The sequence below is a fragment of the Pseudonocardia benzenivorans CB1190 genome (assembly GCF_000196675.2).
Classification (GTDB): domain Bacteria; phylum Actinomycetota; class Actinomycetes; order Mycobacteriales; family Pseudonocardiaceae; genus Pseudonocardia; species Pseudonocardia benzenivorans.
Genome location: NC_015312.1, coordinates 3,826,583 through 3,884,253, shown reverse-complemented (window position 1 = coordinate 3,884,253; position 57,671 = coordinate 3,826,583). Strand labels below are relative to the sequence as shown.

Sequence of the window (57,671 nt, the reverse complement as noted above, 5' to 3'; positions counted from 1 at the left end):
CCCCCGCGTGCCGCCCCGCACTGGACGCGCTCGCGGCGAAGTACCCCCGCTACCGCGACGCCCCGCCGCCCGGCCCGGTGCTCGTGCTCACGCCGGAGCGCTGGGCGGGCTGGACGGCGCGGTGAGGCCGGCCACGAAGGCCGCCACCGCGGCGAGGGTGTCGTCGCGGCGTTCCAGGTGCGGAGAGTGGCCGCAGTCGAGCAGCAGCAGCTCGACCGGGCCCGCCGCGAGATCGCGGACCGCCTCGACGTGGGCGACCGTGCCGTAGACGTCGGCCGTGCCCTGGACCGCCAGTACCGGGCAGGTGATCCGCGGCAGCTCGCCGGTGATGTCCCAGGACCGGAACCGCGGGTCCAGCCACACGCCGACCCAGTTGCCGAACATGACGTCCGGGTCGTCGTGGTGGCGGGCCATCCGCGTGCGCAGGGCGCCGTCGTCGAACGCCGCGCGGGTCGTGGCGATCGAGGCGAGCCCGCCGTCCTCGACGAACACGTGGGGCGCGAGCACCGCCACGCCGGTCAACGGCAGCTGCGACGCCGCCGCCAGCAGCGCGATCGAGCCGCCGTCGCTGTGCCCGACCAGGATCGGGGACGCGATGCCGAGCGCGGCCAGCACGGCGGGCAGCACCTCCCGGGCTTCCACGTGCATGAAGTCGGTCCCGCGCGGCGCGGCGGGCGGACCGGAGCGGCCGTGCCCGAGCCGGGAGAAGGCGACGGTGCGCCGCCCGGTCGCGGCCGCGAGGTCGCGGTGGAAGCCGCGCCACAGCCCGACCGAGCCGAGGCCCTCGTGCAGCAGCACCAGCGCGGGTTCGGCGCCGGGGACGTCCTCGTACTCGTACCGACCGCCGCCGACCTCGATCGTCGCCGGAACCACCGCCTCCTGCACGAGCCGATGATAGGTGGTGGGGTTAACGACCGTTCACACCGTCGTCCGGGGGCGCGGACAGCCGCGCGACGAGGGTGCGCGGGGCGATCTCCCGGTAGGCGTCGAGGACGATCTCGGCGATCTCGTCCCAGTCGACGGGCACGTCGAGCCACACGCCGAGCCAGCCCCGGCCGCCGACGTAGGGCGGGCGGAAGTACCGGTCCGGGTGCGCGGCGACGAGCGCCTCCTGCGCCCCGGGCGGGGCGGCGCACCAGAAGGCGACCCGGTCGTCGTGATGGTGATCGGCGTAGGTGACGAAGACCTTCCGGACGAACCACGTCGGCTCGCCGTGGCTCGTCCGCTCGGTGACCCCCGGCAGCGCCGTGCACAGGGCGCGCAGCCGGCCGAGCGGGTCCGGGTCGGCGTCGATGGCGTTCACGCACGTCACCCTCCCGTGCGCAGCCGCGACACCGCCAGTCCGGAGGTGCTCCGACGCCAGCGGCGCCCCTACGATTGCGCCCGACCGACGACGGCGCCACCGGGGCCGTGACCCGGGGAGGCGACGCTGCAGGGACGGGACGGCATGGCCGCCGCGATGATCGACGCGGCGCCCGTCGGCCTGTTCGCCCTCGACGCCGCCGGGTCCGTGCTGGTCTGGAACGCGACCGCGGCCGAGCTCACCGGGCTGGCCGCGGAGCGGGTACTGGGGCGCAACGGGTTCGGTGCGCAGCGGGCGACCGACGCCGTCGTCGACACCGATGTCGCCGCGTCGGTGATGGCGCAGCTGTCGGCGGGCCGGCGCGTCGAGGGCCGGTTCCCCGCGGCGGTGCCGTCCGGCCGGGTGCTGTGGTTCCGCGCGGTGCCGCGCACCGGGCCGGGGCCCGCCGTCGTCGGCGTACTGCGGGACCTGTCGGAGAGCCGGGTCGGCGACGAGGCGTTCGCGCTGCTCGACGCGTTGTGGGAGACCGCCCCCGTCGGGCTGGCCTACTTCGACACCGAGCTGCGCTACCGCCGGGTCAACAAGGCGGTCGCGACGATCGACGGCGGCACCGCCGACGACCGCATCGGCCGCACGCTGGAGGAGGCGCACGGCGAGACCGGGGCCCGGATCACCGCACTGCTGCGCGAGGTGCTCGCCGACGGCAGGCCACGGCTGCGCACCCGGATGACCGGGCGGCTGTGGCACGGGCGCGGTCCGGAGAAGTCCTGGACCATCGACGCCTACCCGGTCCGCGACGAGGGCGGGGCGGTCATGGGCGTCGGGCTCGTCGTCATCGACGTCACCGACGCCGACCGCACCCGTGAGGAGCTGGCCGACGTCGCCGCGCAGCGGCAGCGGCTGCTCACCCGGTACCAGAGCCTCGTCGAGGCGACCAGCGCGGCGGTGTGGATCCGGGCCGCCGACGGCAGCGCCGTCGAGGACTCGCCGAGCATGCGGGCCATCACCGGCCAGCGCCGGGAGGAGTACCTGGGCTGGGGGTTCCTCGACGCGGTCCATCCGGCCGACCGCCCGTCCAAGCGTGCCGCCTGGCTCGACGCGGTCGCCACCGGCCACCGCTTCTCCCACACCGCCCGGCTGCGCGGCGCGCACGGCGGCTACCGGTGGCACCGGGCCAGGGCCGTCGCCGTGCGCGACGAGACGGGCGCCGTCGTCGAGTGGGTGGGCACCGAGAGCGACATCGAGGCGAGCGTGCGGGCGCGGCAGCGGCTCGACGTCCTGGCCAGGGCGACACTGGCCGTCAACGGGGCCGACGACCCCGAGGGCGGGCTGACCGCGCTCGCCGAGACCGTCGTCCCCGAGTACGCCGACCTGTGCCGGGTCTACCTCGTCGAGCCGGTGACCGCGGGCGGCGCCGTCCTGACCGGCGTCCGGTCCGTCTCGCGCACCGCGCCCGGGTTCGCCCCGCCACCGCCGGCGGTCGACCGGTTCGTCTTCGGTGCCGCGCACCCGGTGTCGCGGGCGGTGCGCGACCGCACCGCCGTGCTCGACAGCGCGACCACGTCGCGCGAGGAGTGGGCGGGCACGGCGGAGATGTGGGACTGGGGCCGGGCGGCCGGTCTGCACTCCTGTCTCGCGGCGCCCGTCGTGTCGGGCGGGCTCGTCGTCGCCGCCGTGATGTTCCTGGCCTGCGGGGACCGGCCCGCCTACACCGACGACGACCGGGCGCTCGTCGTCGAGCTGGCGGCGCGGGTGTCGGCCGCGGTCGAGGTCACCCGCCGTGTCCAGCGCACCCGGGAGGTGTCCCTGGCGCTGCAGAACGCGATGCTCACCGAACCGCCGCGGCCCGCCGAGATCGGCATCGCCGGCCTCGAGGTGCAGGCCCGCTACCTCCCGGCGGCGGCCGAGCTGCAGATCGGCGGGGACTGGTACGACGCGTTCCGGCTGCCCGGCGGCGACCTCGCGCTCGCCGTCGGCGACGTCTCGGGGCACGACCTCACCGCCGCCGCGACGATGGGCCAGCTGCGCAGCATGCTGCGCGCGCTGGCCTACGACACCGAGCGGGAACCCTCGGACGTGGTCGCCAGGCTCGACCGGGTGGCGTCGCGGCTCGGCGTCACCGGGTTCACGACGCTCGTCTACGGCCGGGTGCTGTGGACGGGTGACCACGCGGTGTTCCGGTGGTCGAGCGCCGGGCACCCGCCGCCGCTGCTCGTGGCGCCGGGTGGCGACGTGCGGGTGCTCGACGTCCCGGTCGACGTCGTCATCGGGGTCGACGCCGGGATGCCCCGGCACGACCACGAGGTCGCGCTCCCGCCCGGCTCGACCCTGCTGCTCTACACCGACGGGCTCTACGAGCGCCGCGACGACCCCGACGACGCCGCGACCGACGCGTTGCTGCGGCTCGCGGGCGCGGCGTCGGAACTGCCCCTGGACCGGTTCTGCGACGCGGTCGTGCGGGGCAGCACGGCCGACACCGGGGACGACGTCGTCGTCCTCGCGGTGCGGGCGGGGCCTCCCGATCAGCAGGGCACCGATCAGCAGGGCACCGGTCGTCAGCTCACCGACCAGCAGGTCACGGCCGATCGGCAGGCCGCTCAGGCGAGCTCACGGTCGGCGTAGACGCGCATCGCGTCGCGCAGGTAGACCGCCAGACCGGGCGCGTCACGGTCGATCGTCGTGGTGAACCGCGGATCGTCGACGTAGAGCTCGCCCAGCCCGATGTAGGCCTCGCGGTTCGGCTCCCAGAAGTGCCGGACCCACGCGTGGTGCTCCGCCACGGCCGCCTGCACGGCGGCGTCGTCGACCGGGCTGCCCGCGCGCATCAACTCCGCGATCCGCGCGTTCACCGCCGTGCCCTGCGCCATCACCTCGCGCTGCCGCCCGGCGTCCCAGCCGGCGACCCGGCGCTGGGAATCGGCCGCGGTGTCGCCCCAGCGCTCGCGCGCCTCGGCCGCGTAGGGGTCGTTCGCGAACCCCTCGAACAGTTCCTCGGCTGCCATCTCCTCACCTCCCTCCCGTTCCTCGATCGTGCGCGCGACGGTCGCGGCGAGCGTGCGGAGCCGGCGTGACTCCGACAGCAGCCGTGCGTGGTGGCGGCGCAGCGCCGCGACCTCGTCGGTCTGCCCGTCGAGGACCGCGGCGATGTCGGCCAGGCCGAGGCCGAGCTCGCGCAGCAGCAGGATGTGCTGCAGGCGGTCGAGCTCGGGGCGCCCGTAGAGCCGGAGCCCGCCGTTGCCGGTGCCCGCGGGGCGCAGCAGACCGGTGTGGTCGTAGTGCCGCAGCGTCCGCGAGCTGACCCGGGCCATCCGGGCCACCTCCGCCGTCGACCAGCGCATCGTCCGTCCTCCCGTCGTGCAGGAACGACGGTAGGGGTTGACGCAGCGTCAAGCGCAAGCTCCGCGACGGGGGACGTCGCGCCGCGGAGCTCGGAGCGCCCGTTGCGGGGCGGTGTCAGCCGGCGTGGAACGCGTCCCGGTGGGCGGCGAGCACGTCGTGCCCGAAGTCGGACTCCGGGTCGCGCCAGACCGAGTGCGCGTGGTTGACCTGGCGCTGGGTGTTGTCGTACTCGACGAGGAAGCGCGGCGCCTGCAGCCGGTAGTAGTGCGGCTCGCCCGGCCTGGTCGGGCCGGCCCACGCGATGTGCACGTCGTCGAGGTCCGGCCACACCGCGAGCCCGGCCGGCACGCGGTCGACGTAGGCCGACACCAGCGCGGAGAGCAGTTCGCGCCCGGCGGGGTCGAGGGCCGCGCCCGGGACGCCGCGCGGGCCGCCGAGTGCGAGGGTCTGGTGGTCGGTCTCGTCGAAACCGCTGTCCTTCTCCGCGGTCTCGTTCATCGCGTCGAGCCGTTCGACCAGGCGCGGTTCTCGCAGGCGCCCCCGCCAGAGGCCGGGCAGCTGGATCATGGTGTCGCCGGTCGCGATGCGGGACCGGTTGCCGCCGATGATGTCCGCCGGTGCCCGGTCGAGCAGCACGGCCTCCGCCGCGAGGTCGGCGGGCAGCGAGCGGACGAGCTCGCGGGCCAGGTCCTCGGCGCCGCCGAGCGGGCGCAGGGGCGCCGGGCCGAGCAGCGGGGAGGTCGCGGGGTCGGCGCCCAGGAAGCAGGGCGTCGTCGAGACGACGGCGCCGTCGACGACGAGGTTGTTGAGCGACACGTGGTGGCCGCCGAACCGCCAGGCCCACGCTCCCGACGGTCCCGGCTCCCCGAAGACGCGCAGGTAGTAGCGCTGCGGATCGCGCCCGCGCTCGTGGCCCCAGTCGACGCTGAAGCCCTCGACGCGGTCGAGGACGTTCTCCAGCCCGAGGACCGTCGACACGGTGACGTAGCCCGCGTGCGACAAGCCCGAGGACACCAGCTGCATCGCCAGCGACTGCTGCGCCGGGCGCATCGCGCCCAGCGTCAGACCGCCGTGGTCGGTCGGGGTGTAGTACCAGCGCAGCCGCTCGCTGTCGGCCTCGGCGTCCGATCCGGGGGTCCCTCCGGTGCCGATCCGGCGTTGCCCCGGATCGAGCGATTCCAACCAGTGGGCGGCGGCCTGCGCCATCTGCGTGGCGGTGGTCCGGGCGGTCTCGTCGGCGGTGACGACCATGGACCGAGCCTACGACGCGCGGCCCCGTACAGTCGCCTCCTGATGAGCCAGTCGCGCGCGCCCGTCGAACTCGTCGCGCGGGCACGCGCGCTCGCCGGCACCGGCCGGCGACGGGTGCTGCTCGGCATCGCGGGCGCTCCCGGCGCCGGGAAGACGACGCTGGCCCGGGCGCTCGTCGCCGCGCTGGCCGACGACCCGCCGCCCGGGTGCGTCCCGGGGGAGTGGGTCGCGCACGTCCCGATGGACGGCTTCCACCTCGCCGACGTCGCCCTGCGCCGGCTCGGCCGTGCCGGACGCAAGGGCGCGCCCGACACGTTCGACGCCGGGGGGTACGCCGCGCTGCTGCGCCGGCTGCGGTCCGACGACGGCGACACCGTCTGGGCGCCGCAGTTCGAGCGCGATCTCGAGCAGCCGATCGCGGGGGCCGTCGACGTCGGGCCGCGGGTGCGGCTCGTCGTGACCGAGGGGAACTACCTGCTGCTCGACGACCCGACGTGGCACCCCGTCCGCGACGCGCTCGACGAGGTCTGGTTCTGCGCACCGGACGAGTCGGAGCGGCTGCGCCGGCTCGTCGCACGGCACGTCGAGTTCGGGAAGTCACCCGCCCACGCCGAGTCCTGGGTGCGCGACGTCGACGGCCCCAACGCCGCACTCGTCGCCGCGAGCCGGTGTCGCGCCGACCTCGTCGTGGGCGACGACGTGCCGGCCGGGACCGGTCCCGACCCTCAGTCGGCGTAGCCGACCGGCCCACCGCCCATGTGGCCGAGCCCGCCGGCCCGGCCGACCCGGATGTCGCAGCGGATCGTGACCGGCTCCAGGCCGGTGAGGTCGGCGATGAGGCCGCGGGCGGCGTCGTCGGCCTCGGTCATGTCCCGCACGCTGGTGGCCGCCTCGATCGCCGGGACGTAGAGCACCATCCGGCGGTCGGCCATCCAGGCCACCACCTCGAAACGGCGTTCCTCCGCCTCCGGTGCGCTCACGCCGCCACGGTAGCCCGCCCGGGCCTCCACGGGCAGGCCCCGCGCCGTCACCCGCAGGGGTGGGCGAGGGTGCACGTACTCGGCGTCGTCGGCGATGGCTCCGCGGTCGTCGACGGGGCGGCGGCCGAGCCGGCCGGTGGCTCCGCGCTCGCTGCGCGGGGATCGGCCTCGGCGGGCGGGGCGTCGGTCGTCGGTGGCGGTGCGGAGGCGGTGGGCGTCGGGGTGGCCGTCGGCGAGGCCGTCGTCCCGGCCGGGGCGTCCGGGTCGACACCCGGGGGCTTGTCCGACGGCGGCTCGCCGATCGGCCGGTACGGGGCGAACGTGGGCGGCGGCTGCGCCTTCGCCGTGTCGACCATGAAGTTGCGCCACACCTCGCCGGGCACGGTGCCGCCGGAGATCGGCGTCCCGTTCGCGGTCCGGATGGGGGAGTTCATGTCGGTGCCGATCCAGACCGTCGTCGCGACGTCGGGGGTGAAGCCGCTCATCCAGGCGTCGTTGTTCTGGCCGTCGATGTGCGACTGCACGGTGCCGGTCTTCGAGGCCACCTGCCGGACGCCCGGCAGCGTCAGCCCGTCGTTGCTCGCGACGTCGAGCATCGCCTCGGTGACGTTGCGCGCCACCTGCTCCGGGAAGCGGCGCTCCCCGTCGGACGACCGGGACTGGTAGAGCACCCGGCCGTCGGAGGTCACGACCTTCGAGATCAGGTGCGGCACGTGGTACACCCCGCCGTCGGCGATCGTCGCGTAGGCCGACGCCAGCTCGACCGGGGTGACCTCCTTGTTACCGAGCGCGAGCCGGGAGTCCGGGTCGTTCAGCGGCGAGGTGATGCCCGCGGCCCGCGCGGCGTCGGCGACGTTCTGCGGGCCGACCTTCTGGGCCAGCTGCGTGAACACGACGTTGTTGGAGATCGTCATGGCCTGCTTGACGTCGCAGCGCCGGCAGTCGGCACCGTCGGCGTTGCGCAGCCCGGGCACCGGCTCGCCGCTGAACACCTCGCCCAGCCCGACCGGCGGGTCCTGCATCAGTGCGGCCAGCACGACGAACGGTTTGAACGTGGACCCCGGCTGCTTGCGCACCTGGGCGTAGTCGAGGCCGACACCGTTGTCACCGCCGTAGTAGGCCATGATCCCGCCCGTCGCGGGGTCGATCGCGACGACCGCCGAGCGCAGATCGGCGGGCTGTCCCGCCAGCCCGGCGTGGGCGGCGTCGACGGCCTGCTTCTGCCGGGTCGGGTCGATCGTCGTCGTGATCTGCAGGCCCTCCTGGCTGAACTCCTGGTCGGAGATGCCGAGCGACCCCAGCTCGTCGCGGACCGCGTTGACGATGTGCCCGCTGCTGTCGGTCGGCACGCTGCCGGAGACGATCTTGCGCGGGACGGTCTGCGGGAACGTCGCCTGCGCCCGCTCCTGCGGCGTGATCCAGCCCTGGGAGGCCATTCCGTCCATGACGAACTGCCAGCGGCGCAACGAGTTCGTCGGGTCGATCGCGGGGTCCCACCGCGACGGCGACTGGATCACCCCGGCCAGCAGCGCGCCCTCCGCGACCCCGAGCCGGTCGACGTCCTTGCCGAAGTAGGCCTGGCTCGCGGCCTGGATGCCGTAGGCGCCCCGCCCGAAGTAGATCGCGTTGAGGTAGTCGTCGAGGATCTCGTCCTTCGACCGCTCCTGGTTGATCTTGACCGAGACGATCATCTCCTTCCACTTCCGGAAGAGCGTCGCCTGGTCCCCGACCAACGTCGTCTTGACGTACTGCTGGCTGATCGTCGAGCCGCCCCCGGCGCCGCCGCGCAGCTGGTTCCACGCCGCGCGCAGGATGCCGGTGACGTCGAAGCCGGGGTTGGAGTAGAACGTGCGGTCCTCGGCTGCGAGGACGGCCTGCCGCACCTGCAGCGGGACCCGGTCGATCGGGACCTTGACCCGGTTGCCCTGCTCGGGGACGAGCCGGGCGAGCTGGCTGCCGTCGGCGTAGGAGACCACCGCCACCTGGTTGTTGACCGCCTCGTCGGGCGTCGGGACGGAGAAGATCAGGTAGCCGATGACGAAGAGCAGCACCGGCGCGAGGACGACGGTCGCGACGCCGCCGATGATGCTCCACCGGATCCGCCGCCGGCGGCGGATCCGGCGCTCCTCCGGCGACAGCGGGCGCAGGTGCTGCGAGCTCGACCGGCGCAGGCCGCGCAGCATCTCCGCGGGAGTCCGCCGCCGCGCCGCGCGCCGCCGGCCGGTGCGGCCGCCGTCGGACTCGGCGGCGTCGTCGGTGCGGCGGGGGCCGGTGTCGCCGGCTCGGCGGCTCGTCGGCGTCTGCCACCAGCCCGGGCCAGGGGCGCGGCGCGGTCCGCGCCCCTCGCGGGCGTCCCGGTCGGTGCGCGAGCCGGGGCTGCGCCTCCCGGGGTTGGGCGTCCCGGGGTCGGGCGTCCCGGAGCTCGTGGGTGCGGCGCCGCGGGCCGCGGGGCGGCGGGACCGGGGGTGGCGGGCCTCGGTCGTGGCGGCCTCGGCGGCTCGGGGCCCGTCGGTGCGCGCTGTCGAGCGGGCGCGGCCGGTGTCCGGCCGGCGGGGACCGGTGCGCTCACCGGGAGGGCGCTCCCCAGGAGTCTCGTCGCCCGGGGTGCGGCGCCGGCTGCGGTCCGCGGGCGCACGACCGTCGTCCGTGGTTGCCCCGCCGGGCCGGCGGCGGGCGGCGGACTCCGCTGCCGGCGAGCCTGCGGGTCGGGCCGGACCGGGCTCGGCAGCCGGGGGCGTCCCGCGATCCGGTGCGCCGCGCACGGCGGCGGTGCCGGGGTCGCCGTCGGGACGGCGGTTCCGCACGGCCGCGGGCCGGCGGGCCGGGTTGTGGTCCTCGGCGCGGTCCGCGGCCGTGCCGGGCCGGTGGGGTCGTTCCGGCTGCCGGGGCGTGCCGTTCGCTCTGCTCGGCTCGGTCGACCGTGGAGGCCCGGCCGGAACCTGCGGCGCGCCGCCGTCGCCGGGCGTCGGGCGACCGGACCCGTTGTCGCGCGCCGTGGCACGGGTGCCGGCTGCCGGGCGCCCGGTCGGCCCCGGAGTTGCGCCGGTCCGCTCGCCCCGCGGTGCGGTCGCCCGCTCGTTCGTCGGAGGAACGCCCCGTCGGCCGGCACCGGCCGACGCGGCGAGCCCCGGTAGCGCGGTCCGTGGCAGACCCGGGTCCGTGCCGCGCTCGCGCGGCACCGGGACGTTCCCACCGCGGTCCGCCGGACCCCCGCCCGTGCCGGTCGGGCGCTCCGGGAAGCCGGTCGCGGCCCTCCCCGGGTCGACGCCGCCGGCGCCCGGTCGGGCGCCGGGGAGGCGGCCGGCGTCGGAACGGGTACCGACCGGGAGGCCGTCGCCCGGCCGTCCCGCCCGCGGCCGCCGGGGCGGTCGAGGAGGTGGGGTCGGAGCGGTCGGCACCCGCGGTCTCTCCTCTCCGGACGGCACGGTGGTCCACGACGGGCCGGGCCGGTGCCCGGTCGCGAACCGATCGTGAGGTCAACGGGAGGTGTCGACAGGGCGGTGCGCATGTCGACGGGAGATCACCCGAATGCAGTCACCGATTCGGCACCGCACCGTCCGACGGCACGGGTTTCGGCGACGCCTGGTAGTCGACGGCCGCCCGACCGGACGCGTCGGAGGGCGGTCGCTCGGCCGGGGTGGTCGCTCGGTCAACACGGTCGACATGCCCCCGTGAACGCGAGCCGCCGGGGCGCTCGTCGGAGTCCGGGCGGCCGGCACCGCGGCGGGACGCCGTCCGGGCCGGTCCGGACCGGGCAGGTCGACTCGATCGCGCCTGCTCGCACGTTTGCCGGGCTGGTCCATCGGGGGCGGTCCATCGGGGGCGGGCTGCCGGGGGCGGGGCTGCCGGGGGCGGGGCTGCCGGGGGCGGGGCTGCCGAGTGGGGTCCCGGACGGGTCGAGGTCGCGGAGGGCGAGCCGAGAGGGACCGGGTCCGCGTGGGCGGGGTCGGCGTGGGCGGGGTCGGCGGAGACGGGTCGGCGTGGGCGGGGTCGGCGAGAGCGGGTCGGTGAGAGCGGAGCGGGCGATGCATCGGCAAGGGGCGGCGGGAGCGAGGGCAGGTCGGCGCGGGGGTGGTGCGGGCGTGGTGGAGCGCAGCTCGACGAGCGGGATTCTGGAGGACCGGCCGGCGAGGATGCGGTCGTCCGGCGAGAAGCGGCGTTGACGATCCGGCTCACCGGAGATCAAGGCGGTCGAGGAGCCGGATGTGCGCCGTCCCCTCCGCCGGCCGCCGGGCGCTCGTCGTCGCGCCGCAGCGGGGCCCGCCGCTGCCCCAGTGTCCGCGGGGACGACCGAGTGGCGGACGGCACGGGTGCAACCGTGCCGCACCGCACGGTCCTTGCGATCTGTCCGGTATCACCAGGTTTCCTGTACGACCGTTCAGCCTATTTCAGGCACGCCCGAAAGGTCGCCCGTAATCGGCCGTGAGCGGACCGTAGTTGCGCTGAAAGGGCTGAGAAATCGGGCCGGAAGACCCTGTGCAAGAATCGATCGTGATCGCTTTCGCGAGCGCTGTCCGTGCCTTGATCGAGGTGTCTGGCGCGACATTCGTGTGCGTGCTCGACCGCGATTCCGGCGCGGTTCTCGACTCCATTTCCGCCGGCGTGGACGACGGGGTCGACTCCGCGGCGGTTCTCGCGCTGGTCACGGCCGCCGGCTCGCTCGAAAGTGGCCATACGTCCGACGACGCCCTCGACGACATCACGGTCACGACGCGGCGCAGCTTCCATGTCCTGCGTCCCGTCACAGTGGGCTCGCGGGCCCTCGTGGTCCATCTCGTGCTGCAGCGGGGGAGGGCGAACCTGGCGCTGGCGCGTCGTGAGCTCCTCGCGCCGGAGGTCGCCGACGCCGTCGCCGTACTGGCGGGACAGCCGCCCGGGCAGCGGGCACCGGCAGCAGCCGGGGCGACGCCCCCGGATCGGTCCGCCGGTGGTCCGGGCGCGGCCGCCTCGCCGGGTTCGTCGCCGGGCTCCCTCGTCTCGGGCTCCGCCGGGTCGGGCTCCGCCGGGTCGGCACCCTCAGGGTCGCGCACCGCCGTGCCGGGCCGTGCCGGCTCCGGCGAGTTCGGGTCGGGCTCCTCCTCGTTGTCGGCCGCGGCGGAGCCGAGCCCCGGTCCGGCAGAGTCGCCGCCTGTGTCCGTGCCGCTGCAGTCGCGGCCGCCGGGCGGTGCGCCCCAGCCCGCTGCGGCGCAGGTGAGAAGCGTGGACGAGGCGCGTCCGTCGCCGCCCGCGGCCATCGCCGGGCGCGGTCGTGTGCCTCCCTCCGCCGCTGCGGCGGCCGCGTCCTCCGGTGCGACGCCCTCGGCCTCGGATCCGCCGGCCTCGCGCCCGCCCGGTTCCACGTCGCCCGGCTCGAAGGCGCCGGTGTCGATGTCTCCCGTGTCGATGTCTCCCGTATCGATGTCCCCCGGGTCGACGTCTCCCGGGTCGCCGTCCGTGCCCCTGCCTCGTCGTGGGGAAACGATGTCGCCGGAACGCGGCGCATCGCCGCGTCGGTTGCCTCGTCCGGTCCGGCTGGTCCGGCCGGGGGAGCCGGTGGAACGGACCGTGGCACCGGCCGCGGCGCCCGTGCCGGCGGCGGCACCCGCCGCCGGTCGCGCCGAGCTCGACGAGCCGGACGACGCTCCCGGAGCGCTCCCGCGCCGCGACCCGGGCAGCGTCGTCCCTCCTGCGACGACGCCCGCGCGCGCGACATCGCACCGCGCACCCACGGGCGGACCGGGCGCATGGGCGCACGACATGTCGACGATGAAACGTATTCTTGCCGGATTGCGCCGAATGGTCTAACCGCCGGCGCGTCGCGAATTGTGGGGGCGGGCCTTTCCGGCGCCCCCGAATTGATGCGCTAGGCTCCGGCACCCGCGGAACCCCGAATTCCGCGGACCCCCCGACCCCGACGAGGAGCAAGAAATGAGCAACATCGAGCACGCGCTCGACATGGCGGCGAATATCAAGGGTGCGTTCGCGGTGGCCCTGGTCGACTGGGAGAGCGGCATGATGCTGGGCTCTCGCGGTGGCAGCGCCGAGTTCGACCTCGACGTCGCGGCCCCGGGCAACAGCGACGTGATCCGGACCAAGATGGAGGTCGTCCAGAAGCTCGGCCTGCGCGAGCAGATCGAGGACATCCTGATCACCCTGGACACGCAGTACCACCTGCTCCGGATGATCCGTGGCACGGACGAGAAGCTGTTCTTCTACCTGGTGCTCAACCGCGCCCAGGCCAACCTGGCGATGGCGCGGCGCGACCTGCGGGTCATCGAGCAGGACTTCTACATGGCCCACCCGGCCGCCAACACCCGTCAGGCCGTGCCCGGCAACGAGGGGCAGTTCTTCCCCTCCAACCAGCGCTGACAGCGGCCCCGCGGGCGAGGTGAAGCGCACGTCGTGAACACGAACGGCCCCGGTGTACCGGCCGTCGCCCCACCGGTCGGGGCGTCCCCGGACGCGGCGCTCGCCGCGCTCGTCCGGGACCGCGCGGTGGTGGCGGCGGCACTGCTCGACGCGGGCAGTGGCATGCTCCTCGCGGCCCGGTCCCGAGAAGGTGCCCCGGAGGACCTCGAGACGGTGTGCGCGGGTCAGGCCGACGTGATCCGGGCGGCGGTGGACGCGGCGGCCGTGTCGTTCGGCGGGCCGGCACCGACGGAGGTGGTCGTCGCCCACGGCGACCGCCTGCACCAGGTGCTGCGCACCGTCCACGACCCGCTCGGCGACCGGCTCGTGCTGTCGCTGCTGGTCGACGGCCCGCCGCGGGCCCTGCGCCGCCTGCGGCGACGGCTCTCGCGGATGGACACCGCGGCGCTCGTCCCGATGCCGGGGGCACTCGTTCGGACGGCGCCGCCCGACCCGCCCTCGGTGTCGGGCGCACCTGTCCCGCCGGCCCCGGGCGGCTCACCCGCCCGTCCGGAGGCCGATCTCTTCACCCCGGCCGGGCCGGTCGCGCCCGGTCCGTGGTGGCCAGGAGCCGGCGTGCCCGGTGCCCCGCGGTGGGCGCCGGGCGCTGCGGCGCCGCCTGCTCCGGTTCCGACCGGTGGGCACGTCGCGCAGCAGCACGTCGTCTCACACGAGCACCCGGCGTCCCCCGGCGGACCGGAACAGCCCGGGGCGACCGCAGCCGCCGGACCGGACCCGCGGCGCGCGCCGCTCGGTACGGAGGCCGCCGCGGTCCCCGGTGCGGGTCCGCAGCAGCCGGCCGGCCCGGCGACGCCGCCGGTGACGGCGCCGGACGCGGCTGGCGCATCGCCTGGTGCATCGCTCGGGGCAACGCCTGCGGCACCCGTCGCGGCACTGCCTGCGGCGCCGTCGAACGAGATCGCGCGCGACACCGCGACGGCGCTGGCGCGCAACGGGCCCATCGGGTCCGCGCCGGCCGCGCTGCCGGCGCCGACGATGTCGCAGCCCCCGGGCGGCCCGGCCTCCGCGACGGCCCGGCTGCCGGTGGTGGCCGCCGCGTCAGCGCCCGGACACCGGTCGGACGCCGCGCCGGCTACGGCCCCGGCCGTCGACGCCGGCGCGGCCACCCCGCCGATGGCGGATCCCTCCCGCGCGGGTGCGTCAGCGCCCGCCGCCCCGTCCCTCCCCGGCACCGCTGCCGATCCGTCCCGCGCGCCCACCCCGGCGGACGCGCAGATGCCGCATGCGAGCACCGTGCCGCCGGCGGACCCGGTGCACGCCGACGCCGGGCCCGATACGCCGCACTCGACCACGACCTCGTCTGCCGAGACGCTCTCGGCCACCGCAACGTCCGCCGAGACGACGCGCTCGACCGCGGCGCTCGCAGGCGACCCGCCGCGGCCCCCCACGGGGCTCACGCCGGTGAGCCTCTTCGGGTCGCCGTCCCCGAGCATCACCCCGGCAGGCCCCGTCCGCTCCGCCAACGGCGCGGCTGCGTCACCCGGCGGGGGCGGGCATCGGATCGCCCGCGACGGCGACGCACAGCGGGTGGCGCCGCTCGGCGCCGCCGGGCTCCCGGGCGACGTCTCGGCCGTCGCGGCTGCGCTCCGTGCGGTCCGCCCCGCAAGCAGCAGCCTCTCCGGCGACGCGCTGTTCGCCGGGACGGTGCCCGCGCCGCCGGCCCCGCCGGTCGAGCCGGCACCGGCGTCGTGGGCCGAGCGCAGGGAGCCCGCGGTCGCGCCCGACCCCTGGCCCGTGCCGCCCCAGGGCGCGGCGACCCACGGCGTCGCGACCCCGGGCGCCGAGCCGCACCCGTGGTTCGGCCGGCACGCACGCCCCGACGGCACGGCCACGTCGGCCGCCGGCTCGGCGTCCGGCACTTCGGCGCCCGGCTCGTCGACACCCGCCGCGACCACCGGTCCCGGCAGGCACGCGTCGCCGCCCCGCGCCGCGGACGCACCCGGTCCCGCGGTGCGGCCGGTGCCACGGCCGCGCCCACACGCCGACGCCGCGGGTCCGGTCGCCGCCGCGGTCCGCTCCGCGGTCGTCGCCGCCCTCCCGGCCGACGGTGCGCAGCCGGCCCGCGGCCCGCAGCCCGGCGAAGCCCCCGGTCCGGCCGCAGCCGACCCGGGCTCCGGCGACGGGCGGGACGGCGCGAACCCGGTCGACACCGACCGCTAGCCTCGACGGCACACATCCGTTCGTGCTCAACCGGAGGCAACTCGTGTCCGCACCACCCGTCCCGCCCGCGTCCGCCACCGTCCGGGTGCCGGCCGGGACCACGGCCGGGGCCGCGGTGCGCGAGGCCGGGCTGCCCGCCAACGGTCCCGAGGCCGTCGTCGTCGTCCGCGATCCCGACGGGCGGCTGCGTGACCTCGCGTGGGCGCCGGAGGCCGACGTCGACGTGGAGGCGGTGCCCGCGGACTCCGAGGACGGCCGCAGCGTCATCCGGCACTCCGCGGCACACGTCCTCGCGCAGGCGGTGCAGCAGCTGCACCCCGAGGCGAAGCTCGGCATCGGGCCGCCCATCCGCGACGGGTTCTACTACGACTTCGACGTCGCGACGCCCTTCACGCCCGACGACCTGAAGAAGCTCGAGTCGGCGATGAAGAAGATCATCAAGGCGGGGCAGCGGTTCTCCCGCCGGCGCTTCGCCGACAAGGACGAGGCCCGCAAGGAGCTCGCCGACGAGCCGTACAAGCTCGAGCTGATCGACCTCAAGGGGCCCGAGGAGGACGTCGTCGAGATCGACGCCTCGGGCGAGCTGACCATCTACGACAACGTTCACGCCCACACCGGCGAGACGGTCTGGTCGGACCTGTGCCGCGGTCCGCACCTGCCCACGACGCGGTACATCCCCGCGTTCAGCCTCACCCGCACCGCCGCTGCGTACTGGCGCGGCGACGAGAAGAACCCGCAGCTGCAGCGCATCTACGGCACCGCGTGGGAGAGCCAGGAGGCGCTCGACGCGTATCTGGAGCGCGTCGCCGAGGCCGAGCGTCGCGACCACCGGCGCCTCGGCGCGGAGCTCGACCTGTTCTCCTTCCCCGATCAGATCGGCTCGGGGCTCGCGGTCTTCCACCCCAAGGGCGGCATCGTCCGCAAGGAGCTGGAGGACTACTCGCGACGCCGGCACGAGCAGGCGGGCTACGAGTTCGTCAACACCCCGCACATCACCAAGGGGCAGTTGTTCCGCACCTCGGGCCACCTCGAGTGGTACGAGGAGGGGATGTACCCGGGCATGATCCTCGACGAGGAGCGCGACGCCGACGGGAACGTCCGCAAGCCCGGCCAGGACTACTACCTGAAGCCGATGAACTGCCCGATGCACAACCTGATCTTCGACGCGCGCGGGCGCAGCTACCGCGAGCTGCCGCTGCGGCTGTTCGAGTTCGGGACCGTGTACCGGTACGAGAAGTCCGGCGTCGTGCACGGGCTGACCCGGGCCCGCGGCTTCACCCAGGACGACGCGCACATCTACTGCACCGAGGAGCAGATGGAGGGCGAGATCGCCTCCCTGCTGCAGTTCGTGCTGGAGCTGCTGCGCGACTACGGGCTCGACGACTTCTACCTCGAGCTCTCCACCCGCAACCCGGAGAAGTCCATCGGCAGCGACGAGGCCTGGGAGCGGGCGACGAACGTGCTCCGCAAGGTCGCCGAGGAGACGGGCCTGCACCTGGTCGACGACCCGGGCGGCGCCGCGTTCTACGCGCCCAAGATCAGCGTCCAGGCGAAGGACGCGATCGGCCGTACCTGGCAGATGTCGACGATCCAGGTCGACCTGATGCTGCCCGACCGCTTCGACCTCGAGTACACGGCCTCCGACGGCTCCCGCAAGCGGCCGGTCATGATCCACCGGGCGCTGTTCGGCTCGATCGAGCGTTTCTTCGCGGTCCTGCTCGAGCACTACGCGGGCGCGTTCCCGGCCTGGCTCGCGCCGGTCCAGGTCGTCGGCATCCCGGTCACCGACGACCAGCGCGAGTACGTCGAACAGGTCGCGGCGACGCTGCGCGAGCGCGGCGTGCGGGTCGAGGTCGACTCCGGCGACGACCGGATGCAGAAGAAGATCCGCACCCACACCCTGCAGAAGGTGCCCTTCATGCTGGTCGTGGGTGCGCGCGACGTCGAGGCCGGTGCGGTGAGCTTCCGGTTCCGCGACGGCACGCAGGTCAACGGGGTGCCGGTCGCCGACGCGGTGGCGGCCGTGCAGGCCTGGATCGGCCGTCGGGACAACACGTCGCCGACCGCCGAGTCCTTCACGGCCGCGCACTAGGCTCGTCGGCATGGACGAGCCGGCCCTGGAGCCTCGCGACGGGGTGGGGACTCCCGACGGTTTCCGCCGGCTGTGGACGCCGCACCGGTTGGCCTACATCAAGGAGGCGGGGGAGAGCGGCTGCCCGTTCTGCCGCATCCCCCGGCTACCCGACGAGGAGGGCCTGGTCGTCGCGCGCGGGGCCAGCGTGTTCGCGCTGCTCAACCTGCACCCGTACAACCCGGGCCACCTCATGGTGCTGCCGTACCGGCACGTCGCGGAGCTGGAGGAGCTCACCGGCGAGGAGTCGGCCGAACTGATGGCCTTCACCCAGCAGGCCGTCCGGGCGATGAAGAAGGTGGCGGCGCCGCACGCGTTCAACGTCGGGCTGAACCTGGGGACCGTGGCGGGCGGATCGCTGGCCGACCACCTGCACCAGCACGTCGTCCCGCGCTGGGGCGGCGACGCGAACTTCATCGCCGTCGTCGGGCAGACGAAGGTGATCCCTCAGCTGCTCACCGAGACCCGTGAGCTGCTCGCGGAAGCCTGGGAGAGCGCTGAGAGCGGCGTGCCCGGCGCAGGTCGCGGGTCCGCACAGGACTAGGCTGGACCTGGTCCAGACCCTCGTTCCCATCGGCAGGAGTCGGCAGCAGCCGATGCTCAACGTCTTCGCCCGCGCCGGCGTCAACCGCGTCACCGACCCGATCGGCCGTCGGCTGGTGGCGCTCGGCGTGACGCCCGACGTCGTGACCGTCGTCGGGACGATCGGGTCGGTCGCGGCGGCGCTGTGGTTCCTGCCGCGCGGCGAGCTCGTCGTCGGGCCGTGGATCATCACGCTGTTCGTGCTGTTCGACCTCGTCGACGGGGCGATGGCCCGCGCCCGCGGGTACTCGACGGCGTTCGGCGGGGTGCTCGACTCGGTGTGCGACCGCGTCGCCGACGGTGCCCTGTTCGCGGGGCTGGCCTGGTGGTGCCTCGGCGTCGGGCAGGAGCGCACGCTCGGGATCGCCGCGCTCATCTGCCTGGTCGCGGGCCAGATCACCTCCTACGTGAAGGCACGGGCCGAGGCGGCCGGTCTGCGGGCCGACGGCGGGCTCGTCGAGCGGGCCGAGCGGCTGATCATCACCCTGCTCGGCACGTTCCTGCAGGGCGTCGGCGTCCCGTACGCGTTGTCGGTGGCGTTGTGGCTGCTCGCGGCCCTGTCGATCGTGACGGTCGGGCAGCGGGTCGTCGCGGTGCACCGCAGCGCGCAGGAGGTCGACCGGGCCGAACGGCAGGGATCGTGACCGCCGCCGGGCTCGCCGAGCGGCTGGTCGACCCCGCGTTCGCCGCGGGCTGGCGGCTGGTCCGGATGCTGCCGTCGGGTGTCGCGGCTACGGTGTTCGAGCAGGCGGGGGAGCTCGCCGCCCGTCGTGCCGGGACGGGTGTGCAGACGTTGCGCGCCAATCTCTCGCGGGTCGTGCCCGACGCCGGGCCCGCCGAGCTCGACGTCCTGGTCCGCGCCGGCATGCGCAGCTACGCCCGCTACTGGTGCGAGGCGTTCCGGCTGCCCGCGATCTCGCCGGGGCACATCGTCGAGGCCACCGTCCAGACCGGGATCGACCCGGCGCTCGCGGCGCTGGCCGAGGGCCGCGGCGTCGTGTTCGCCCTCCCGCACAGCGGCAACTGGGACGCGGCCGGGGTCTGGATCGTCGAGACGATGCGCCGCCACGGGCTGCGGGCCGGGTTCAGCACCGTCGTCGAACGGCTGCGGCCCGAGCCGCTCTACCGGCGGTTCGTCGCCTACCGCGAGTCGCTCGGGTTCGAGGTCTTCTCCGCCGACGACGGCGCCGCCGTCTACCGGGGCCTGGTCTCGCGGCTGCGGGCGGGTGGTCTCGTCTGCCTCGTCGCCGACCGGGACCTCGGCGCATCGGGTGTCGACGTCACGCTCTTCGGGCAGCCCGCCCGGATGCCGCCCGGGCCCGCGCGGCTCGCCGCGATGACCGGGGCCCTGCTGATGCCCGTGCACTCCGGGTTCGAGGGCGCCGGCTGGCGGCTGACCATCGGGGCGCCGATCCCGGTCCCCGGCAAGGCCGCCGTCGCCGCGGCCACCCAGGCACTGGCCGACGTCTTCACCGAGACGATCCGCCGTGCCCCGCAGGACTGGCACATGCTCCAGCCGTACTTCACCGCCGACCTCCGCACCACGGCGGCCGCCGCATGACCGCCCGCACGTCGACGCCGCTGCGGATCGGCATCGTCTGCCCGTACTCGCTGGACGTTCCCGGCGGGGTGCAGAACCACGTCGTCGATCTCGCGCGGGCGCTGATCCGGCTCGGGCACACCGTCGACGTGCTGGCCCCCGCCGAGGACGACCGCGACGACGACGACCCGCCGCTGCCGCCGTTCGTCACCCCGACCGGGCGGGCGATCGGCGTCCCCTACAACGGATCGGTCGCGCGGATCACGTTCGGCCCGGTGACCTACGCCCGGGTCCGGCGCTGGCTCGCCGAGCACACCTTCGACGTGCTGCACCTGCACGAACCCACGACGTTCTCGATCTCGGTGCTCGCGCTGCTCGCCGCGGAGGGCCCGATCGTCGCGACGTTCCACACCTCGACCGAGCGCTCCCGCGCCCTCACCGCGTTCGGCGGGGTGCTGCGGCCGCTGATGGAGAAGGTCACCGCGCGCATCGCGGTGTCGACGCTGGCCCGGCGGGTGCAGGTCGAGCACCTGGGCGGTGACGCCGTCGAGATCCCCAACGGCGTCGACGTCCCGCTGTTCGCCGACGGCCCGCTGCTGCCGGGGCACCCCCGCCCCGGGGTCGAGACCGTCGGGTTCCTCGGCCGCTTCGACGAGCCGCGCAAGGGCATGGCGGTGCTGCTGGCGGCCGTCGAGAAGCTCGCGCCGCACCGGCCGGGGCTGCGGCTGCTCGTCGTCGGCCGTGGCGACGTCGACGCGCTGGTCCGCCGCGCCGGCCCGCTCGCCCACCGGCTCGACGTGCTCGGCGCCGTCGACGACGCCACCAAGGCCGCCGCGTTGCGCTCGATGCACATCTACTGCGCACCCAACCTCGGCGGCGAGAGCTTCGGCATGGTCCTCACCGAGGCCATGGCCGCCGGCGCGCCCGTACTGGCCAGCGACATCGACGCGTTCCGCAGGGTCGTCACCGACCCGGCGGGCGGGCCGGTGGCGGGCGAGCTCGCCGCCGCCGGCGACGCCACCGCGTTCGCCCGCGCACTCGACCGGCTGCTCGACGATCCCGCCCGTCGGGCCGCGCTCGGTGCGGCGGGCCGGGTGCGCGCCGCGGCGTTCGACTGGCCCGTCGTCGCGGGGCAGGTGCTGCAGGTCTACCGGGCCGCGGTGGCGGCCGACCCGCGCCGCGTCGGCACTGCGGGGGTGCCCGCCTGATGAGCGTCATCGGCTGGGTCGTGCTGGCGGTCGCCGTGCTGGTGGCGGTGACGGTCGTCGTCTCCTGCATCGGGCGCGCCCGCAGGCTCGACCGGCTGCACGTTCGCACCGACGCAGCCCGCGCCGGCCTGCACGCCGCCCTCGACCGGCGGGCCGCCGCCGCCGTCGACTGCCTGCCCGTGCTCGAGGCCACCGGGGACCCGCGGCGGGTGGCGGCGCTGCGCGACGCCCTCGACGCGCGCACCGGCACCCGCCCGCCGCCCGGCGACGGCCGGGCCGAGACCATCGAGAACGCGCTCACCCGCGCGCTCGCCGACGTCGACCGCGCGCGGCTGTCCGACGACCTCGTCGGCGAGCTCGCCGACGCCGAACAGCTCGTCGTGCTGGCCCGACGCGTCCACAACGACGCGGTCCGCGACACCCTCGGGCTCCGGTCCCGCCGGCTCGTCCGCTGGCTGCACCTCGCCGGGACCGCGCCCGTCCCGGAGTACTTCGAGATCGCCGACCCCGAGGTGGCGCGGAGCACCACCGGAGCGACCCCGGGCAGGCGCGTTCCCTGACGTACGATCGACAGGTCGTTCTCTTCGTCAGAGAGGTTCCATCGTGTCGTCCGACCAGGCCGTTCCCACCCCCGCCGCCGAGCAGACCGACGCCGTGCAGGGCACCGCGCGTGTCAAGCGCGGCATGGCGGAGATGCTCAAGGGCGGCGTGATCATGGACGTCGTCACGCCCGAGCAGGCGAAGATCGCCGAGGACGCGGGCGCCGTCGCGGTCATGGCCCTCGAGCGCGTCCCCGCCGACATCCGCGCCCAGGGCGGTGTCGCGCGCATGAGCGACCCCGACATGATCGACGGGATCGTCAACGCCGTCAGCATCCCGGTGATGGCCAAGGCGCGCATCGGGCACTTCGTCGAGGCGCAGGTCCTGCAGTCGCTGGGCGTCGACTACGTCGACGAGTCCGAGGTCCTCACGCCGGCCGACGAGGCGCACCACATCGACAAGTGGGCCTTCACCGTGCCGTTCGTGTGCGGCGCGACCAACCTGGGCGAGGCCCTGCGCCGGATCGCCGAGGGCGCGGCGATGATCCGGTCGAAGGGCGAGGCGGGCACCGGCAACGTCGTCGAGGCCACCCGGCACATGCGCCAGATCCGCAGCGACATCCGCCGTCTCGCCACGCTCGACGAGACCGAGCTGTACGTCGCGGCCAAGGAGCTGCGGGCGCCGGTCGAGCTGGTCCGCGAGGTCGCGGCCGCGGGCAAGCTGCCCGTCGTCCTGTTCACCGCGGGCGGCATCGCCACCCCGGCCGACGCCGCGATGATGATGCAGCTCGGCGCCGAGGGCGTGTTCGTCGGCTCGGGCATCTTCAAGTCCGGCGACCCGGCCCAGCGTGCGGCGGCGATCGTCAAGGCCACCACGTTCCACGACGACCCCGACGTGATCGCCAAGGTCTCGCGCGGGCTGGGCGAGGCGATGGTCGGGATCAACATCCCCGATCTGCCCGCCGAGCAGCGGTACGCCGACCGCGGCTGGTGACCGCTCAGGCCTGACGGGCCGCCCCGCACCGCGCGGGGCGGCCCGCTTCATGTCCGGACTGCCGCCGGTCGGGCCGGCGCGCGCTGGTGACCCCCGGCGCTGGTGACCCGGTTCCTGGTCTGTCCGGCAGCTGCCGGGCTGTCGGAGCGCGTGGGGCGGCGCGCCGGTGCCGCTCTCGAGATCGGTAACCCCTCGCGGCCGCGGGCCGCCGCCAGGTTTGGCGTCGTGCCCAGGGTGAACTACCTCGGTATGACGATCCTCGACGCGATCACCGGTGGCCTCGAACGGGCGACGGTGCTCGACCGACCCGCCGCCGCGGCCAGGAAGACGGTTTCCACCGTCCTGGCCGACCGGCGCATCAAGGACGCGCTGCACGGGGTGTGGCTGGGCCATGCACTGCACCCGGCGCTGGCGCAGCTGACACTGGGCTCGCTCACCTCGGCGGCCGTGCTCGACCTGCTCGGGGGACGGCGCCAGGAGTCGAGCGTCCTGATCCGGGCGGGGCTGTTGACCGCCCCTCTGACCGTCGCCGCGGGCTGGGCCGACTACGCCGAGAGTCATGAGGAGCAGCAGCGCGTCGGTGTCGTCCACGCCGTCACCAACGCCTCCGCATTGGCCCTGTTCGCGACCGCACTCGTGCAACGCACCCGGGGCCGCAGCGGGCGGACCGCGTCGGTGCTCGGCGGCACCGTCGCCGGTGTCGGCGCCTGGCTGGGGGGCCATCTGGCCTACCGCCAGGCGTTGGGCCCCAACCAGGCCGAGGCAGTCCCGCACACCGGGCCCGAGGACTGGCAGTCGCTGGGTCCCGTCGCCGAGCTCCCGGACGGGACCGCCGTCCAGCGCCGGGCCGGAGCGGTCGACGTGCTCGTCGTGCGCCGCGGCGACGAGGTGTCCGTGCTCTCGGACCGCTGCCCGCACCTGGCGGCGCCGCTGCACGAAGGTGAGCTCGACTGCGCATCGGGGGAGATCACCTGCCCGTGGCACGGGAGCGTGTTCCGGGTCGGCGACGGGGCCGTCGTGCACGGTCCCGCCACCGCGCCGGTGCCCGGGTTCGCAACCAGGGTGCGCGACGGCGTCGTCGAGGCACGGGTGCTCACCTTTCCCGGCGTTCCGGCGAGCTGACCGGCGGAGTGTTGCGGGGGCGTGGCGGCGGTCCGTCACGCCAGGGCGACTACGTGTACTCCATGACCAGCATCGCGGCGCTCCCGGGAGCGAGTGCCGTGTAGCGGTGGGGCAGGTCGGCGGGGAAGCAGGCGTAGTCGCCCGGCCCGAGCTCGACCTCGGCGCCATCGGGCCCGGCGAGCCAGCGCCCGGCGGTCACCAGCATGTGCTCGACGGTGCCGGGGATGTGCGCGTGCGCCTCCCGCGCCGGCCCGGGCTCGGCCGTGACGAGGTGCAGGTCGCGGCGCGCACCGGGCGGGCAGGCGGCGAGCAGGGCGCTGCTGAACGGGGCGCGCTCCGCGGTGAGGGCCGCGCTCTCACCCGAGCGCAGCACCCGCACGGCCTGCACCGGCGTCTCGACCAGCCGGGCGAACGGGACCCCGAGCGCGACGGCGAGCGCCCACAGCGTCTCGACGCTCGGATTGCCCGCACCGCTCTCGAGCTGCGACAACGTCGACTTCGACAGCCCGGCGCGACGTGCGAGCTCGCCGAGGGAGAGATCGCGGCGGGTCCGTTCACGGCGCACCGCGTCGGCGATCGCCTGCAGGGGAGGCCCGGCCGTCGCCGCCTCCGTTCGTTCCACAGAACGCTCCGTTCGACTTGACGAACAGCACACTGGTGTTCAGTGTAGGGGACCATGCGTTCGTTCCGTCGAACACCTGGAACCGGCGACGCCGACGGCCGCGACGTGCGCGACGACGGCGGCGACCTGCGCGACGTCGCCGCGCTCGCCGCAGCGATCGGCGTCGTGGGCGCGTCGTTCGGGGCACTGGCCGCGACCGCGGGCATGCCGTTGCCCATGGTCGTCGGGATGTCGCTGATCGTCTTCGCGGGCGGGTCGCAGTTCCTCGCGGTCGCCGTCGTGGCGGCGGGCGGCGGCGCGGTGGCCGCGGTCGTCGGTGGGCTGCTGCTCAACCTGCGGCACCTGCCGTTCGGGCTGGCCATGGCGCCGGTGGTCGCGGACCGGCCGCTCGGTCGGATCGTCGGGGCGCACGTGCTGATCGACGAGTCGGTCGCGTTCGCGCGGGCCCGCGGCACCGGCCCGCGGGCGCGCCGGGCGTTCTGGGCGTGCGGGGTGTCGTTCTTCCTCGTGTGGAACCTGGGCACGGTCGTCGGGGCACTGGCGGGCGCGGCGATGCCCGATCCGGCGACGTTCGGCGTCGACGCCGCGTTCCCCGCCGCGCTGGTCGCGCTGCTGCTCCCGACCCTGCGCGCGGCCGACGCCCGCCGGGTCGGACTGGGTGCCGCGGCGGTCGCGCTCGCGGCGACGCCCTTCCTGCCCCCGGGGTTGCCGGTGCTCGTGGGCCTCGCCGGCCTCGCGCTGGCCGGCCGCGCGCCGGCCCGGACCCGCCCCGGGGAGGCGTCGTGACCTGGCTCGCGATCGCGGTGCTCGGCGCCGGCACCTACCTGGTCCGGCTCGCCGGCCTGTTGCTGCGGGGGCGGGTCACCGTCCCCGAGCGGCTGCAGCGGCTGCTCGACCTCGGCGCGGCCGCGTTGCTCGTCGCGCTCGCCGCGACGGCGGCACTGACCCAGGGCGACGGTTTCGCCGGCTGGGCGCGCCCTGCCGGGGTCGCCGTCGCCGGGGTCGCCGCGTTGCTGAAGGCACCGTTCGTGCTGGTCGTCGTGCTGGCGGCGGCGACGACCGCGGGCCTGCGGTTGGCCGGGGTCCCGTGAGCCGCTGCCCCACGGCCGCGCGCCGGGGACCACGAACGGCCCGTGTCCCCGGGGACGGAGGCACGGGCCGTCGCAGCCCTCCCGGTCAGGTGGCGACAGACGCAGGCGCGGCGTCGTACCGCGCGAACGCCCGGGTGAAGGTCGCCGTACCCGACGTCATCGCCCGCAGGTCGACGGCGTAGCGGAGCAGCTCGACCCCCGGGATCTCGGCGATCACCAGGGTCCGGCCGGTCCCGGCGACCTCGGTGCCCAGCACACGGCCGCGCCGGGACGAGAGGTCGCCCAGCACCGCCCCGAGATGCTCGTCAGGGATGCGCACGCGCACCTCGTCGAGCGGTTCGAGCAGCACGGTCCCGCAGGCCTCGGCCGCCTCGCGCAGGGCGAGTGCGCCCGCGGTCTGGAACGCGGCGTCGGAGGAGTCGACGCTGTGCGCCTTCCCGTCGACGAGCGTCGCCTTCACGTCGATCACCGGGTAGGACGTCTCCCCACCCGCGGTCAGCCCGCGCTCCAGCTGGGCCCGGATGCCCTTCTCGACGCTCGGGATGAACTGCGTCGGCACCGCCCCGCCGACGACCTTGGACTCGAAGACGAACTCGCCGCCGCGGGGCAGCGGCTCGAACTCGACGTGGCACACGGCGTACTGGCCGTGCCCGCCGGACTGCTTGACGTGCCGGCCGGTGACCCTCGCCTTGCGCGCCAGCGTCACCCGCATCGGAACGCGCACCGGTTCGGTGTCGACCTCGGCGCCGCCCGCCCGCAACCGCGACAACACGACGTCGGCATGAGCCTCGCCCATGCACCACAGCACGGTCTGGTGGGTCTCGACGTTGCGCTCCAGGCGGAGCGTGGGGTCGGCCGCGACGATCTTGGACAGGGTCTTGACCAGTGCGTCCTCGTCGCCGCGCGACCGCGCGACGACGGCGACGGGCAGCAGCGGGTCGGGCAGGTCCCAGGCCTGCAGCAGGAGCGGGTGGTCGGCCGCGGAGACGGTGTCGCCGGTCTCGGCCGACCCGAGCTTGGTCAGCGCGCAGATGTCACCCGCGATGCAGCTGTCGACCTCGCGCAGGGTCGCGCCCAGCGGGGAGTAGACGTGGGCGAGCCGCTCGTCGGCGTCGTGACCGTTGTCGTCGTGGGCCGCGTCGGTACGCGTGGTGACCTCGTCGGCCGCGCTCCGCTGGGCGGGGATGTGCCCGCTCACGTGCACGGTGCTCTCCGGGCGCAGCGTGCCGGAGAAGACCCGCACCAGCGAGACGCGTCCGACGTAGGCGTCGGCCGAGGTGCGGACGACCTCGGCCGCCAGCGGCCCGGCCGGGTCGGCGGCCAGCGAGTCGTGGGCGCCGCCGTCGACGCCCGAGACGTGCGGCAGCGGATGTTCGAGCGGGGACGGGAAGCCGCCGACGACGACCTCCAGCAGCGCGTCGAGCCCGATCCCGCTGCTGGCGCAGACCGGGATCAGGGGGTGGAAGGTGCCACGTGCGACCGCCGTCTCCAGGTCGTCGATCAGCGTCGCGACGTCGATGTCCTCGCCGCCGAGGTAGCGCTCCATGAGCGTCTCGTCCTCGGACTGCTCGATGATGCCCTCGATGAGCTCGCCGCGGGCGTCGTCGGCGTCGTCGGGTGCGGCGTCGGCCGGGGTCTGGGACAGCAGGCCGTAGAGCCCGTCGAGCCCGCCCTCGGCCGACAGGATCGGCAGGTAGAGCGGCGCGACGCCGGAGCCGAACGCCTCGCGGCACGCCTCCGTGGTGGCCTCGAGTGCGGCGCGCGCGTGGTCGCAGCGGGCCACGACGACGGCGCGTGGCATCCCGACCTCGGCGCACTCCTCCCACTGGGCGACGGTCGCGGGGTCGATCGTGCCCTCGTGGCCCTCGGACGCCGGGATCACGAAGAGCGCGGCGTCGGCGGCGCGCAGGCCCGCGCGCAGCTCGCCGACGAAGTCCCCGTAGCCGGGGGTGTCGATCAGGTTGATCTTGGTGTCGCCGTGCAGCAGCGGCGCGACGGCCAGTGCGACCGAGCGTTGCTGGCGGACGGCGGCGGGATCGTGGTCGCACACGGTCGTCCCGTCGAGCACGGTGCCCTGCCGGGGAATGACGCCCGTGTGCGCGAGCAGCGCCTCCACGAGCGTGGTCTTCCCCGCACCGCTGGGCCCGACGAGGACCACGTTCCGCACATGGGCCGGGTCGGCGACGGCGGGAATCCTGCCGGTCCCCGCTCGTTGCCCGCTGTCTGCTCTGCCGCTCATGGCGACCACCTCCGACACGGTGTCGAGCACGGCGCGCCGTTGCGCCGGGCTGTGCTCGATTTCACACCTCCGCCCCCTTGGTCACAACCCCGGAAAGGCTGATCAGCGCGGGAGTAGGGTCCTTCGCCGTGCCCATCCCCGGACCCGGTTATGCCATCACCGCGCGCGTCGAGGCGCCCGCATCCGCCAGCGCCGCCGGCGATCTCGCCGTCGCGGTCGGCCGCGTCGGCGGGGTCGTCACCGCGTACGACGTCGTGGACGCCCGTACCGACACGATCGTCGTCGACATCAGCTGCAACGCGCTCAACGAGGCGCACGCCGAGGAGATCACCGCCGCGCTCGAGGCGTTGCCCGGGGTGTCGGTGCGCAAGGTGTCGGACCGGACGTTCCTGCTCCACCTGGGCGGCAAGATCGAGATCCAGTCGAAGGTCAGCCTGCGTACCCGCGACGACCTCTCGCGCGCCTACACCCCCGGGGTGGCGCGGGTGTGCCAGGCGATCGCCGCGAACCCCGCCGACGCCCGGCGGCTGACCATCAAGCGCAACACCGTCGCCGTCGTCACCGACGGGTCCGCGGTGCTCGGGCTGGGCAACCTCGGCGCGGCCGCGGCGATGCCGGTGATGGAGGGCAAGGCGGCCCTGTTCAAGCGGTTCGCCGGGGTGGACGCGTGGCCGGTGTGCCTGGACACCCAGGACACCGAGGAGATCATCCGGACCGTCCAGATCCTCGCCCCCGCCTACGGCGGCATCAACCTCGAGGACATCGCGGCGCCCCGCTGCTTCGAGATCGAGCGCAGGCTGCGCGAGATGCTCGACATCCCGGTCTTCCACGACGACCAGCACGGGACCGCCGTCGTGGTGCTCGGCGCGCTGCGCAACGCGCTGCGTGTCGTCGGCAAGAAGTTCGCCGACTGCCGTGTCGTCGTGTGCGGGGTCGGCGCGGCGGGCTCGGCGATCATCCGGCTGCTCGCGTCGGAGCAGACCGCGGACGTGCTGGCCGTCGACATCGACGGCATCGTGCACCGCGACCGGCAGGGGATGGACGGGAACCTCGTCGAGATCGCGGGGCTCACCAACGCGCACAACGTGTCCGGCTCGCTGCGCGACGCGCTCGTCGGGGCCGACGTCTTCATCGGGGTCTCGGCGCCGAACCTCTTCGGGGCCGAGGAGGCCTCGACGATGGCCGACGACGCCGTGATCTTCGCGCTGGCCAACCCGGACCCGGAGATCGACCCGGCCGTCGCGCACCGCTACGCCGCGGTCGTCGCGACGGGCCGCTCGGACTACCCGAACCAGATCAACAACGTGCTCGCGTTCCCCGGCGTCTTCCGCGGTCTGCTCGACGCGCAGGCCCGCGACATCACCGACCGGATGCTGCTCGCGGCGTCGGCCGCCATCGCCGACGTCGTGACCGAGCCCAACCCGTCGTTCATCGTGCCGAGCGTGTTCGACCCGACGGTCGCGCCGGCCGTCGCGGACGCCGTGCGGTCGGCGGCGACGGCGGCTGCGGCCGCCCGCCCGGGGAGCTGAGCGCGGGGATTACCCTGGACGTCCGTGAGCGACCCCGGATCCGCCCCGACGATCGGTGTACTCGCCCTGCAGGGTGATGTGCGCGAACACCTCTCCGCGCTGTCCGGTTGCGGGGCCGTCCCCGTGCCGGTGCGCCGCCCGTCGGAGCTGGCGGCGGTCGACGGTCTCGTACTGCCGGGCGGCGAGTCGACGACGATGAGCCACCTGCTCGGCGTGTTCGACCTGCTGGAGCCGCTGCGCGCGCGGATCGCGGCCGGGATGCCGGCCTACGGCTCGTGCGCCGGCATGATCCTGCTCGCTGCCGAGGTGCTCGACGGCCGGCCCGACCAGCAGCAGCTCGGCGGACTCGACGTCGTGGTGCGGCGCAATGCGTTCGGCCGCCAGGTCGACTCGTTCGAGACCGACCTCGAGTTCACCGGCGTGCCTGGTGCGCCGGTGCGCGCGGTGTTCATCCGGGCGCCGTGGGTGGAGAAGGTCGGTGCCGACGTCGAGGTCCTCGCGGCGGTGCCCGAGGTGACCAGCGCCGGAGCCGACGCGGGGGCCGCGGCGGGACGGGCCGTCGCGGTGCGGCAGGGCTCGGTGCTGGCCACGGCGTTCCACCCCGAGCTCACCGGCGACATGCGGGTGCACGCCCTGTTCTGCGACATGGTGCGGGCGGCGCTCGCCGGGTCGGGCTGACCACCGCGCCGGGGCGAGCGCGGCCAGTCGGTCGGCCCGCGGGCGCGCCGGTAGGATCGAACGGTTCCGGCAGGTTCGGTCTGTTCCCGGCTGCGCGGCCCTCGTGGGCCCGGCCGGTTGCCGAGGTGTGCCGCACGTGAGCAGCAGAAAGGAAGCGATCGCCGATGAGCGGCCACTCCAAGTGGGCGACGACCAAGCACAAGAAGGCCGTCATCGACGCCCGCCGGGGCAAGATGTTCGCCAAGCTGATCAAGAACATCGAGGTCGCGGCGCGCACCGGTGGCGGTGACCCCGACGGCAACCCGACGCTCTACGACGCGATCCAGAAGGCGAAGAAGAGCTCGGTCCCCAACGACAACATCGACCGCGCGGTCAAGCGCGGCTCGGGTGCCGACGCCGGTGGCGCCGACTACCAGACGATCACCTACGAGGGCTACGGCCCCAACGGTGTCGCCGTCCTCATCGAGTGCCTCACCGACAACCGCAACCGGGCCGCCACCGAGGTGCGCACGGCGATGACCCGCAACGGCGGCACGATGGCCGACCCGGGCTCGGTGGCCTACCTGTTCAACCGCAAGGGTGTGGTGATCGTCCCGAAGAACGGCCTCACCGAGGACGACGTCCTGCTCGCGGTCCTCGACGCCGGCGCCGAGGAGGTCAACGACCTGGGCGAGTCCTTCGAGGTCGTCTCCGAGGCCACCGACCTGGTCGCCGTGCGCACGGCGCTGGTCGAGGCGGGCATCGACTACGACTCCGCCGATCCGACGTTCCTGCCGTCGATGCAGGTGGAGCTCGACGCCGAGGGCGCAAAGAAGGTCTTCAAACTGATCGACGCGCTCGAGGACTCCGACGAGGTCCAGAACGTCTACGCCAACTTCGACGTGAGCGACGAGGTCATGGAGGCCGTCGACGCGTAGCCGTGGGCCCGGCTCCCGGCTGCCGGTGCCCCGTTGCGGCGGCCGGGAGCCGGGTGGCGGCGCAGGTCGGAGCGGGGAGTCGGCGGGGTGTTTCCACCGATCTCACCGTTTCATCCTATTTTATGTATTGGCGATTACGGGTGACGGATCGCCACTTTGGCGTTTTTATTGGATTTGCTTTACTCAGCCTTTGCCTGCACTATCGAGGTGTGGACGAGGACCAGCCCCTGACGATTCTCGCCGCGCGGGTCGGCCTCGTCGACGCCGTCGTGGTCGGGTCGTACGTCATCGCGGACTTCTCACTACTGGTGGAGATGACCGACCCGGCTTTCGACCCGGTGTTCGACTTCCTGTCGGCGCGGCCGTACTCGATCGTCGGCGACGAGGTCCAGCCGTCCGAGAGCAAGGAAGGCGCCTGGGCCAGGGTCATGCACTTCGCGCTGCACGACGACGAGGGCGGCACGTCGGACCCGTTCGACGACCTGCTGTTCCTCGACGGCACCCGCTGATCCGCGGGGACGTGCGCGCGTCGGCCGGCCCGCGCCGGTTGGCTACAGTCGGCTGATGGTAGCGATGCGGTCGACGTCCGCGGCGACATCCGCGGCGACGGCTCCCGACATCGCGACGGTCCTGCGCATCGCCGCCCCCGCGCCCGAGCACGCCGGCGAGGTGCTGACGGTCCAGCGCGCCGCCTACGTCACCGAGGCACAGCGCTACTGCGCGCCGGGGATCCTGCCCCTGCGCGAGACGGTCGAGCAGATCCGCGCCGATCTCGAGGGTGCGGGCCCGACGCTCGTCGCGCGGGCCGCGTGGATCGGCCCGCGGCTGGTCGGATCGGTGCGCGGCCGGGTCGAGGGGCAGGCGATGGAGGTCGTCCGGTTCACCGTCGCGCCCGACCTGCAGGGCGGCGGTGTCGGCCGCGCGCTGCTCGCGGCGCTGCACGCGGCGGCGCCGCCGCAGGTGCGGACGTTCTGGCTCGTCACCGGCGGGCGCAGCGAGGACAACAAGCGCTTGTACCGGGCCGCGGGCTACGAGATCGTCGGCACGGCCCTCGACGACGCCGGCGTGGAGCTCGTGCGGATGGAGCGCCCCCGGGGGTGACCCCGGGGTGACCCACTGCCGCGTCCGGCGGACAATGGTCGCGTCGCGCGCCGCCCGGAGCCGGGCGCCGTGGGTCGGGGTGACCAGTCGACCGTCCTCGACGTGCCCTCGGCACGGAACGGAGCCCGGCCATGAGCACTCCGCCCGGATGGCAGGGACCCGGCGGTCCCCCTCCGCCTCCGCCCGGCGGCTCCTACCCGTCCGGCGGGCCGTACCCGGGCGCCTACCCACCCGGCGGCGGGCCGTATCCGCCCGGTGGCCACCCACCCCCGGGCGGCTACCCACCGCCGGGGGCCTACCCGCCGCCCGGAGCCGGCGGCCCGTACGGCGGCGGCCGCCCGCCCGCGCCGCCGCCCCCGCCGCGGCGCGGCAGCACGGGCAGGACCGTCGCGATCGTGCTGGTCGTGCTGGTCGCGCTGCTCGGCGTGGGCGGCTACTTCGCGTACCGGGCGGTGTCCGGCGTCGTCGGCGGGGTGTCGGGGCTGGCCGCGGGCGGCGGGGGCTGCCCGGCGGTGGCGACGAGCGACGTGGACGGCGTGCTCGGCGGCAGTTTCGACGTCATCTCGATGGGCGGTGTGGCATCCATCGCGGCCCCGGTGCTCGACTCCCGCGTGCTGGCCGACGCCCCCACGTGCTGGGCCGTCGACACCGACGACTCCGCCGGCAGGCTCGCGCGCATCGCGCGGTACTCCGGCGGGGACGCCGTACAGCGGTTCGCCGCCGAGGAGACGACCGCGAAGGGTACGAGCGAGGACCGCGGCAACGGCATCACGGTCTCGACGTCCAGCTACTTCAACAAGCCGGTTCAGGCCGGTGACCAGGCGTTCTGCACGACCGGCGACATGACCGGCTCCGCGGGCGCGCTCGTGCGGCGCGGCGACGTGCTCGTCTACGTCTCGACGAACGCGGCCGGTGGTGGCGTCGCCGGGGTGCCGCAGCTCTCGGTCGATCCGTCGGAGGGGCCGAACGGCGCGATCCGGTTCGCCACCGACGACGCCAACTGCGACCTCGCCGTGCGGCTCGCGGCGACGGTGAAGTAGCGCACGACGGCGCCCCGACGCGGGAACCATCCGGACATCCCGGGCGTTGGCGCAGGAGAGCGCAGAGCAGTCCGTCGCGTCCGGTTCGAGAACTTCGCCCGGACGGGTACGGCGTCGCACGCTGTGGGTACCCCGGAACCCGTCCCGTCGTCGACGTCGCCGACGGTCGTGCGTGCACCTGCACGGGCGCGAGCCGTCGCACCGGCGTCGAAACAGAGAGTGGAGCCGTGAACCTGAGGATCTTCGGCTGGTCGTACGCCGTGACAGCAGCGGCCCTCGTCGTCGCATTCGTCTACGGCGGAGTCGAGGCCCTCGTGCTGTGCGCCATCCTCGGCGTCCTCGAGATCTCGTTGTCGTTCGACAACGCCGTCGTCAACGCGACCGTGCTGGAGCGGATGAGCGCGTTCTGGCAGCGGATCTTCCTGACGGTCGGCATCGTCATCGCCGTCTTCGGCATGCGGCTGGTCTTCCCGCTGCTCATCGTCGGGATCACGGCGAACCTCAACCCCGTCGAGGCCTTCCGGCTCGCACTCGAACAACGCCCGGAGTCCGACCCGACCAGCTACGCTCACCTGCTCAACGAGGCGTATCCGTCGATCGCGGCGTTCGGCGGCATGTTCCTGCTGATGCTGTTCCTCGACTGGCTCTTCGCCGAGCGCGACGTGCGCTGGCTGAGCTGGCTCGAGCGCCCGCTCGCCCGGATCGGCCAGCTGAACCGGCTCTCGATCATCCTCGCGGTCGTCGCCCTCGTGGTGCTCGCCGGCACGCTGGCCGCCGACCCCGCGAAGGTGCTGGTCGCGGGCACGCTGGGCCTCGTCACGTACCTGCTGGTCAACGGCTTGGGTGACCTGTTCGAGCAGGCCGGCGGCGCCGACGCGATCGCGTCCTCCGGCGAGGAGGCCGGCGACGGTGCCGAGGAGGGCGGCAACGGCGCCGCCGCGGCGCGTCCCGGCGGGCCCTCCGGGCTGGCGAAGGCGGCCGGGAAGGCCGGGTTCTTCCTGTTCCTCTACCTCGAGGTCCTCGACGCGGCGTTCTCGTTCGACGGCGTGATCGGCGCCTTCGCGATCACCACCGACCCGATCATCATCGCGCTCGGCCTCGGCCTGATCGGTGCAATGTTCGTCCGGTCCCTGACGGTGTTCCTGGTGCGCAAGGGGACCCTGGCCGACTACGTGTACCTGGAGCACGGCGCGCACTGGGCCATCGGCGCCCTCTCGGTGATCCTGCTCGTCGGCATCGGCTACCACGTCGACGAGGTCGTCACCGGCCTGATCGGGGTGGCGTTCATCGGCGCCGCGTTCGTGTCGAGCGTCATCCGCAACCGCCGGCTCGCCGCGCGGGGGATCGACACCCACCGGACCGCCGACGAGATGGCCGCCGGTGGTGGGCACGAGCCTGCGCCCGCAGGGGCGCCGAGCGGGTCGCTCACCGTCGTGCGGATGGGCCTGGGCTGGGACGCCGCGGAGAAGGCGCTGCCCGACGCCGCGTCGTCGCAGGTGGTCGACCTCGATGCGTCGGCCCTGCTGTTCGACGAGGCGGGTGAGCTCGTCGACGCCGTGTGGTACCAGCAGCTGGAGAGCCGCGACGGCTCGGTCCGGCACACCGGCGACAACCTCACCGGGCTCGGCGACGGCGACGACGAGTCGATCGTCGTCGACCTCACCCGGCTCGCCCCGACGACCGCGCACGTCGTGTTCACGGTGAACTCGTTCACCGGCCAGGACTTCTCGCAGATCGAGAACGCCTTCGTCCGCGTGGTCGACGAGCCAAGCGGGGCCGAGCTCGCCCGTTACGACCTCAGCGGCTCGGGCTCGCACAACGCGCAGATCACCGCCAAGCTCAGCCGCGACGAGGCGGGGGAGTGGCGGATGACGTCGATCGGCGCGACCGCGACCGGCCGGACCGTGCAGGAGCTCGTCCCCGCCACCACGGCGCACCTGTAGTCCGCCGGCACCGCTCCGCACGACGCGGCCCGCGACCGGTGGACGTCGGTCGGACGTCCACCGGTCGCGGGCCGTGTGCGCGGGTCGTGCGGGTTACAGGTCGAACTCGGTGGGCGCGATGCCCACGGCGTTGCACGCCTCGCGGACGGCGCGCTTCTCGTCCTCGTCGAAGTCGCCGTCGGCACCGCCGATGATGATGCCGACCTGGATGACGGCCCGTGCCGCGTCGGGCTTGCCCTTCAGCTTCGAGATGGCCTGGATGGCCTCGACCTTGCCGAAGTCGTAGTCGGCCTCGAGCTTGCCGGCGTAGTGGGTGAACCGCTCCTGCAGCTCGCCCGCCGGGAAGATCGACAGGACGTCGTTGCTGGTGATGAAGCCCGCGGTCTTCGCCTTCTCGTCGGAGGTGATCGTGCCGTCGGCGGCGGCGATGAGCGCGCAGACGGCCATGCTCGCGTTCGCGAAGTCCTTGTTCTTGAACTTCCCGACCTGGGTCTTCGCGGTCGCGGACATGTCGGCCGCTCGTTCCTTGAGCTGGTCCCACAACGCCATGAACGGTGTCCTCTCCTCGGTGTGTGTGACGGGCGCGTCAGGCGCCCGTCGTCGTCCTGGTGAACAGGGACGGATCGGGTGCGCAGGCCGCCGAGGCCCACGCGAGGGCGGCCGCGAGCACCTGCTCGCCCGCCGCACCCCCGTGGCGCGTGGTCACGGCGACGTGCGGGAGGGTCCAGCCGGCGGCGGCGAGCTCGCCGTGCGCCGGCCGGATCGCGGCGTCGGCGTGCTCGAGCAGGTCGGCGTCGAGCAGCGAGTCGCCCGCCGCGAACAGCGGACCGCCACCGCAGCGGGCGCGCACCTCCGCGGCCGCGGCCGACTTCGTGAGCGGATGCGGGACGGCGTAGACCTTGCGGCCCTGCAGCGACACCCGCCAGCCGCGGGGCTCGCACCAGCCGGCCAGGTCCTCGACCCAGCCCGCGGGCAGCGCGGCGCGGTCGACGACCGCGTAGACGAACAGCCCGTCGGCGGCGCGCACGCTCCGCAGGAACCCGCCGCCCGGCCCGATGCGCGCCGTGACCTCGGCGAGCGGCGCGACCCCGGCGAGCCGGCTCCGCACGAGGGCCGCCCACCGCGGGTCGGGTTCGCCGTCGACGAGCAGGTGCCCGCCGTTGCCGGCGACCGCGAGGCCCGGCGGCGGGCCCGGTAGCCGGACCCGGGCCAGCTGGGCACGGGTCCGGGTGGTCACCGGGACGACGTGGGCGACCTCGGCCAACCGCACGAGGGTCGCCGCCGCCCGCTCGGTCATGAACGACGACGCCGCACCGTCGTAGGTCTCGACGCAGCACAGCGCGGGGCCGGAGGTGCGGGCCGCATCGAGCCGCAGTGCCGCCGCGGAGTAGATGATCGTGCGGTCGAGGTCCAGGCAGACGACGGGACGCGGCCGGGTCACGGTGTGCTCACTCCGACACGCACCGCCGTGCCGTCGGCCCCGGTGGCGCCGCGGGTGTACCGGGGATGGATCAGCCCGATGCAGCTGTAGGGCAGGTCGGGCACCTCCTCGACCGGCACGCCGCGGCCCTGGGCGAGGTGGACGACGTGGGCGACGTCGCCGGGCGGCGCCTCGGCACGGACGAGTACCCGCCACGGCACCCGCCGCAGCAGCACCCGCGTGGTCTCCCCGACGCCCGGTTTGACGAGCGTGACGTCGTCGACGCCGTAGCGGGCACCGATGCGCGCGACCTGCGCCGCGATGCCGGGGTCCGGCGCCCTGTCCGCCGGCGGGCGCACCGCGCGGACCCGGGGGAACTCCGCCGAGACGGTGTCGAGGAAGTGCGCGGAGACGTCGGCGCCGGCGAGTCCGGCGTAGAACTTCGCGCCGTGGTACCTGCCTGGCTGCAGCAGCCGCGGGTTGAGCACCGTCCGCGAGACCAGACCGGAGACCGTCGAGTTCAGGCAGGCCGAGGCGACGAGCCAGTCCTGGCGGGTGCCGAAGGTGCGCACGCAGTGCCCGGGATCGGCGAGGACGGCGAGGTCGTCGGAGAACCGGACGCCGGTGTCGCGGGCGTGGGCGGCGAGCGCCGCGGCGAGCTCGCCGGTGATGGCGCCCTTGCCGGTCCAGCCGTCGACGAACACGACGCGGGCCGGGTCGTGGTGCGCGGCGAGGTGGCGCAGCGCGGCCGTGTCGATGCCGCGGCCGCGCACGATCGACACGGCGTAGTGCGGGAGGTCGAGCCCGTGGGCGTGCCGGGCCCAGCGCCGCATCAGGATCCCGACGGGGGTCCCGGCGCGGGCCAGTGACGCGAGGGTGACCCCGGGCCCGCGCTCGGCCAGTACGAGCTCGGTGACCGTGGCCACGGCGGTGGCCAGCCGGACGGCGGTGTCGTCGAGCGCGCGCCGGTACAGCGCCAGGTACGCGGGGTCGGGCTGGAACTCCTGCGGCAGCGACTCGGCGTAGTGGGCGCCGCCGCGCTGCACGGCCTCCTCGCGCTCCTCCGTCGGTGCCTCGAGCGCGACGTGCGAGAGGTCCGTGAGCAACCAGCCGACCTCGTCGGGCGCGTAGCTGCCGAACGACGGGCCGCGCAGCGGATCGGGCGTCATGGCGTCGTCACCACCGTGATCCGGGTGCTGTGGGGCGCCAGCGCGGCGAGCAGACCGGTGCGCAGCCCGACACCGTCGGCGGGCGGGTCGACGACGACGAGGACGTGGTCCCACGGCCGGTCGCCCGCGCGGCCGAGGTTGTAGGCGAACCGGGGGCCCGGGCCGTCGGCCGGGTCGTCGTGCGCGGGGAAGGTGATCCCGCTGGTCAGGGCGTACCCCGGCTCGTCGACGACGACGGCGGGGGAGCGCGTGGTGGTGGAGAAGGCGACGTCGTGGCCGGCGTCGGCCACTGTCTGGGCCAGCCGCAGCGGCAGCGCCATCAGCTCCTCGGTGCCGAGGACGAGCAGCCGCTCCTCGCGGCGGAGGCCGGTTGCCGCGGCGAGCCGTCCAGCCATGGCGGGCAGGGCCGTGCCGAGCCGGTCGTGGTCGGCCCCACGGAAGCCGTGCCGCCCGCCGACGGGCAGCCCCGCGGGCCAGCCGAGCACGTCGAGCCGGACGTGCCCGGCCACGGGTGTCCCGGCCGCAGGTGTCCCGGTTCCGGGCGGCGCGGCCGGCTCGCCGCCGAGCGCGGCCCGCAGCCGCGCGGCGCGGTCGGCCAGGTCGGCAGGCAGGGTGACCGTCGCGCGGGCGAGCGACACGACGTCGAGCCGCGCCCCCAGCCCGGCGACGGCGGCGACGAGCGCGCGCGGGTCGGGCCGGGAGTCGACCAGCGCGGCGAGGACGTAGCGGGGACGCGGCGCGATCCGGTGCAGGGCCGCGATCGTGTTGAGCGCCGTGCGGCCCGTCGACAGCTCGTCGTCGACGAGGACCAGCGGCCGCCCGTCGCGCAGCAGGTCGGGGTCACCGGGCAGCAGCATGTGGTCGGTGGCGTGCGAGTGCTCCTCGGTGAACCCGCCCGCCGCGACGTGGCCCGGGACCTGTCGGCGCGTCGAGTGCAGGTGGTCGGCGTGCAGCGCCTCGGCGACGCAGTGCCCCAGCCCCGTCGCGGTCTCGGCGAAGCTCAGCACCAGGACGTCGCGGGCGAGCCGGCCCGCACGGGCGACCGCGCCCGGCTCGGCACCGGAGTGCAGCCGGGTCGCGGCCGCCCGGTCACCGTCGACGGCGGCGTGCAGGTCGGCGACCGGCAGCGGCCGCGCCGGGACGCCGTCGAGGGCGTCGGCGACCCGCCCGCCCAGCAGCAGCCCGGCGCCGCGGACGAGCCGCGGGTCGGTCGGGACGTGCTTGCCGAGCACCCGCGACACCAGCAGCTGTGCCCGGCGGGGGTTGCGCCGCAACGCGATCCCGAGCAGGACGGCAGGGTCGGCGTCGCCGGGTCCACCGGCGTCGTCCACCCGGACGCCCATCCGGTCGACGACGCCGGACCGCGGTACGAGCGAGGTCACCGCGACAGGCTCGACGCGAGCAGGTCGACGAACGACACGTCCGGCGCGGCCACCCCGAACACCCTGGCGCGCAACAGGGTCCGCCGGGCCCAGGCGGTGTGCGGGCGGATCTCGTTCATCCGGTCGCCGCTCCCCGACGCCATCACCCCGCCCGGGCGGGCGGTGCCCGCGATGTCGAGCGCGTCGTGGTACTCCTCCGCCGACACGACCGACATCGCGTTGATGATCGCGACGTGGCTCGGGTGGATCGCGGTCTTGCCGACGAGCCCGTTGGCCCGGTCGAGCTGCACCTCCCGGATCAGGCCGTCGATCGCGCGGGACACGAGCCGGCCGCGCAGCTCCGCCTCGTCGTGCTCCTCGAACGGTGTGCGCCGCAGCTGCGGCTTGAACAGCCGCTCGGCGTGGCCGTAGTACTCCCACACCGGACCGGTGACGGTGAACCCGCTGCCGTCGACGCGGCCCAGCACGTTGACGACGTCGGCGATGAGGTCGCCGACGACCTTCACGTCGTAGATCGAGAAGTCGGCGGTGCGGCGCAGCCCGTACAGCGCGCAGAGGTCGGTGGCGCCGAGCCGGACGGCGAGCACGCGCTCCCGCTCCCGGTTCAGGACCGCGCCGAGCCGGGCGAGCTCGTCGACACGCGTCTCGGAGTACAGGACCGCGCCGGACTCGATGACGGGCATCGCCAGCAGCCGGGTGCCCCGCAGGTCGTCGGCCCGGCGGCGTTCGGCGTCGTCGAGCGCGGCGAGGAACGCGATGCCGCCCGCCGCGGTGAACTTGGGCAGGACGAACCCGTCGAGCAGCGCGACCGCCGGGCCGAGCCGGTCGACCAGCGCCGGGATCTGTTCGGGCGTGCGGACACGCACGAACAGCAGCGGCAGGTCGCTCGGCCGGCCCGCGTGCAGGTCGCGCAGCGTCGCGACGACGATGTCCTCGGCCTCGGCGACCCGGTCGTCGGGCACGGCGTCCTCCAGGCAGACGACGACCGAGGTCACCCCGGCCGTCGCCTGCTTGGCGATGTCGGCGGCCAGGGCGGGCCGGTCGCCGGGCATGTAGAGGGTGGCGCCGAGGGCCACCGACAGGAGCTCGCGGCCGCTGTCGCGGTCGAACTCCTCCGGTGGCCGCTCGAACAGCGTCGCCGCGTCGGAGGCGGTCAGCGAGCCGAAGTGGCGCACGGCCCGCCTCTCGGGGAGAGCGCCGCCGTGCCGGCCGCCCCGCGCGGACGGGGTGCCGTCACTTGCGGCCGCGCGCCCACTGCATGCCCCACCCGTAGGCCTGGTCGACGTCGGACTGGCCGCCGCGGATGTAGTTCATCTCGCGCTGGACGACGAGGTCGCCGCCCCGGTTCTCCAGCATCGCGATGACGCACGTGCGGGCCTGCGGGTCGGGCTCGTCGAGCCGGACCTCGATCTCCGGGCCCGACGCCGGGTAGAGCGTGACGACCCCGTCGGCGCTGGCCCAGTTGGGCACGCCCTCGTAGATGAAGGTGAACACCAGGATCCGGCGGATCTCGGCGACGCGCGCGAGGTCGATCCGCATGTTCTCGCCGCCCGCGACCGAGCCGGAACGGTCGTCGCCGTCGAGGCTGATGATCGGGACGCCGTGCGTCGGCGCCTGGAACGCGTTGCCGAGCGCCTGCACGACGCCCTTGCTGCCGTCGGTGAACTCCCACAGGCAGGCGAGGTCGAGGTCGATGGCCCCGGAGCCGCCGCGGCTGAACAGCCCCCGCTTCACCGGCTGCGCACCGGTGCTCCACTGCAGGTTGACCCGCAGCTGCCCGCCGGTGGCGCCGCGTTTGCTGAGCGAGACGCTCGGCTGCGCCTTGGTGAGCGTGACCTTCGACAGGGACACCCCGCCGCCGTTCCCGGCGGGCGCCGCGGTGGGGGGCGTCGCCGGGGCGGGGGGCTTGGGGCGCTTGGTGTAGTCGATCGCCACCGTGGGCCTCAGACGTTGACGCCGAAGTCGCGGGCGATGCCCGCGAGACCCGACGCGTAGCCCTGGCCGACCGCGCGGAACTTCCAGTCCGACCCGTTGCGGTACAGCTCGCCGAAGACCATCGCCGTCTCGGTCGAGGCGTCCTCGGTGAGGTCGTAGCGGGCGAGCTCCTTCTGGTCGGCGGCGTTGACGACGCGGATGAACGCGTTGCGCACCTGGCCGAAGCTCTGCGCGCGGGAGTCGGCGTCGTAGATGCTGACCGGGAAGACGACCTTGTCGACCTCCGCGCCCAGCCCGGCCAGGTTGACCTTGACCTGCTCGTCGTCGCCCTCGCCCTCGCCGGTGAGGTTGTCGCCGGTGTGCTCGATGGCGCCGTCGGGGCTCGTGAGGTTGTTGAAGAAGACGAAGTGCTTGTCCGACAGGACCTTGCCGTCGGCACCCACGGCGATCGCCGAGGCGTCCAGGTCGAACTCGGTGCCGGTGGTGGTGCGCACGTCCCACCCGAGGCCGACGACGACGTTGCTGAGGCCCGGGGCCTCCTTGGTCAGACTGACATTTCCACCCTTGGTGAGGCTGACGCTCACGTCGTGCTCCGAATCTGTCGAGGTCCGTGATTGGTCCGAGAGAGGTGATGCGGTGTCACCGAACAGCGGCTGAACAGGACAAAACGCCAGCAACCGTGCAGTTCGTATGATCGGAACGAACGGGCGTCGCAGATGGTTCCGGATCGGCCGAACTCGTCGTGGGGCCACGGCGGGCGCGGCGGGCGGGGCCGTGCGGGCGGGCGTGCGAACGCGCGCGCGGAACCGTCGGTGCCCGGTCATAGACTCGCGCGCGATGAGCCCCGCCACAGGAACCACCGCGAAGAAGCCGGCCGCGTCGTCGACCGTGTCCACGACAGCGACGTCCGCCGCCACCCCCGTGCCCGCGGGCGGCAGGCGGCTGCTCCTGCTCGACGGGCACTCGTTGGCCTACCGGGCGTTCTTCGCCCTGCCCGCGGAGAACTTCCGCACCGGCACGGGGCAGACCACCAACGCGGTCTACGGCTTCACCTCGATGCTGATCAACCTGCTGCGCGACGAGCAGCCGACCCACCTCGCGGTCGCGTTCGACGTCTCGCGCAGGACGTTCCGCTCCGAGCGCTACGCCGACTACAAGGCCAACCGGACGACGACGCCGGACGACTTCCGCGGCCAGGTCGACCTGATCAAGGAGGTGCTCGGCGCGCTGAACATCCCGGTGTTCGCCGTCGAGGGCTACGAGGCCGACGACATCATCGCGACGCTGACCACCCAGGCCGAGGCCGACGGGTTCCAGGTGCTCATCACCACCGGTGACCGCGACGCGTTCCAGCTCGTCACCGAGAACGTGACGGTGCTCTACCCCAAGCGCGGGGTGTCCGACCTGGGCCGGATCGACCCGGCGGAGGTCGACAACCGCTACGGGCTCACCCCGGAGCAGTATCCCGACTTCGCGGCACTGCGCGGCGACCCGAGCGACAACCTGCCCTCGATCCCCGGCGTGGGGGAGAAGACCGCGGCGAAGTGGGTGCGCGAGTTCGGCTCGCTCGCCGAGCTGACCGACCGGGTCGACGAGGTCAAGGGCAAGGCCGGCGACGCGCTGCGGGCGAACCTGGCCAACGTCCTGCTCAACCGGCAGCTCACCGAGCTGGTGCGCGACGTGACGCTCGACGCGTCGCCGGCCGATCTCGAGGTCCGGCCGTGGGACCGCGACGCCGTGCACCGGCTGTTCGACGAGCTGGAGTTCCGCGTCCTGCGCGAACGCCTGTTCTCGACGCTGCAGAGCGCCGAGCCGGAAGCAGAGTCGGGGTTCGAGGTGCAGGGCACCGTCGTCGCCCCGGGGTCGGTGCGGGCGTGGCTCGACGCGAACGCGCGCGACGGCCGCCGCGTCGGGGTGGCGTTCTCCGGCGTCACCGGCGGTATCACCGAGCGCGACTTCACCGGCATCGCGCTCGCCGCGGGCGAGCCGAGCGTCGAGGCCAGGGCCGACGGCGCGCTGGCGGGGGTGCCCGTCGCGGGCTACCTCGACGTGCGGGGCCTCACCCCGGACGACGAGGCGGCGCTCGGGGAGTGGCTGGCCGACCCGGCGGTGCCCAAGGCGTCGCACGACGTGAAGGCCGTGCTGCACGCCCTGCGCGGGCGGGGCTGGACGTTGGCGGGCCTCACCAGCGACACCGCCCTCGCGGCCTACCTGGCCAAGCCCGGTCAGCGCTCGTTCGACCTGGCCGACCTCGCCCTGCGCTACCTGCGCCGCGAGCTGGCGATGGAGGGCGCCCCGGCCGACGGGCAGCTGTCGCTGCTCGGCGGTGAGGAGGAGGCCGACCGCGCGCACGCCGACGCGGAGATGGTGGCCGCGTCCGCGGTCGCCGAGCTGGCCGACGCGTTGGGGGCCGAGCTGGCGGAGAAGGAGCAGAACGGGCTGCTGCTCGAGCTGGAGCAGCCGCTGGCCTTCGTGCTCGCCGACCTGGAGGCCGCGGGCATCGCGGTCGACCGGGCGAACCTGGAGTCGCTGGAGGCCGAGTTCGCCGGGCAGGTCGCGCAGGCGGCGCAGGACGCCTACGCCGTCATCGGCAAGGAGATCAACCTCGGTTCGCCCAAGCAGCTGCAGGTCGTGCTGTTCGACGAGCTGGGCATGCCCAAGACCAAGCGCACCAAGACCGGCTACACCACCGACGCCGACGCGCTGGCCGGGCTGTTCGAGCAGACCGGGCACGAGTTCCTGCAGCACCTGCTGCTGCACCGCGACGCCACCCGGCTCAAGGTCACCGTCGACGGGCTGCTCAAGTCGATCGCGGCCGACGGGCGCATCCACACGACGTACTCCCAGACGATCGCCGCCACCGGCCGGTTGTCGTCGACGGAGCCGAACCTGCAGAACGTCCCGATCCGCACCGCCGCGGGCCGCCGGATCCGCACGGCGTTCGTCGTCGGCGACGGCTTCTCCCAGCTGATGACGGCCGACTACAGCCAGATCGAGATGCGGATCATGGCGCACCTCTCGGAGGACGCCGCGCTCATCGAGGCGTTCCGGTCGCAGCGCGACTTCCACTCCGAGACGGCGTCGAAGGTGTTCGGCGTCGACGCGGCCGACGTCTCTCCCGAGCAGCGCGCCAAGATCAAGGCGATGAACTACGGCCTGGCCTACGGGCTGTCGGCGTTCGGGCTGTCCGGCCAGCTGCGCATCTCCACCGAGGAGGCGCGCGGGCTGATGGACGACTACTTCGAGACCTTCGGCGGCGTGCGCGACTACCTGCGCAGCATCGTCGACGTGGCCCGCAAGGACGGCTACACGGCGACGATGCTCGGCCGGCGGCGCTATCTGCCCGACCTCACCAGCGACAACCGGCAGCGTCGCGAGATGGCCGAGCGGATGGCGCTCAACGCGCCGATCCAGGGCAGCGCCGCCGACATCATCAAGGTCGCGATGCTGCGCGTGCACGCGGCGCTGCAGGCCGAGGGCCTGCGCAGCAGGATGCTGCTACAGGTGCACGACGAGCTGGTCCTCGAGGTCGCCGACGGTGAGCGGGACGCGGTCGACGCGCTGGTCCGCCGCGAGATGGCCGCCGCGCACGAGCTCTCGGTGCCGCTGGAGGTCTCGGTCGGCTACGGCGCGAGCTGGGACGCCGCGGCGCACTAAGGGGGCGGCTGACGGATCACTCGTCGCGGTCTCGGCGCCCGGACGGCCCGTGGCTGCGTTGTCGCCGGGCCCGAATACGCCCGGTATGCCGACCCGGTTCCGCCTTGCCACGAACCGCCCGGGTCACCGAGCCCATCGACGGCGATCCGTCAGACACCCCCTGGCGGCGGCCGACGTACCGGGTTCGACCGGGGGAGCACGTCCACGAGCGGCTGCTCAGCGGACGCCGGGGCCGGTTGCCGGGGGTTTGCCCCGTGGGGCTGACCGGCGCGATCCGGGGGTGCACCCGATCGCGCGGTCGGGCCCGCTCCGCGACCGTGGACCGTCATGGACGCGTTCACGAGCGGGGACCCGCTGCCCGGGCCGGCGACGCACGTCGCGGTGCCGATGGTCCCGCGCGGCGCCGCGCTGGACGCTCCGGCGATCGCGACCGCCGTGGCCGCCCAGGTGCGGCGGACCGGTACGCATGCGCTGCCGGTCGCGATGCTGGTCCGGCTCGGTGAGCTGCGGCGCCGACACGGCGCCGGACATCCGTTCCTCGACGCGTACCTCGGCTGCGTCCTCGCCCGCCACGAGTGCCGCTTCTCCAACCGCACCTACCTCGCGCTTCCGCTCCTCGAGCGGGTACGCGCCGCGGCAGGGCTCGCCCCCGACCGGCTCGCCGCGCTGCTGATGGCCGACGTCGTCCGCGTCGAGCGGAGCGCGGCCGGCCCGGACCTGCCCGACCCGCCGACGCGGCGCAAGCGGATCCGGCACGCGCTGCGCTTCGTCGCCGCCTCCGACGACCACCCGGTCACCGCCGACGACCAGCTCGACGCGGTCGCGCTGCCCGAGCTGCCCGCGACCGGGCTCGCCACCTGGTTCGGCCTGTCGGTGCTGCCGGTGTCGACCCGTCACGACGAGTACTTCTTCATCCGTGCCCTGCAGACACGCGAGATGATCTTCACCACGCTGGCCGACGAGATGGTCGCCGCGACCGCCGCGTTGCGGGCGGGCCGGACCGAGCAGGCCATCGCCCGCGTCGAGCGCGCCGACCGCGTGTTCGCCCGGGCGGCGATGCTGTTCCGGCTGGTCGCGACGCTGCGCGTCGACGCCTTCCTCGACTTCCGCGAGCACACCGAGGGCGCCAGCGCGATCCAGTCCGAGCAGTACAAGCGGTTCGAGGTCGTCTGCGGCAGGCCGAGCGGGACGCGCCTGGGTTCCGCGGCGTTCGCCGGTGTCCCACGCGTGCGGTCCGCGGTCGAGGCGGGCGTCGACACGCTCTCCGATGCCCGCCGCGAGGCCGACGCGGCTCTCGGCGCCGTCGGGCGCGCGGCGCTCGACCGGGCGCTCGGCAGGCTCGAGGCCGGCCATCAGCGCTGGAAGGCGGCGCACCACGGACTGGCCGTCCGGATGCTCGGCGACGCGCCCGGCTCCGGCTACACCGCAGGGGCGCCCTACCTGCGCGCGTGCCTGTCCAACCGGCTGTTCGGCGGCCTCGCCGCGTCGTGACGCCGGCGCCGTCGCGGCACGGCGTCGCGACGACGCCGGATGTGTGCCCGGCCCGCTCACCCGCCGGGTGGGTGCGCACCGTCCGCACGTCGGTCAGGATGATCGTCATGGACGTCGGACCGCCCGTCATCGCGCGCATCGCCGGGGCGATGCTGGCCGTCGAGAACCAGGACGTCATGGTCGCCTTCTTCGAGAAGCTGGGCTTCGCGAAGACCGTCGACCGGTCGCTGTGGCCGGGCGCGCGCTGGGTCGAGGTGGCGCTGCCGGGCGCGCAGACGAGCATCGTGCTCACGCCGGCCAGGGCGTACCACCGCGAGCCCGACCGGCTGTACGCGCTGACCCTGTCGTGCCACGACCTGCTCGCCACCGCCGAGACGCTGCGTGCCGCCGGGATCGAGGTCGACGGTCCCACCCACGAGCCCTCGGGCAGCTACATCCAGGTCGTCGACCCGGAGGGTCGGGTGCTGTTCGTCAACGACAAGGCCGACCCCGGGTCCTGATCCGGGGCACCCGACCCGCCGGGTCCGACCGCGTGACGCGCCACCGGCGTGCCCCGCACGAGCCGGACGGCCCGGCCGGTAGCCTTCGGCCTCGAACGGCTGTTCGTGCGATCGGAGGGTGCGGGTGCGGGTGCTCGGAGTGGACCCGGGGCTGACCCGCTGCGGCATCGGGGTCGTCGACTCCACCGGCGGGCGCGGCGTCGAGTTCGTCGCCGTCGACGTGGTGCGCACCCCCGCCCACGCGCCGCTGCCCGCCCGGCTGCTGGCCGTCGCCGACGCGGCGGACCGGTGGATCGCCGCGTTCTCGCCCGACGTCGTGGCCGTCGAGCGCGTGTTCAGCCAGCACAACGTCCGCAGCGTGATGGGCACCGCCCAGGCCAGCGGGGTCATCGCGCTCGCCGCGGCGCGGGCCGGGCTGCCCGTCGCGTTCCACACGCCCAGCGAGGTCAAGGCTTCGGTCACCGGCGCCGGCCGGGCCGACAAGGCGCAGGTCACCACGATGGTGACGCGCTTGCTGCGGCTCGACGCGCCGCCCCGGCCCGCCGACGCGGCCGACGCGCTGGCGCTCGCCATCTGCCACTGCTGGCGCGGCCCGATGCAGGACAGGATGGCGCAGGCCCAGGCCCGTGCGGCGGAGCTCGCCCGGCACCACAAGGCCCGGCTCGCCGCCGCGGCGAAGGGAGCCCGATGATCTCCAGCGTCCGTGGCGAGGTCCTCTCCGTCGGCCTCGACCACGCCGTCGTCGAGGTGGGCGGGGTCGGCTTCGCCGTGTTCGCCACGCCCGCGACCCTCGGCGGGCTCCGGCGTGGGCAGGAGGCCCGGCTGGAGACGCTGCTCGTCGTCCGCGAGGACTCGCTCACCCTCTACGGCTTCGCCGACGCCGAGGAACGCGAGCTGTTCGTGCTGCTGCAGACCGTCAGCGGCGTCGGCCCGCGGCTCGCGCTGGCCACCCTCGCGGTCCTCGACCCGCAGTCGCTGCGCCGCGCCCTGGCCGACGGCGACACCGCGACGCTCACCCGCATCCCGGGCGTCGGGCGCAAGAGCGCCGAGCGGCTCGTCGTCGAGCTGCGCGACAAGGTCGTCGCGCCCGCTCCGGTCCTGGCCGGCGACGTGCGCCCGCTCGTCACCGGCAACGCCCACCGCGACCAGGTCGTCGAGGCGCTCGTCGGGCTCGGGTTCACCGCGCGGCCGGCGGAGGCCGCGGTCGACGGCATCCTCGCGGGCGACCCGGACGCCGAGCCCGCGGCGCTGCTGCGCTCGGCACTGGCGACCCTGGGTCGGACGTGACGGGCCCAGGCCCGGGGGGACCTCGGTGAGCGAGGAGAACCTGCGCGACGTGGGCGGCGAGGTGCTCGAGGAGGACCTCGACGTCGAGGGCACGCTGCGGCCGCGCCGGCTGTCGGAGTTCATCGGCCAGCCCCGCGTGCGCGAGCAGCTCGAGCTGGTGCTCGAGGGCGCCCGCCGGCGGGGCACGCCACCGGACCACATCCTGCTGTCCGGCCCGCCGGGGCTGGGGAAGACGAGCCTGTCGATGATCGTGGCCGCCGAGCTCGGCGCCGCGATCCGGCTGACGTCGGGGCCCGCGCTCGAACGCGCGGGCGACCTCGCGGCGATGCTGTCGAACCTCATGCCCGGCGACGTCCTGTTCATCGACGAGATCCACCGCATCGCCCGGCCGGCCGAGGAGATGCTCTACCTCGCGATGGAGGACTTCCGCGTCGACGTCGTCGTCGGGAAGGGCCCCGGCGCCACGTCCATCCCGCTCGACATCGCGCCGTTCACGCTGGTCGGGGCCACGACGCGAGCCGGTGCGCTCACCGGGCCGCTGCGCGACCGGTTCGGGTTCACCGGGCACATGGAGTTCTACGAGCCGGCCGAGCTGGAGCTGGTGCTGCGCCGTGCCGCGGCCATCCTCGAGGTCGACCTGCGCCCCGACGGGGCCGCGGAGATCGCGCGCCGGTCCCGGGGCACGCCCCGCATCGCCAACCGGCTGCTGCGCCGGGTGCGCGACTTCGCGGAGGTCCGCGCGGACGGCGCCGTCACCCTCGACGTGGCCCGCGAGGCGCTGGCCGTCTACGACGTCGACGAGCTCGGTCTGGACCGGCTCGACCGCGCGGTGCTGTCCGCGCTGGTCAAGTCGTTCGGCGGCGGTCCGGTGGGTGTATCGACGCTGGCCGTGGCAGTGGGCGAGGAACCCGGTACCGTCGAGGAGGTCTGCGAGCCGTACCTGGTGCGCGCAGGCATGCTGGCCCGCACTCCGAGGGGCCGGGTCGCGACCGCCGCGGCATGGGGCCATCTGGGTGTGACCCCTCCTCCGGACGTCACCGGTCAGACGTCCCAGCCGTTGTTCTGAACGGAGGCGGTCGAGGGTCGGGCGTCGCGCGATCCGCGGGGCTGGCAGACTCGGGCCGACCTGCGAAGATACGGAGATCTCAGAAGATCATGGAAACGCTGCTCTTCCCCCTGCTCATCCTGGTGCTGTTCATCCCCATCTTCCTGTCCGGGCGCAAGCAGCGCCGGAACATGCAGGAGATGCAGAGGCTGCAGACCTCGCTGGAGCCGGGCGACGTGGTCACCACGACCTCCGGTCTCCGCGGCACCGTCGTCGACGCCTCCTACGAGGACACCATCGACCTGGAGATCGCCGACGGCGTGGTCACGACGTGGCTGCGCGCCGCCGTCCGCGACAAGGTCGACACCACCACGGTCCCGGACGACGCCTCGTCGCTGACCGGTGACCCGGCCGTCGGGGACGACATCCCGTCCGCGACCTCGGAGCCGTCGACCCCGCCGTCGCTGGAGAAGAAGGACCCGGCCGCGGGCCGGACCGACTCCGGCGCCCCTGCCGGCAGCGGCACCGCCGGCAGCAACGGCAGCACCAACGGCAGCACCAACGGCGCTGCGGGCGCCACCGACGACGACGCCCAGACGGGCGGCACGCCGGGCTCCCGCAACTGACGAACCCCAGGGCGGCCACCGGGGTCGCCCACCCGGGCCCCGACGGTCGGGGTCCCGGGATACCTCTGGAGACCTGCACGTGGCAACGACCCCGGGGCGTATCCGCCCCTGGCGGTACCTGGCGATCTTCGCCGGCATCGTCGTAGTGCTGTACGCCCTGGTGTTCTTCACCGGGGACGGCAAGCCCACCCCCAAGCTCGGCATCGACCTGCAGGGCGGCACACAGGTCACGCTGAGCGCGCGGACCGCCGACGGCGGCCAGCCACCGCGCGACCAGCTCGTGCAGGCGCAGCAGATCATCCAGCAGCGGGTCGACGGGCTCGGCGTGAGCGGCGCGCAGGTGGTGCTCGACGGCACCAACCTCGTGATCACCGTCCCGGGCGACGCGGGTGAGCAGGCCAAGTCCCTCGGGCAGACCGCGCAGCTCCGGATCCGCGGCGTCGTGTGCGACACGAGCCAGCCGTCGCAGGGCGGCAACACCCCGTGCGACATCTACGCCGCGGCGCAGCAGCAGGCGCAGCAGGGCGGGCAGCCGGGTGCGGGCGGCCAGCCGGGCTCGGCCACGCCGGGCACCCCGCCCGCCGGGGGAACCGGGACGGGCGGTGCCCCGGCGACCGGTGGCACCGGGACGCAGCCGCAGGGCATGGGCACGTCGGCCGGGCGCATCGCACCGGCCGCGTACTCGGTCCCGGCGCAGACCCCGACCCCGACGCCCCCGCCGACCGGTGAGCAGACCCCGCCGACCGGGGCGCAGACCCCGCCGCCCGCGGGCGACGCGACGGCGTCCTCGCCGAGCGACCCGACGCTGGCCGCGGAGGTCACGCAGGCGCGCCAGGTCCGGCAGAGCAGCGACCCCACCACCCAGCTGCAGGGTCTCGCGACGCTGAACTGCGCCGACGACCCGCTGCGCGGCTACGACCTGCCCGACCAGCCGCTCGTCACGTGCGGCCAGGACGGGGTCACCAAGTACGTGCTGGGCCCGACGATCGTCGAGGGCACCCAGATCGACAACGCGCAGGCCGGCCAGAACCAGCAGGGTCTCGACTACGTCGTCAACCTGTCGTTCAAGAGCGCGGGCTCGACGGCGTGGGGCAACTACACCGCCCAGCACATCGGTCAGCAGGCGGCCTTCGTGCTCGACGGTCAGGTCGTGTCGGCGCCGACGATCCAGAGCGCGCTCTACGGCGTCACGCAGGTCTCCGGGAACTTCAACCAGCAGAGCGCGCAACAGCTGGCCGGCGTGCTGCGCTACGGCTCGCTGCCGCTGTCGTTCGAGTCGTCGCAGGCGCAGACGGTGTCGGCGACGCTGGGGCTCGCCTCGCTGGAGGCCGGGCTCATCGCCGGCGCGATCGGGCTGGCGCTGGTGTTCGTCTACTGCCTGTTCTACTACCGCGTGCTCGGCGTCCTGACGATCCTGTCGCTGGCCCTGTCCGGGGTCGTCGTCTACGCCGTCCTGGTGCTGCTCGGGCGTTGGGTCGGGCTCACGCTCGACCTCGCCGGCGTCGCGGGCTTCATCGTCGCGATCGGGATCACGGCCGACTCGTTCGTCATCTTCTTCGAACGGCTCAAGGACGAGATGCGGGAGGGCCGTTCGTTCCGGGCGGCGGTCCCGCGCGGCTGGGTCCGGGCCCGGCGCACGATCCTGTCGGCCGACGCGGTCAGCTTCCTCGCGTCCGCGGTGCTCTACATCCTGGCCGTCGGCCAGGTGAAGGGCTTCGCGTTCACCCTCGGCATGTCGACGGTGCTCGACCTGATCGTCGTGTTCCTGGTGACGCACCCGCTGGTGGCGCTGGCGTCGAACTCCCGCGTGTTCTCCAGCCCGAAGCTCTCCGGGCTGGGGAGCGTCGCGGCGATCGGCGCGCAACGGCGACGGGCGGCCGCGACGGCCGGGAAGGGGGCCTGACATGGCGGCCACCACGACGCGGCCCGGCAAGTTCTCCGGGCTCTACACCGGCACCGGCGCGTTCGACATCGTCGGCAAGCGCAAGATCTGGTACGCGTTCTTCGGCGCGCTCGTGCTCGTGTGCCTGGTCTCGATCATCTTCCGGGGCTTCAACCTCGGGATCGACTTCACCGGCGGCACCCAGATCCAGTTCCCCGCGGCCGGCGCCCAGGGCCAGATCACGACGACCCAGGTCAGCCAGGTCTACGAGAAGAGCGTCGGCATCCCGGCGGCGTCGGTGCAGTCGGCGGGGACCGGTGCGTCGGAGACGATCCAGCTCCGGTCCGAGCCGCTGGACGTGGGCCAGACCGCCGCGCTCAAGCAGGCGCTCTTCCAGGAGCTCCAGCCCCTGGGGCCCGACGGTCAGCCCTCCCAGCAGGTGATCAGCGACAGCGACGTGAGCGGCACCTGGGGTGGCCAGATCACCCGGCAGGCGATCATCGCGCTCGCCGTGTTCCTCGTGCTCGTGACGATCTTCCTCGCGTTCTACTTCGAACGGTCGATGGCGATCGCGGCGCTCGTCGCGCTGCTGCACGACGTCGTCGTCACGGCGGGCATCTACTCGATCGTCGGTTTCGAGGTGAGCCCGGCGACCGTCATCGGCCTGCTCACGATCCTCGGCTTCTCGCTCTACGACACGGTCGTCGTGTTCGACAAGGTCCGGGAGAACACCCGCGGTCTGCTCGGGCTGACCCGGCGGACCTACGGCGAGGCGGCCAACCTCGCGCTGAACCAGACGCTGATGCGCTCGATCAACACCTCGCTGATCGCGGTGCTGCCGGTGCTGGGGCTGCTCGTCGTCGGCGTCGGGCTGCTCGGCGTCGGCACCCTCGCCGACCTGGCACTCGTCCAGCTCGTCGGCATCGTCGCCGGTGCGCTGTCGTCGCTGGCCCTGGCCACGCCGCTGCTCGTCGACCTCAAGATGCGCGATCCGCGGTTCCGCAAGCAGGCCGAGCGCGTCGCCGCACGGCGGGCGCGGGCGGCGGCCGCGCAGCGCGGCGCCGGGACGTTCGACGACGATGAGCCCGACCTCGTCGACGACGAGACGCTCGGCCGCGAGCTGCGCCGTGAGCGGGCGGTGGCCGCGGCGGCGTCGACCCCCGACCGGAACCCGCGCCGGCAACCGCAGCGTTCGGGCGCGCGGCCGACGGGCAAGTCGGCACGCCCGAGCGGGAAGCGTCGCCGGTGACCGCGCTCGACGCCGTCGCCGGCCTGGACCCCGAGACCGCGGAGCGGATGGCGCCGGTCGCGGCGCTGGTCCGCGACGTGCCCGACTTCCCGGAGCCGGGTGTGCTGTTCCGCGACATCACGCCCGTCCTCGCCGACGCCGAGGCCTTCACCGTCGTGGCGACCGAGCTGGCCGCGCTGGTCGGCGTGGCCGACATCGTGGCGGGCGTCGAGGCGCGCGGGTTCCTCATCGGCTCGGCGGTCGCCGTCGTCGCGGGCGTGGGTGTCGTACCCGTCCGCAAGGCGGGCAAGCTGCCCCGCGTCGCGGCCAGCCGGCGCTACGCCCTGGAGTACGGGGAGGCCACCCTCGAGCTCCCCGAGGGCGTCGTCACGTCCGGGAACCGGGTGTTCGTCGTCGACGACGTGCTGGCCACCGGCGGGACCGCCGGCGCGGCCTGCGCGCTGCTGCGCGACGTGGGTGCGGAGGTCACCGGCTTCGGCGCGCTCGTGGAGCTGCGCGCGCTCGGCGGCCGCGACCGGCTCGTCGGCGACGTCGCGGTGCACTCGCTGCTCACGTACTAGCGGCAGGGTTATCCTTCCGGAGGTGGAGCGCGCATGACGGATCTGCAGCCGGCGGCGCCGCCCGTGCCCGGTCCGGAGGGCCCCGGCACGGCGGCCGCCAGGGCGGCGACGAACTCGGCGGCGAACACTGCGCCGACGGGCCCCGCGCCGTCGAGCACCGGGCGGTCGAGCCCCGCGCCGTCGAACCCCGCGCCGTCGAACCCGGCGCCGACCGGCACCGCGGTGACGAAGCCGTCGGCGACGCGTCGCGTGCGGGCGCGGATCGCCCGGCGGATGACCCCGCAGCGGGTCGCGATCGTCAAGCCGGTGCTCGAGCCGTTGGCCACCGTGCACCGCACGCTGCACCCCAACGCCGACCTGGGGCTGCTGCAGCGCGCGTACGACGTCGCCGAGGCCAAGCACGCCCACCAGAAGCGCAAGTCGGGCGACCCGTACATCACCCACCCGCTCGCCGTCGCGACGATCCTGGCCGAGCTCGGTATGGACACGACGACGCTGGTCGCGGCCCTGCTGCACGACACCGTCGAGGACACCGACTACTCGCTGGAGCGGCTGCGCACCGACTTCGGCGACGAGGTCGCGCACCTGGTCGACGGCGTGACGAAGCTCGACAAGGTCGAGTTCGGCACCGCGGCCGAGGCCGAGACGATCCGCAAGATGGTCGTCGCCATGGCCCGCGACCCGCGGGTGCTCGTCATCAAGCTGTCCGACCGGCTGCACAACATGCGCACGATGCGCTTCCTGCCGCCGGAGAAGCAGGCCAAGAAGGCCCGCGAGACCCTCGAGGTGATGGCCCCGCTGGCGCACCGCCTCGGCATGGCCACGGTCAAGTGGGAGCTCGAGGATCTGTCGTTCGCGATCCTGCACCCCAAGAAGTACGAGGAGATCGTGCGCCTCGTCGCCACCAGGGCGCCGTCGCGCGACACCTACCTCAAGCAGGTCATCGACGAGGTGATGCAGCAGCTCGAGGGCGCACGCATCACGGCGACGGTCGAGGGCCGGCCCAAGCACTACTACTCGATCTACCGCAAGATGATCGTCAAGGGCCGCGACTTCGACGACATCCACGACCTCGTCGGGGTCCGGGTCCTCGTCGACGAGGTCCGCGACTGCTACGCGGCGATGGGCATGGTGCACGCGCTGTGGCAGCCGATGCCCGGCCGGTTCAAGGACTACATCGCCCAGCCGCGCTTCGGTGTCTACCAGTCGCTGCACACCACCGTGATCGGCCCGGACGGGAAGCCGCTCGAGGTGCAGATCCGGACCCGCGAGATGCACCGCACCGCGGAGTTCGGGATCGCGGCGCACTGGCGCTACAAGGAGAGCAGGGGGTCCCACGCGGCCACGGCCGGCACCGTCGAGATCGACGAGATGTCGTGGATGCGCCAGCTGCTCGACTGGCAGCGGGAGGCCGCCGACCCCGGCGACTTCCTGGAGTCGCTGCGGTTCGACCTCGCCTCGCAGGAGATCTTCGTCTTCACCCCGAAGGGCGACGTCGTCACGCTGCCGACGGGCTCGACGCCGGTCGACCTGGCCTACGCCGTGCACACCGAGGTCGGCAACCGCTGCATCGGCTCCCGGGTCAACGGCCGGCTGGTCGCGCTGGAGCGGACGCTGGAGTCCGGCGACGTCGTCGAGATCTTCACGTCCAAGGCCGAGGGTGCGGGCCCGAGCCGCGACTGGCTGCAGTTCGTCGCGTCGCCGCGGGCCAAGACCAAGATCAAGCACTGGTTCGCGAAGGAACGCCGCGAGGAGGCCATCGAGGCGGGCAAGGACGCCATCACCCGGGAGGCGCGCCGCACCGGCATGCCGTTGCAGCGGCTCGCCTCGCCGGACTCGATGGCCGCGCTCGCCCGCGAGCTGCACTACCCGGACCTGTCGGGGCTCTACGCCGCGGTCGGGGAGGGCCACGCGAGTGCCCGCCACGTCGTCCAACGGCTGGTGGCGCTGCTCGGCGGCATGGAGGACGCGGAGGAGGAGCTCGCCGAGCGGGCCACCCCGTCGACCGTCCGGCAGCGCAGGCCCACCGGCGACGCGGGGGTCACCGTCGTCAACCCCGACGGCACCTCGGCGGGCGACATGTACACCAAGCTGGCGCGCTGCTGCACCCCGGTGCCGGGCGACGACATCCTCGGGTTCGTCACCCGCGGCGGCGGCATCAGCGTGCACCGCACCGACTGCACCAACGCCCACGACCTGCAGAGCCGCCAGGAACGCCTGGTCGACGTCGCGTGGTCCGTGTCGCCGGGGTCGGTGTTCCTCGTCGCCATCCAGGTCGAGGCGCTCGACCGGCACCGGCTGCTCTCCGACGTCACCAAGGTGCTCGCCGACGAGCGGGTGAACATCCTCTCGGCGTCGGTGACGACCTCGCGCGACCGCGTCGCGGTGTCGCGGTTCAGCTTCGAGATGGGCGACCCGAAGCACCTCGGCCACCTGCTGCGCACGGTGCGCAACGTCGAGGGCGTCTACGACGTGTACCGGGTGACGTCGGCCGGCTGAGCGGCTCGGCCCGCGACGACACCGGGCCCGGTCCGCGGAGGGCGGACCGGGCCCGGTGGCCCGTCGACGATCGGGAGCCGCCGATCGGGAGCCGACGGTCAGGGTGTGACGGTCAGGAGGTGAGCGTCGCGGTCTGGATGCGGACCTCGGTCTTCGGCTTGCCGTCGCCGGTCCCGTTGGAGTCGTCCTCGCCGCCCGCGGCGATCTTGTCCAGGGTCGCGAGGCCGGCCGCGTCGACGGTGCCGAAGACCGTGTAGTCCGGCGGCAGCGTCGAATCGCCGTAGACGAGGAAGAACTGGCTGCCGCCCGAGTTCGGGGCCGACGTCTTCGCCATCGCGACCGTGCCGCGCGGGTAGATGACCGATCCGCTCCCGCCCGGCGCGGGCGCCAGCTTCGTCGGCGGCTCGTCGGGGATGGTGTAGCCGGGGCCGCCGGTGCCGGTGCCGGTCGGGTCGCCGCACTGCAGGACCTTCAGCCCCTCACCGGTGGTGAGCCGGTGGCAGATCGTGTCGTCGAAGTACTTCTGGTTCACCAGGCTCACGAAGCTGTTGACGGTGCAGCGCGCCTCGGCGCGGTCCAGGGTCAGCCCGATGGGCCCGGCCGACGTGGTCAGCGCGACGCCGACGGTGCCGGTGTCGGGGACGTCGTCGGTCGACGGGGGGTTGTTGGGCTTGGCCGCACCGGTCTCGGTGGGGTAGCTGCAGGCCGTCGTGGGTGCCGCCGCCTGGTTGCCCGAGCCGCCGCCGGAGCCGATCGTGGTCAGCAGCACCACGCCGACGACCACGACGACGACGACCGCGGCGGTGGTGATCGTCGCGACCCGCTTGCGTCGGCGTGCCTGTTCGGCCCGCCGCTGCTGCTGGCTGGCGAGCTTGCGCTTGGCCGCCTCGCGTCGCATCTGGTTGGTCGCCACCGCGGTGCATCCTCCTGTCCTCGGCAACCGGCGCCCAGCGGGCGCTGCCGGCGGCGGCGAGCCTATCCACCGTGCCTGAGAGGAACCTGGGTGGGCGCGTCTAGGCTGCTCGTGTGCTCGTCGCAGGCTTTCCCGCCGGGTCGTTCCAGACCAACTGCTACGTCCTCGCCCGTGAGGCGGGGGAGGCGTGCATCGTCGTCGACCCCGGACAGGACGCGGTCGAACCGCTCGAGGAACTGCTCGCCGAACACCGGTTGACGCCGGTCGCGGTGCTGCTCACCCACGGGCACTTCGACCACACGTTCAGCGTCGCGCCGGTGTGCGACGGCAACGACATCCCCGCCTGGATCCACCCCGACGACCGGGAGCTGCTCGCCGACCCGCTGAAGGGCATCTCGGCGGAGTCCGCCGCGTTCTTCGGCGGCAGGCTGGAGCTGCGCGAGCCGCGCTCGGTGGAGCTGCTCGCCGACGGGTCGGACCTGCAGCTCGCCGGGCTGACCCTGCGCGTCGACCACACCCCGGGCCACACGCCGGGCTCGGTCGTCTTCACCACGCCGTCCGATGACGGGACCGAGGTCATCCTCGCGGGCGACACCCTCTTCGCCGGGTCGGTCGGCCGTACCGACCTGCCGGGCGGCTCGCACCGCCAGCTGCTGGCCAGCGTGCGCGACAAGCTGCTCGTGCGCGACGACTCCGGGTTCGTGCTGCCCGGCCACGGCCCGGCGACCACCATCGGCCGGGAGCGGGCGAGCAACCCGTTCCTGCAGGATCTGGGCGAGCAGCCGCCCGCACGGAGGGGACTGTGAGCGCGACGGACACGGGCTCGGGGACGTCGACCGGGACCACGCCGGGAACGGGCCGCGCCCAACCCTTCGCCGCGCCGAAGGGCATCCCGGAGTACCTGCCCGCCGACGGCTTCGTCCGGGTCCGCGACGCGCTGGTCGCCGCCGCGGACCGGGCCGGCTACGGCCACATCGAGCTGCCGGTCTTCGAGGACACCGGCCTCTACGCCCGCGGCGTGGGGGAGTCGACCGACGTCGTCAGCAAGGAGATGTACTCCTTCGCCGACCGGGGCGAGCGGTCGGTGACGCTGCGGCCCGAGGGGACCGCGGGCGTCGTGCGGGCCGTGATCGAGCACGGCCTCGACCGCGGCGGGCTGCCGGTCAAGCTGCGCTACGCCGGGCCGTTCTTCCGCTACGAGCGCCCGCAGGCCGGACGCTACCGGCAGCTGCAGCAGGTCGGCGTCGAGGCGATCGGCGTCGACGACCCGGCGCTGGACGCCGAGGTGATCGCCGTCGCCGACGAGGGCTTCCGCTCGCTCGGGCTCACCGGCTACCGC

General features: G+C 74.3%; 52 protein-coding genes (2 of these 52 running past the window's edge). 36 read left to right on the top strand and 16 right to left on the bottom strand.

The genetic code is table 11. From position 1 onward, the window contains the following. On the top strand, positions 1-125 hold the end of the coding sequence (locus PSED_RS18225) for a TIGR03668 family PPOX class F420-dependent oxidoreductase (RefSeq protein WP_013675716.1). The gene continues 286 nt to the left of window position 1, outside the view; only the last 125 of its 411 coding nucleotides appear in the window; its start codon lies off the left edge, out of view; it ends in the stop codon at positions 123-125. Here PSED_RS18225 and PSED_RS18220 read toward each other — a convergent pair. Further along, entirely contained in the window at positions 88-885 is a 798-nt protein-coding gene (locus PSED_RS18220; protein ID WP_233899070.1) for an alpha/beta fold hydrolase, read from the bottom strand. The genes PSED_RS18225 and PSED_RS18220 overlap by 38 nt on opposite strands. A gap of 22 nt (positions 886-907) precedes the next feature. Next, the gene (locus tag PSED_RS18215) at positions 908-1,303 is read right to left on the bottom strand and encodes an MmcQ/YjbR family DNA-binding protein (protein ID WP_013675714.1); all 396 of its coding nucleotides are present in this window, start codon (positions 1,301-1,303) and stop codon (positions 908-910) included. A gap of 144 nt (positions 1,304-1,447) precedes the next feature. On the opposite strand from PSED_RS18215, the gene PSED_RS18210 reads away from it, so the two are divergent. Further along, positions 1,448-3,925, top strand: coding sequence for a SpoIIE family protein phosphatase (locus PSED_RS18210; RefSeq protein ID WP_013675713.1), 2,478 nt, complete (start codon positions 1,448-1,450; stop codon positions 3,923-3,925). On the opposite strand, the gene PSED_RS18205 is transcribed toward PSED_RS18210, so the two are convergent. Both PSED_RS18205 and PSED_RS18200 read right to left on the bottom strand, forming a co-directional pair. Beyond that, complete coding sequence (locus PSED_RS18205) at positions 3,901-4,641, bottom strand: MerR family transcriptional regulator (protein WP_013675712.1); 741 nt, start codon at positions 4,639-4,641, stop codon at positions 3,901-3,903. The two genes, PSED_RS18210 and PSED_RS18205, sit on opposite strands and share 25 nt — an antisense overlap. 115 nt (positions 4,642-4,756) lie before the next feature. Next, positions 4,757-5,893 carry a DUF3500 domain-containing protein gene (locus PSED_RS18200; RefSeq protein WP_013675711.1) on the bottom strand — a complete coding sequence of 379 codons (1,137 nt, stop codon included), beginning with the start codon at positions 5,891-5,893 and terminating at the stop codon, positions 4,757-4,759. Positions 5,894-5,935: 42 nt separating this feature from the next. Between PSED_RS18200 and PSED_RS18195 the strand changes: the two genes are divergently transcribed. Then, complete coding sequence (locus PSED_RS18195; protein ID WP_013675710.1) at positions 5,936-6,631, top strand: nucleoside/nucleotide kinase family protein; 696 nt, start codon at positions 5,936-5,938, stop codon at positions 6,629-6,631. Here PSED_RS18195 and PSED_RS18190 read toward each other — a convergent pair. Both PSED_RS18190 and PSED_RS18185 read right to left on the bottom strand, forming a co-directional pair. After that, positions 6,619-6,873, bottom strand: a complete 255-nt coding sequence (locus tag PSED_RS18190; RefSeq protein ID WP_132975528.1) for a hypothetical protein — start codon at positions 6,871-6,873, stop codon at positions 6,619-6,621. The two genes, PSED_RS18195 and PSED_RS18190, sit on opposite strands and share 13 nt — an antisense overlap. Before the next feature lie 47 nt (positions 6,874-6,920). Beyond that, positions 6,921-9,056, bottom strand: a complete 2,136-nt coding sequence (locus PSED_RS18185) for a transglycosylase domain-containing protein (protein ID WP_013675708.1) — start codon at positions 9,054-9,056, stop codon at positions 6,921-6,923. Positions 9,057-11,364: 2,308 nt separating this feature from the next. Here PSED_RS18185 and PSED_RS18180 point away from each other — a divergent pair. The 11 genes from PSED_RS18180 (at position 11,365) to PSED_RS18130 (ending at position 23,557) form a co-directional block, all read left to right on the top strand. After that, positions 11,365-12,657 carry a hypothetical protein gene (locus PSED_RS18180; protein ID WP_143770532.1) on the top strand — a complete coding sequence of 431 codons (1,293 nt, stop codon included), beginning with the start codon at positions 11,365-11,367 and terminating at the stop codon, positions 12,655-12,657. A 123-nt stretch (positions 12,658-12,780) separates the two neighbouring features. Then, positions 12,781-13,221 (top strand): hypothetical protein, encoded by a 441-nt coding sequence (locus PSED_RS18175; RefSeq protein WP_013675705.1) that lies wholly within the window; start codon positions 12,781-12,783, stop codon positions 13,219-13,221. A gap of 33 nt (positions 13,222-13,254) precedes the next feature. Then, positions 13,255-15,441: a hypothetical protein gene (locus PSED_RS18170; protein WP_013675704.1), complete on the top strand. Its 2,187-nt coding sequence runs from the start codon at positions 13,255-13,257 to the stop codon at positions 15,439-15,441. A 43-nt stretch (positions 15,442-15,484) separates the two neighbouring features. Beyond that, positions 15,485-17,533: a threonine--tRNA ligase gene (gene thrS / locus PSED_RS18165; RefSeq protein WP_013675703.1), complete on the top strand. Its 2,049-nt coding sequence runs from the start codon at positions 15,485-15,487 to the stop codon at positions 17,531-17,533. 10 nt (positions 17,534-17,543) lie between these two features. Beyond that, positions 17,544-18,116 carry an HIT family protein gene (locus PSED_RS18160; RefSeq protein WP_013675702.1) on the top strand — a complete coding sequence of 191 codons (573 nt, stop codon included), beginning with the start codon at positions 17,544-17,546 and terminating at the stop codon, positions 18,114-18,116. Between the two features lie 52 nt (positions 18,117-18,168). Then, the gene (pgsA, locus tag PSED_RS18155) at positions 18,169-18,798 is read left to right on the top strand and encodes a phosphatidylinositol phosphate synthase (RefSeq protein ID WP_013675701.1); all 630 of its coding nucleotides are present in this window, start codon (positions 18,169-18,171) and stop codon (positions 18,796-18,798) included. Beyond that, complete coding sequence (locus PSED_RS18150; RefSeq protein WP_013675700.1) at positions 18,795-19,715, top strand: phosphatidylinositol mannoside acyltransferase; 921 nt, start codon at positions 18,795-18,797, stop codon at positions 19,713-19,715. Before pgsA ends, PSED_RS18150 begins: the two co-directional genes overlap by 4 nt. A gap of 20 nt (positions 19,716-19,735) precedes the next feature. Next, positions 19,736-20,902: a glycosyltransferase family 4 protein gene (locus tag PSED_RS18145; protein ID WP_041761564.1), complete on the top strand. Its 1,167-nt coding sequence runs from the start codon at positions 19,736-19,738 to the stop codon at positions 20,900-20,902. Beyond that, on the top strand, positions 20,902-21,462 hold the full coding sequence (locus tag PSED_RS18140) for a hypothetical protein (RefSeq protein ID WP_013675698.1): 561 nt from the start codon (positions 20,902-20,904) through the stop codon (positions 21,460-21,462). The genes PSED_RS18145 and PSED_RS18140 overlap by 1 nt, the downstream gene beginning before the upstream one ends. Positions 21,463-21,505: 43 nt before the next feature. Further along, the gene (gene pdxS / locus PSED_RS18135) at positions 21,506-22,435 is read left to right on the top strand and encodes a pyridoxal 5'-phosphate synthase lyase subunit PdxS (protein ID WP_013675697.1); all 930 of its coding nucleotides are present in this window, start codon (positions 21,506-21,508) and stop codon (positions 22,433-22,435) included. A gap of 225 nt (positions 22,436-22,660) precedes the next feature. Beyond that, on the top strand, positions 22,661-23,557 hold the full coding sequence (locus tag PSED_RS18130; protein WP_233899069.1) for a Rieske (2Fe-2S) protein: 897 nt from the start codon (positions 22,661-22,663) through the stop codon (positions 23,555-23,557). Between the two features lie 49 nt (positions 23,558-23,606). Here PSED_RS18130 and PSED_RS18125 read toward each other — a convergent pair whose 3' ends face one another. Beyond that, the gene (locus PSED_RS18125; protein ID WP_013675695.1) at positions 23,607-24,179 is read right to left on the bottom strand and encodes a helix-turn-helix domain-containing protein; all 573 of its coding nucleotides are present in this window, start codon (positions 24,177-24,179) and stop codon (positions 23,607-23,609) included. A gap of 54 nt (positions 24,180-24,233) precedes the next feature. On the opposite strand from PSED_RS18125, the gene PSED_RS18120 reads away from it, so the two are divergent. Together PSED_RS18120 and PSED_RS18115 are read left to right on the top strand one after the other, a co-directional pair. Further along, on the top strand, positions 24,234-24,965 hold the full coding sequence (locus PSED_RS18120) for an AzlC family ABC transporter permease (RefSeq protein WP_013675694.1): 732 nt from the start codon (positions 24,234-24,236) through the stop codon (positions 24,963-24,965). Then, entirely contained in the window at positions 24,962-25,270 is a 309-nt protein-coding gene (locus tag PSED_RS18115) for an AzlD domain-containing protein (protein WP_013675693.1), read from the top strand. The genes PSED_RS18120 and PSED_RS18115 overlap by 4 nt, the downstream gene beginning before the upstream one ends. 85 nt (positions 25,271-25,355) lie before the next feature. Here the strand turns inward: PSED_RS18115 and PSED_RS18110 are convergent, their stop codons facing one another. After that, a complete protein-coding gene (locus PSED_RS18110; protein WP_013675692.1) occupies positions 25,356-27,509 on the bottom strand; it encodes an elongation factor G-like protein EF-G2 in 2,154 nt (717 codons plus the stop codon). A 128-nt stretch (positions 27,510-27,637) separates the two neighbouring features. On the opposite strand from PSED_RS18110, the gene PSED_RS18105 reads away from it, so the two are divergent. From PSED_RS18105 to PSED_RS18075, 7 genes are all read left to right on the top strand, one after another. Beyond that, entirely contained in the window at positions 27,638-29,038 is a 1,401-nt protein-coding gene (locus PSED_RS18105; protein WP_013675691.1) for an NAD-dependent malic enzyme, read from the top strand. Positions 29,039-29,062: 24 nt separating this feature from the next. Continuing rightward, the gene (gene pdxT, locus PSED_RS18100) at positions 29,063-29,716 is read left to right on the top strand and encodes a pyridoxal 5'-phosphate synthase glutaminase subunit PdxT (RefSeq protein WP_013675690.1); all 654 of its coding nucleotides are present in this window, start codon (positions 29,063-29,065) and stop codon (positions 29,714-29,716) included. Between the two features lie 164 nt (positions 29,717-29,880). Further along, on the top strand, positions 29,881-30,633 hold the full coding sequence (locus PSED_RS18095) for a YebC/PmpR family DNA-binding transcriptional regulator (protein WP_013675689.1): 753 nt from the start codon (positions 29,881-29,883) through the stop codon (positions 30,631-30,633). Positions 30,634-30,842: 209 nt separating this feature from the next. After that, entirely contained in the window at positions 30,843-31,142 is a 300-nt protein-coding gene (locus PSED_RS18090; protein ID WP_041759828.1) for a hypothetical protein, read from the top strand. 55 nt (positions 31,143-31,197) lie between these two features. Then, positions 31,198-31,734, top strand: a complete 537-nt coding sequence (locus PSED_RS18085; RefSeq protein ID WP_013675687.1) for a GNAT family N-acetyltransferase — start codon at positions 31,198-31,200, stop codon at positions 31,732-31,734. A 131-nt stretch (positions 31,735-31,865) separates the two neighbouring features. After that, positions 31,866-32,774: a hypothetical protein gene (locus PSED_RS18080; RefSeq protein ID WP_013675686.1), complete on the top strand. Its 909-nt coding sequence runs from the start codon at positions 31,866-31,868 to the stop codon at positions 32,772-32,774. A gap of 227 nt (positions 32,775-33,001) precedes the next feature. Next, complete coding sequence (locus PSED_RS18075; protein WP_013675685.1) at positions 33,002-34,717, top strand: DUF475 domain-containing protein; 1,716 nt, start codon at positions 33,002-33,004, stop codon at positions 34,715-34,717. 93 nt (positions 34,718-34,810) lie between these two features. On the opposite strand, the gene PSED_RS18070 is transcribed toward PSED_RS18075, so the two are convergent. From PSED_RS18070 to PSED_RS18040, 7 genes are read right to left on the bottom strand one after another with little or no spacing between them, the layout of a single operon-like run. Then, positions 34,811-35,266, bottom strand: a complete 456-nt coding sequence (locus PSED_RS18070) for a tellurite resistance TerB family protein (RefSeq protein ID WP_013675684.1) — start codon at positions 35,264-35,266, stop codon at positions 34,811-34,813. Positions 35,267-35,303: 37 nt separating this feature from the next. After that, positions 35,304-36,158 (bottom strand): HAD family hydrolase, encoded by an 855-nt coding sequence (locus tag PSED_RS18065; protein WP_013675683.1) that lies wholly within the window; start codon positions 36,156-36,158, stop codon positions 35,304-35,306. After that, positions 36,155-37,306, bottom strand: a complete 1,152-nt coding sequence (locus PSED_RS18060) for a cysteine protease StiP family protein (RefSeq protein WP_041759824.1) — start codon at positions 37,304-37,306, stop codon at positions 36,155-36,157. Before PSED_RS18060 ends, PSED_RS18065 begins: the two co-directional genes overlap by 4 nt. Next, entirely contained in the window at positions 37,303-38,688 is a 1,386-nt protein-coding gene (locus tag PSED_RS18055; protein WP_041759822.1) for a phosphoribosyltransferase family protein, read from the bottom strand. The genes PSED_RS18060 and PSED_RS18055 overlap by 4 nt, the downstream gene beginning before the upstream one ends. Continuing rightward, on the bottom strand, positions 38,685-39,863 hold the full coding sequence (locus tag PSED_RS18050) for an HpcH/HpaI aldolase/citrate lyase family protein (RefSeq protein ID WP_013675682.1): 1,179 nt from the start codon (positions 39,861-39,863) through the stop codon (positions 38,685-38,687). The genes PSED_RS18055 and PSED_RS18050 overlap by 4 nt, the downstream gene beginning before the upstream one ends. Before the next feature lie 58 nt (positions 39,864-39,921). Further along, on the bottom strand, positions 39,922-40,623 hold the full coding sequence (locus PSED_RS18045; RefSeq protein ID WP_013675681.1) for a TerD family protein: 702 nt from the start codon (positions 40,621-40,623) through the stop codon (positions 39,922-39,924). An 8-nt stretch (positions 40,624-40,631) separates the two neighbouring features. Further along, positions 40,632-41,207: a TerD family protein gene (locus tag PSED_RS18040; protein WP_013675680.1), complete on the bottom strand. Its 576-nt coding sequence runs from the start codon at positions 41,205-41,207 to the stop codon at positions 40,632-40,634. Between the two features lie 253 nt (positions 41,208-41,460). Between PSED_RS18040 and polA the strand changes: the two genes are divergently transcribed. The 11 genes from polA to PSED_RS17985 all read left to right on the top strand — a co-directional run bounded on the left by polA (position 41,461) and on the right by PSED_RS17985 (position 55,419). Then, positions 41,461-44,280: a DNA polymerase I gene (polA, locus tag PSED_RS18035; protein ID WP_013675679.1), complete on the top strand. Its 2,820-nt coding sequence runs from the start codon at positions 41,461-41,463 to the stop codon at positions 44,278-44,280. Positions 44,281-44,607: 327 nt separating this feature from the next. Continuing rightward, the gene (locus tag PSED_RS18030) at positions 44,608-45,771 is read left to right on the top strand and encodes a tryptophan 2,3-dioxygenase family protein (protein ID WP_013675678.1); all 1,164 of its coding nucleotides are present in this window, start codon (positions 44,608-44,610) and stop codon (positions 45,769-45,771) included. A gap of 107 nt (positions 45,772-45,878) precedes the next feature. Next, the gene (locus PSED_RS18025; RefSeq protein ID WP_013675677.1) at positions 45,879-46,271 is read left to right on the top strand and encodes a VOC family protein; all 393 of its coding nucleotides are present in this window, start codon (positions 45,879-45,881) and stop codon (positions 46,269-46,271) included. Between the two features lie 124 nt (positions 46,272-46,395). Continuing rightward, on the top strand, positions 46,396-46,962 hold the full coding sequence (gene ruvC, locus PSED_RS18020; protein ID WP_013675676.1) for a crossover junction endodeoxyribonuclease RuvC: 567 nt from the start codon (positions 46,396-46,398) through the stop codon (positions 46,960-46,962). Further along, positions 46,959-47,558, top strand: a complete 600-nt coding sequence (ruvA, locus tag PSED_RS18015) for a Holliday junction branch migration protein RuvA (protein WP_013675675.1) — start codon at positions 46,959-46,961, stop codon at positions 47,556-47,558. Before ruvC ends, ruvA begins: the two co-directional genes overlap by 4 nt. Positions 47,559-47,583: 25 nt before the next feature. Beyond that, complete coding sequence (ruvB, locus tag PSED_RS18010) at positions 47,584-48,624, top strand: Holliday junction branch migration DNA helicase RuvB (RefSeq protein ID WP_013675674.1); 1,041 nt, start codon at positions 47,584-47,586, stop codon at positions 48,622-48,624. Positions 48,625-48,713: 89 nt separating this feature from the next. Next, a complete protein-coding gene (gene yajC, locus PSED_RS18005; RefSeq protein WP_013675673.1) occupies positions 48,714-49,229 on the top strand; it encodes a preprotein translocase subunit YajC in 516 nt (171 codons plus the stop codon). 79 nt (positions 49,230-49,308) lie between these two features. Further along, positions 49,309-51,132 carry a protein translocase subunit SecD gene (gene secD / locus PSED_RS18000; RefSeq protein WP_013675672.1) on the top strand — a complete coding sequence of 608 codons (1,824 nt, stop codon included), beginning with the start codon at positions 49,309-49,311 and terminating at the stop codon, positions 51,130-51,132. A 1-nt stretch (position 51,133) separates the two neighbouring features. Next, complete coding sequence (gene secF / locus PSED_RS17995) at positions 51,134-52,360, top strand: protein translocase subunit SecF (RefSeq protein ID WP_013675671.1); 1,227 nt, start codon at positions 51,134-51,136, stop codon at positions 52,358-52,360. A 47-nt stretch (positions 52,361-52,407) separates the two neighbouring features. Beyond that, on the top strand, positions 52,408-52,920 hold the full coding sequence (locus PSED_RS17990) for an adenine phosphoribosyltransferase (protein ID WP_049803702.1): 513 nt from the start codon (positions 52,408-52,410) through the stop codon (positions 52,918-52,920). 33 nt (positions 52,921-52,953) lie between these two features. Beyond that, positions 52,954-55,419, top strand: coding sequence for a RelA/SpoT family protein (locus PSED_RS17985; protein ID WP_013675669.1), 2,466 nt, complete (start codon positions 52,954-52,956; stop codon positions 55,417-55,419). A gap of 112 nt (positions 55,420-55,531) precedes the next feature. Here PSED_RS17985 and PSED_RS17980 read toward each other — a convergent pair whose 3' ends face one another. Then, entirely contained in the window at positions 55,532-56,332 is an 801-nt protein-coding gene (locus tag PSED_RS17980) for a peptidylprolyl isomerase (protein WP_013675668.1), read from the bottom strand. Positions 56,333-56,445: 113 nt separating this feature from the next. Between PSED_RS17980 and PSED_RS17975 the strand changes: the two genes are divergently transcribed. Both PSED_RS17975 and hisS read left to right on the top strand, forming a co-directional pair. Continuing rightward, positions 56,446-57,138 (top strand): MBL fold metallo-hydrolase, encoded by a 693-nt coding sequence (locus PSED_RS17975; protein WP_013675667.1) that lies wholly within the window; start codon positions 56,446-56,448, stop codon positions 57,136-57,138. An 83-nt stretch (positions 57,139-57,221) separates the two neighbouring features. Continuing rightward, positions 57,222-57,671 carry the beginning of a histidine--tRNA ligase gene (gene hisS / locus PSED_RS17970; RefSeq protein ID WP_041761551.1) on the top strand. It continues 780 nt past the right edge of the window, so 450 of the gene's 1,230 nt are visible here — the first part of the coding sequence; it begins with the start codon at positions 57,222-57,224; its stop codon lies off the right edge, out of view.

Excerpts from the sequence above, each read along its gene's own strand:
- PSED_RS18070 (WP_013675684.1), bottom strand. The coding sequence starts at position 35,266 with ATGGCGTTGTGGGACCAGCTCAAGGAACGAGCGGCCGACATGTCCGCG.
- PSED_RS18200 (WP_013675711.1), bottom strand. The coding sequence starts at position 5,893 with ATGGTCGTCACCGCCGACGAGACCGCCCGGACCACCGCCACGCAGATG.
- yajC (WP_013675673.1), top strand. The coding sequence starts at position 48,714 with ATGGAAACGCTGCTCTTCCCCCTGCTCATCCTGGTGCTGTTCATCCCC.
- PSED_RS18025 (WP_013675677.1), top strand. The coding sequence starts at position 45,879 with ATGGACGTCGGACCGCCCGTCATCGCGCGCATCGCCGGGGCGATGCTG.
- PSED_RS18210 (WP_013675713.1), top strand. The coding sequence starts at position 1,448 with ATGGCCGCCGCGATGATCGACGCGGCGCCCGTCGGCCTGTTCGCCCTC.
- PSED_RS18060 (WP_041759824.1), bottom strand. The coding sequence starts at position 37,306 with ATGACGCCCGATCCGCTGCGCGGCCCGTCGTTCGGCAGCTACGCGCCC.
- PSED_RS18195 (WP_013675710.1), top strand. The coding sequence starts at position 5,936 with ATGAGCCAGTCGCGCGCGCCCGTCGAACTCGTCGCGCGGGCACGCGCG.
- PSED_RS18185 (WP_013675708.1), bottom strand. The coding sequence starts at position 9,056 with ATGCTGCGCGGCCTGCGCCGGTCGAGCTCGCAGCACCTGCGCCCGCTG.
- PSED_RS18095 (WP_013675689.1), top strand. The coding sequence starts at position 29,881 with ATGAGCGGCCACTCCAAGTGGGCGACGACCAAGCACAAGAAGGCCGTC.
- pgsA (WP_013675701.1), top strand. The coding sequence starts at position 18,169 with ATGCTCAACGTCTTCGCCCGCGCCGGCGTCAACCGCGTCACCGACCCG.
- PSED_RS18085 (WP_013675687.1), top strand. The coding sequence starts at position 31,198 with ATGGTAGCGATGCGGTCGACGTCCGCGGCGACATCCGCGGCGACGGCT.
- PSED_RS18120 (WP_013675694.1), top strand. The coding sequence starts at position 24,234 with ATGCGTTCGTTCCGTCGAACACCTGGAACCGGCGACGCCGACGGCCGC.
- PSED_RS18160 (WP_013675702.1), top strand. The coding sequence starts at position 17,544 with ATGGACGAGCCGGCCCTGGAGCCTCGCGACGGGGTGGGGACTCCCGAC.
- PSED_RS18030 (WP_013675678.1), top strand. The coding sequence starts at position 44,608 with ATGGACGCGTTCACGAGCGGGGACCCGCTGCCCGGGCCGGCGACGCAC.
- PSED_RS18080 (WP_013675686.1), top strand. The coding sequence starts at position 31,866 with ATGAGCACTCCGCCCGGATGGCAGGGACCCGGCGGTCCCCCTCCGCCT.
- PSED_RS17990 (WP_049803702.1), top strand. The coding sequence starts at position 52,408 with ATGGCGCCGGTCGCGGCGCTGGTCCGCGACGTGCCCGACTTCCCGGAG.
- polA (WP_013675679.1), top strand. The coding sequence starts at position 41,461 with ATGAGCCCCGCCACAGGAACCACCGCGAAGAAGCCGGCCGCGTCGTCG.
- PSED_RS18110 (WP_013675692.1), bottom strand. The coding sequence starts at position 27,509 with ATGAGCGGCAGAGCAGACAGCGGGCAACGAGCGGGGACCGGCAGGATT.
- ruvA (WP_013675675.1), top strand. The coding sequence starts at position 46,959 with ATGATCTCCAGCGTCCGTGGCGAGGTCCTCTCCGTCGGCCTCGACCAC.
- secF (WP_013675671.1), top strand. The coding sequence starts at position 51,134 with ATGGCGGCCACCACGACGCGGCCCGGCAAGTTCTCCGGGCTCTACACC.
- PSED_RS18205 (WP_013675712.1), bottom strand. The coding sequence starts at position 4,641 with ATGCGCTGGTCGACGGCGGAGGTGGCCCGGATGGCCCGGGTCAGCTCG.
- PSED_RS17985 (WP_013675669.1), top strand. The coding sequence starts at position 52,954 with ATGACGGATCTGCAGCCGGCGGCGCCGCCCGTGCCCGGTCCGGAGGGC.
- PSED_RS18175 (WP_013675705.1), top strand. The coding sequence starts at position 12,781 with ATGAGCAACATCGAGCACGCGCTCGACATGGCGGCGAATATCAAGGGT.
- PSED_RS18140 (WP_013675698.1), top strand. The coding sequence starts at position 20,902 with ATGAGCGTCATCGGCTGGGTCGTGCTGGCGGTCGCCGTGCTGGTGGCG.